This is a genomic window from Micromonospora sp. RV43, from assembly GCF_001029515.1.
Classification (GTDB): domain Bacteria; phylum Actinomycetota; class Actinomycetes; order Mycobacteriales; family Micromonosporaceae; genus Micromonospora; species Micromonospora aurantiaca.
The window spans coordinates 1-53,376 of sequence record NZ_LEKG01000019.1; the positions used below are offsets into that span (position 1 = coordinate 1).

Consider the following 53,376-nt stretch of genomic DNA (forward strand, 5'->3'; position numbering starts at 1 on the left):
CCAAACACCCCACCCGCCGGGAGGCGGAAAAGCCGGAGGGCAGGTGGCCGGTCGCGTCGGTAGCATCCGCCTATGGCCCCCGTCACGACCCACCCCGGCGCCTGCCCGCTGGACTGCCCGGACACCTGCGTCTGGCAGCTCACAGTCGACGACGGCCGGGCGGTCGCGCTGCGCGGCGACCGCGACCACCCGTTCACCAGGGGCGCGCTCTGCGGCAAGGTGAACCGCTACCTGGACGCGGTGAACGGGCCGGACCGGCTCACCACGCCCTGGGTCCGCACCGGCCCGAAGGGCACCGGCCGGGTCGCGTACCGGCCGGCGAGCTGGGACGAGGCCCTCGACCGGGTGGCCGCCGGACTGCGCGCGAGCATCGAGCGGGACGGCCCGGAGTCGGTGCTGCCCTACTACTTCGCTGGCACCATGGGCCTGGTTCAGGGCTGGACCATGGGGCCCCGGCTCTTCGCCCACCTGGGCGCGTCCCGGCTGGACACCACCATCTGCACGGCGGCCGCGCGGGCGGCGCTGCGCTCGCTCTACGGCGCCTCGGTCGGCTTCGAACCGGAGTCGATCGTCGAGGCGAACCTGATCGTGCTCTGGGGCGCCAACCCGCTCGTCACCAACCTGCACCTGTGGCCGTTCGTGCAGCAGGCCCGCGAGCGCGGCGCGTACGTGGTGACGATCGACCCGCTGCGCACCGACACGGCGGCCCGCAGCGACGAGCACGTCGCGCCGCTACCAGGCACCGACGCGGCGCTCGCGCTCGGGCTGATGCGGCACGTCCGCGACGCCGGGGCGGCCGACGAGGCGTGGCTGGCCGCGCACACCACCGGCTGGCCGGAACTGCGCGCCCGGCTCGACGACTGGCCGGTGGAGCGGGCCGCCGCCGAGTGCGGCCTGCCGGCCGGGACGATCCGCCGTCTCGGTGAGCGGATCGCCACCACCCGGCCCACAGCGGTACGGGTCGGGCTGGGCCTGCAACGGCACCACGGCGCCGCGCAGGCGATCCGGGCGATCTGCGCGTTGCCGCTGGTCACCGGCGACTTCCGGTACCCCGGCGGCGGGGCGCTGGTGACCACCAGCGGCCACCACCGCGTCGACAACGGCCCGGTGATCCGGCCGGCCGGCATGCCCGCCCCGCCGGCCCGGTCGCTGAACATGAGCCGGCTGGCCGCGGTGCTCACCGGGGAGGCCGACCCGCCTGTCACCTCGCTGGTGGTGTTCAACGCCAACCCGGCGGCGACCGCCCCGGACCAGGCCCGGCTGCTGACCGGGCTCGGCCGCGCCGACCTGTTCACAGTGGTGCTGGAGCAGCGCTGGACCGACACCTGCGACTACGCCGACGTGGTGCTCCCGGCCACCATGCAGCCCGAGCACCTGGACCTCCAGACGTCCTACGGGCACCACTACACGACGCTGAACCTGCCGGTCACCCGCGCGCCGGGCGAGGCGCTGCCGAACACCGAGATCTTCCGGCGGATCGCCGCCGCGCTCGGGATCGACCACCCGGCGTTCCGGGACAGCGACGAGGACCTGGCCCGGCAGTTGCTGGCCGACGCCCCGATCACGTACGAGGAGCTGCGCGAGCGCACGTACGCCCGGCTCACCGGTGTGCCGGTGGGTTCCGCGCCGTACGCCGAGGGCGGTTTCCCCACCCCGGACGGACGGGCCCGGCTGCACGACCCGGCGCTCGCAGCGCTCGGGGTGGACCCGCTGCCCGGATACACGCCACCGGCCGAGGCGGCCGACCCGGAGCTGGCCCGCCGGTTCCCGCTGACGCTGCTCACCCCGGCCAACCGTTACCTGATGAACTCCACGTTCGCGTCGCTGCCGTGGCACACCCGCCGCGCCGGGCCGCCCCTGGTGCACCTGCACGCGGACGACGCGGCGGCGCGCGGGCTCGCCGACGGCGACGCGGTACGGGTGCACAACGACAGGGGCGCGTTCCTCGCCGCGGTGGCGGTGGACGAGGCGACCCGGCCGGGGTGCGCGTTCACGTACAAGGCGTACTGGGCGCGACGCAGCCCGGGGCGGTCCACCGTCAACGCGGTCACCGGCGTCCGGGACACCGACCTGGGCGAGGCGCCCACGTTCCACGACTGCCGGATGGAGGTCGAGCCGGTGCCGGCCGAGTTGCTGACCGCCGAGCCGCCCCTCGACGAGGTCGCGGAGCCCGTCGCGGCTGGGTGATTCGGGACCTCCGGCCCCCTGACCTGGTCTTTGCGCCCCTGCTCCGGCCCGTCGCCGCCGCCTAGCGTCGGAGGCGGACACAGGGAGGTTCGCCATGCGTACGTGGCAGGTGCAGGACGTGATGACCAGGGACGTGGCGTCGGTACGGGAGGGCACTGAGTACCGGGAGATCGTCGACGTGCTGACCGAGCGGCACGTCACGGCGGCGCCGGTGGTGGACGAGACCCGCCGGGTGCTGGGCGTGGTGTCCGAGGCGGACCTGATGTACAAGGTGGAGTTCCTGGGCCAGCCCCGGGAGCGGCGGATCCTGCCGGACCGGCACCGCCGCGAGGCGCGGGCGAAGGCCGGCGCGACGCTCGCCGCCGACCTGATGACCGCTCCCCCGGTCACCATCACGCCGGACGCGACGATCGTGGAGGCGGCCCGGCTGATGGACGCGCGCGGCGTGAAGCGGCTGCCGGTGGTGAACGACCTCGGCCGGCTGGTCGGCATCGTCACCCGCGGCGACCTGCTCAAGGTGCACCTGCGCCCGGACGCCGGCATCCGGCGGGACGTGGTCGAGGAGGTGCTGTGGCGCAGCCTCGGCGTCCGCGACGGCGTGGTGGACGTGACAGTCGACAGGGGCGTGGTGACGCTCACCGGCCAGGTGGAGTGCCGGTCCACCGCGCAGCTCGCGGTCCGGCTGACCCGGCAGGTCAGCGGCGTGGTCGAGGTGGTCGACGCGCTCGGCTACGCGATCGACGACGCGCCGATGTCGGCGCTGCGCATCGGCGGCGCCACCCCGGCCGGCATCGCCTGAGCCCTGGACGGCCCGGTGGGCGCCGGCGTGCCCGGCGCCCACCGCTGTCACTCCTGGGCGAGCGCGTCCAACACCAGCGCGGCGGTCCAGCTGAACGCCGGTGAGCCGAGACCGGCGCCGGTGTCCGGGTGGAAGTACTCGTGGCAGCCGGCCCGGTCGACCAGGTCGAGCAGCGACTCGCGCAGCCCGGCGGCCAGGTCGACGCGGCGGTGGGTGCGCAGCCCTTGCCAGAGCAGCCAGCCGGTGTTGATCCAGCTCGGGCCGCGCCAGTAGCGCAGCGGCTCGAAGTCCGGCGCGGTGCGGTCGTACGTGGGCAGCGGCCGGTCCATCCGGGCGGCCAGCCCGAAGCGCGGCGAGCACGCCTCGGCCAGCAGCGCCGACACCTGTGCAGAGGGCAGTTCGGGCAGCGCCAGCGGCATCAGCCCGAGCACGGTCCGGGCCGGCACGAGCCGGTCGGCGCGCACGTCGCGGGGACGGAACGTGCCGGCGACCGGATCCCAGAGGCGGGTGACGAGCGCCTCGGTGATCCGGGCACCCCGGTCGCGGTGCGGCCCCGGGTCGGCGCCGATCACAGCGGCGATGCGCGCGAGGGCGTACTCGGAGACGCCGAGCGCGGCGTTCACCAGTGGGCACTCCACCAGGAACGGATGCCGTCCGAGCAGTCCCTCGTCCCGGTAGCGGCCGGCCCGGTAGCTCTCCACGAGCGCGACGTACCGCGCGTAGTCCAGGTCGGTGGGGCGCTGCGCCGCGTCGGCGTGCGCGGTGTCGTGCCGCCGGTACGCGCGCATCACCGCCTCGTCGGCGGGCACCCCTGCGAGCGGCGCGTCCCAGGCGGGGCTGTTGTCCAGTCCGGACTCCCACGGGTGCACGATCGACGCCAGCCCGCCGCCGCCGGCGTCGCGCCGGCCGGTCAGGTAGCGCTGCTGCGCGACCAGCCTCGGGTAGAGCCGTCGCAGCGCGGCCACCGACGCTTCGCCGGGCGCGCGGCGGTGCACCAGCCAGGCGGCCGGGGCGTGCACCGGCGGCTGGACGATGCCGGAGGTGGCCCGGGCCGGTGAGCCGTCGGCGCGGGCCGAGTCCCAGAACTGCGGCCCGGGGAAGTACGGCCCGGCGCGCGAGGCCGGGTTGAACACGATGTGCGGCACCCGCCCGTCGACCCACTGCGCGGCGAACAGCGTGCGCAGCTCCCGCCAGGCCCGGTCGGGACGGACGTGGGCCAGGCCGATCGCGATGAACGCCGAGTCCCAGCTCCACTGGTGCGGGTAGAGCGTGCGCGAGGGGACCGTGTGGTCGTGTTCCCAGTTGGCGTCCAGGGTGGCCAGCGCGAGGCGGCGCAGCCGGGCGTGGCGGTCGGCGTCGGCGCGTACCCCGGTGGTCAGCGTCATGCGGCGGCCCGCCGGGGAGGGGCCTGGGCCAGCGCGGTGGCGGCCTGGCGCAGCGCGGCGACCGGCTCGCCGCGCAGCCGGCACTCCAGCGCCAGCCAGCCGGTGTAGCCGATCGCGTCGAGCGTGGCCAGCAGCGCACCCCAGTCCAGGTGTCCGGCGCCGGGCTGGTGCCGGTTGGAGTCGCTGACCTGGACGTGCCCGAGGTACGGCCCGGCGGCGCGCAGCGCGGCGTGCGGATCGTCCTCCTCGATGTTCATGTGGTACGTGTCGGCGGCCACCCGCAGCGCCGGTGAACCGACCGCGCGGCACAGCTCGACGGCCTGGTCGAGCCGGTTGACCATGTGGTCCTCGTACCGGTTGAGCGGTTCCAGGAACACTGTGACCCCCTCGGCGCGGGCGTGCCCGGCCAGCTCGCCCAGGGCGTCGACGAGCACCCGCCGGTCGCCGTCGGCCGAGCGTGGTGGTTCGAACGGCGGCAGCCGGCGGGAGAACATGCCCCACGCGGCGGGGGTCATCGCACCGACGCCGCCCAGCTCGGCGATCACCGACAGCTGGGAGCGCAGGTTGTCCACCGCGTCGCGGGAACGGGCCGGGTCGAAGTCGCCGATGAAGTGGTCCATCTCGACGCAGACGGTCGGCATGACCACGCCGGCGGCGCGGGCACGGCGCAGCTCCGGCAGCCGCCGGGCCAGGGCCAGGTCGCCCCGCCCGCGCAGCTCGATGCCCTGGTAGCCGAGGGAGACGGCGAGGGCGTACTTCTGGATCAGGTCGGCGCCGGGAAGCAACTGCTCCTGGCACGAGAGCGGAATGTCCATCAGAACCTCAGCACCACTTGGAGGACGTCACCGTCACCGCGGTCGAGCAACGCCAGGGCGTCGGCCACCGCGCCCGCGTCGACGACGTGGCTCACCAGCGGCAGCGGGTCGACGCTGCCCTCGGCCACCAGGTCCATGAAGGTGTGTGCGATCCGCGTCCCGGACCACCGGCCGGCCGTGCCGGGTGCCGGGTCCGGCCCGGAGACCTGGGCGGCCACGAGCTGGATCCGGTTGTGGTGGAACTCCTCGCCGAGCTCCAGCCCGTGGGCGTACCCCTGGTAGAAGCCGGCCGCGACGACGCGCCCGGCGTGCGCGGTGGCGCGGATCGCCTCGTGCAGCGCCGGGTACGACCCGGACAGCTCCAGGCACTCGTCGGCGCCCCGGCCGTCGGTGGCGGCCCGCAGCGCGGCGGCGGGCGAGTCGGCGGCGGCGTCGACCACCCGGCGCGCGCCGAGCCGCACGGCGTGCGCGAGCCGGCCCGGCATCCGGTCGACGGCGACCACGCGGGCGCCGGAGAGCGCGGCCAGGCGCGTGCCGAGCAGCCCGATCACGCCCTGCCCGAACACGCCCACCCAGTCGCCCAGGTGCAGGTCACCGGCGAGCACGGCGGTCAGCGCGATGGCACCGGGCCGGGCGAACACGGCGGCGAGCGGGTCGAGGCCCGGTGGCAGCGGATGCGCGGCCGTCGCGGGGAGCACGGCTTCGGCGCGGTGCCCCCAGATCCCCCAGACGAGCTGGCCGGGCCGTCGCCCGGCCACGTCGGGGGCGACCTCGACGATCTCGCCGACCTCCTCGTAACCGAAACCCACCACCGGGTACGCGGGCGCGGCCTGGCGGGGCACGAACATGCGGGAGCCGGCGTCCCAGTCCTTGCGCAGTCGCGGGTTGCTGCCCCGGTAGAGCGTCAGTTCGGTGCCGGCGGAGATGCCCGAGTAGCGGGTGCGGACGCGGACCTGGCCCGGACCGAGCCGGTCGGTGGGGCAGGGCTCCAGGCGTACGTGCCGGGGCCCGGCCAGAGAGACAACCCAGTTGCTCATGGCGTCGCTCCGAGTGAAGTGCCGACCCCGATTCTAACCCAAAAAATGGGCATATGTGATTCGATTGAGGAATCGATGGGTATTAGCGGCAGGCCGTGCTCTTTCGAGAGGAGTGCCACCGATGTCATCACCCTCCACGCGGCGGCTCGCAATCAGCCTGATCCTGGCACTGGCCGGGACCGGCGTGGCCGCATGCAGCGACGACGGGCAGAAATCCGACAGTTCGCAGATCACCGTCTGGAGCCTGGAAGACGTGGCGGACCGCGTCGCCGCCACCAAGGCGATCATCGCCGACTACACCGCCAAGACCGGCGTCAAGGTCAACCTGGTCACCGTCAACGAGGACCAGTTCCCGTCCCTGATCGCCTCCAGCGCCGCCGCCGGCGACCTGCCCGACGTGGTCGGCTCGGTCTCACTGGCCGGGGTGCGCACGCTGTCCGCCAACGAACTCCTCGACGGCGACGCCAACGCCGCCGTCGTCGGCCGGCTCGGCCGGGACACGTTCACGCCCCGCGCGCTGGAACTCACCAGCGACGGCGGCACGCAGCTCGCCGTACCGAGCGACGGGTGGGGCCAGCTGCTCGTCTACCGCAAGGACCTGTTCGCCGCCGCCGGCCTGCCGGCGCCCGACACGTACGAGAAGATCGCCGCCGCGGCGGCGAAGCTGAACACCGGCGGCGTCGCCGGCATCACCGCGGCCACCTCCCCCGGTGACGTGTTCACCCAGCAGACGTTCGAGCATCTGGCGCTGGCGAACAACTGCCGGCTCACCGACGACTCCGGCACTGTCACTCTGGACTCCCCCGAGTGCGTCGAGGCGTTCCGCTTCTACGGCGACCTGATGCGGAACAACTCCGTCAAGGGCGCCCAGGACGTCGACACCACCCGGGCCACCTACTTCGCCGGCAAGGCGGCCATGCTGATCTGGTCGCCGTTCATCCTCGACGAGCTGGCCGGGCTGCGCGCCGACGCCCGGCCGACCTGCCCGCAGTGCCAGTCCGACCCGGCCTGGCTCGCGAAGAACAGCGGGTTCGTCACCGCGATCAAGGGCCCCAACGGCACCGAACCGGCCCAGTACGGCGAGGTCAGCTCCTGGGCGGTGCTCGACGGCGCCGCCGACCCGGCGAAGTCGTTCGTGGAGTACATGCTCTCCGACGGCTACCCGCGCTGGTTCGGCATGTCCCCCGAGGGGCGTTTCCCGGTGCGCACCGGCACCCCGGAGGACAAGCAGAAGTTCCGGACCGCCTGGAACACCAGCCCGGCCGGTGTGGACACCAAGAAGCCGCTGTCCGAGGTCTACGGCGAGGACGTGCTCGCCACGCTGCGGCGCAGCCCCGACACGTTCCAGCGCTGGGGCCTGACCGAGAACCAGGGCAAGCTCGTCGGCGCCATCCTCGGTGAACTGCCCGTACCCAGGGCGCTCGCCGACGTCGTCGGCGGCAGGTCCGACGCCCGCGCCGCCGCCGAACGCGCCCGCAAGGACGTCGAAGCGATAGCCAAGGGCGTCAATTGACCACCACCGCGCCGGAGGCCGGCCGCTCCCCCGCGCCGGAGCGACCCCGCCGACCCGGCCGACGCCCGCTGACGCTGCGCCGCCGCGAGTCCCGCGCCGGGCTCGCGCTGGTCACCCCGACCCTGCTCGTCGTGGTCGCGGTGATCGGCATACCCATCGTCTGGACGGTGGTGCTGGCCTTCCAGCGGGTACGCCTGGCGACGCTGCGCAAGACCGGCCTGTTCGGCGAGCTGACCCTGGACAACATCGACCGGGTGCTGCACACGCCCGGGTTCGCCGACACGCTCTGGACCACTGTGCTCTACAGCGTCGGCGGCACCGCCGGCTCGATCGTGGTCGGCCTCGCGGCGGCGCTCGCAGTACGTGGGCCGTTCCGGGGCCGCACGCTGGTACGCGCGTCGATGCTGCTGCCGTACGTGGCGCCGGTGGTCGCCATGACGTTCGTCTGGCAGGTGATGCTCGACCCGCAGCTCGGCATCGTCAACGACTGGGGGCGGCGCTTCCTCGGCTGGGATCAGCCGGTGCCGTTCCTGTCCCAGGAGTCCACCGCGCTGTGGACGGTGATCGCGTTCGAGGCGTGGCGCTACTTCCCGTTCGCGTTCCTGTTCCTGCTGGCCCGGCTCCAGGCGGTGCCCGGTGAGCTGGAGGAGGCCGCCCGGGTCGACGGGGCGACACCCACGCAGCGGTTCCGGCACATCCTGCTGCCGCAGCTCATGCCGGTGATCGCGCTGATCGGCGTGCTGCGGTTCATCATGACGTTCAACAAGTTCGACGACGTCTACCTGCTCACCGGCGGCGCGGCCGGCACCGAGGTGGTGAGCGTGCGGGTCTACCAGTTCCTCACCGCCCGTACCGACATCGGCGCGGCCGCCGCCCAGGCGGTCGTCCTGGCCGTCGTGTTGCTCGTGTTCGTGGCGATCTACCTGCGCTTCTTCGGCGCGCGACGGGAGGCGTGATGGACCGGGACCGGATCGAGACGGTGAGCCTGCGCTGGCTGCGCCGGCTGGTGATCGCCGGGTTCCTGGTGGTCACGCTGCTGCCGTTCTGGTACATGCTGGTGCTGTCGGTACGCCCGATCGAACGCCTGCTGCTCGAACCCGGCTCGCTCTGGGTGCCGTTCGGCGAGCTGACCGTCGCCACGTACGCCGAGGTGCTGAAGTCCGTCTCCGACGGCGGCCAGGGCTTCCTCACGTTCATCCGCAACAGCGGCCTGGTGGCGCTCGCCGCCACCGCGCTCACCCTGGTGATCGCCATCCCCGGCGCGTACGCGGTGTCCCGTCTGCGGTTCTTCGGCCGCCGGCAGGTCAGCGCGCTGTTCCTGGCGGTCTACCTGTTCCCGTCCATAATCATCGCGATCCCGCTGTTCGTGGTCTTCACCCGGGCCGGGCTGCGCGGGTCGCTGACCGGGCTGGTGCTCGTCTACATCTCGCAGACGCTGCCGGTGTCGGTCTACATGCTGAAGAACTACTTCGAGACCATCCCGGTCAGCCTGGAGGAGTCCGCGGCGATCGACGGCGCCGGCCGGCTCGGCATCATCCGCCGGGTCAGCCTGCCCCTCGCGGCGCCGTCGGTGATGGCGGTCGCGCTGTACGACTTCATGATCGCCTGGAACGAGTACCTGTTCGCGCTGCTGTTCCTGGTCGACCGGCCGGACCGGTGGACCGTGTCGCTGGGGCTGTCCCTGCTCGCCGACGGCGTGGAGGTGCCCAAGACCGTGCTGATGGCCGGCTCGGTCATCCTCACGCTGCCGATCGTGGTGCTGTTCTTCGCCGGGGAACGCCTGCTCACCGAGGGACTCACCAGCGGAGCCGAGAAGGGCTGAGCATCCGTGCCAGGATGATCGGGTGCGAGCATCACGGGAGCGCCGGGCCGGCGCGCGGGCGGCCCGGCTGCTCACCGAGGCGCTCGCCCCGACCGTCCTGGTCACTGCGCTGCCGCTGATCGCCGCCGCCCGGGTCAGCCGCTCGGCGGGCCAGTTCCTGCTCTGGGGCGGCATCGCGCTCACGTTCTGCGCCGTCATCCCGATCGGCGTGCTCGTGCACGGCGTACGCCGGGGACGCCTCACCGACCGGCACGTCGGCGACCGCACGCAGCGGGCCCGGCCGCTGTCGATCGGGCTGGCCTCGGTCGCGGCCGGGTTGCTGCTGCTGGCGGCGGTCCGCGCGCCGGCCGAACTGTTCGCCGTGATCGTCGTGGTCTTCGTGGTCGGCGCGGCCTGCGCGCTGGTGAACCACTGGTGGAAGCTGAGCATCCACGCTGCGGTGGCCGCCGCCACCGTCGCCGTGCTGGTGCCGCTGGCCGGCCCGGCCGCGAGCCTCGGCTGGGTGCTCGTCGCGGCCGTCGGCTGGTCCCGGGTACGGCTGGGCGACCACACCTGGCCGCAGGTGCTGGCCGGCGTCGCGCTGGGCGGGCCGCTCGCCGCCGGCACGTTCCTGGCGCTCGCCTGACCGGTTGCCACAAGATCAGCTACGGTGGCCCCATGGCCAAGCCGACCCGCTGGGTGACCGACACGAAGCCCGGCCACTCGCAGTGGTACGTGGACCGGTTCCGTCAGCTCGCCGCCGAGGGCGCCGACCTGTCCGGTGAGGCGCGGCTGCTCGACGCGCTCGTACCGCCGGGCGCGCGTGTCCTGGACGCCGGCTGCGGCACCGGCCGGGTCGCCGCCGCGCTCGCCGCGCGCGGGCACGACGTCGTGGGCGTGGACGCCGACCCGACGCTGGTCGAGGCGGCCCGCGCCGACCATCCCGGCCCCCGTTTCCTGGTCGCCGACCTGGCCGAGCTGGACCTGGCCGCCCAGGGCGAGGCCGAGCCGTTCGACGCCGCGGTGCTGGCCGGCAACGTGATGGTCTTCGTCGCCCCCGGCACCGAGCGCGACGTGCTGGCCCGCGTCGCCGCGCACGTGCGCCCGGACGGCCTGGTCGTGGTCGGCTTCGGCACCGACCGCGGCTACCCGGTGGCCGACCTGGACGCCGACGCGGTCGCCGCCGGGTTGCGCCCCGAGCACCGCTTCGCCACCTGGGACCTGCGGCCGTGGCGGGACGACGCCGACTTCGCGGTGAGCGTGCTGCGCCGCCCCGCCGGCTGACCGCTGCTCTTTCTCCCCGGCGGATCGCGCGCTCGGCGCTCAGGCGGGCGCGGCGACCGTGCGGGCGGCCTCCGGGTCGAGCGGGCTACCGGCCGGCAGCAGGTCCACCAGGCCCGCCGGCAGCCGCGCCGGGCGCACGCCCGCGTACCCGAGCATGCCCGGCACGTCCGCGCCGGTCAGCGCGTACCGCCGGCCCAGGTCGGTGACCACGCAGATCGCGCCGCCGGTCGCGCCCGGCGCGGGCACCGCCTCCACGAGCGCGCCGCGTCCCGGCTCGACCACCACCGCGTCGGCGAGCCCGGCCCGGCCGCCGGCTGTCCGCGCGGCGGCGTTCGGGTCCGGCGCGATGACGCCCAGGCGCAGCTCGCGGACGCCTGTGTCGTCGCCGGCCCGCGCGCAGAGCGCGCCCTCGTCGGTGGCCAGCCGGGGCGGTACGGCGGGCGGCGCGCTCGCCCCACCGGGCACCAGACCGGGGAGCTTCGGCAGCGCGGCGAACCGGCCGAGCGTGATCGGTTCCGGCTCGCCCTGGCCGGTGCGGGCCAGCAGCAGCGCCGCCTGCAACTCGGTGATGCCGGCCAGCCCGCCGCGCTTGGCGACCGCGTACTGCCGTCCGCCGCCGGAGTTGCGCACCAGGTAGACGTCGCCCACCGTCGCACCGGTGACCCGCTCGGACGGCTCGCCGAGGTCGTCCACCGGCGGCGGGGCCAGGTCGGCGCCGGCCGGCAGCGTGTTCAGCAGCGCCGCCGCCACCGGCACCGCCCGCTCCCGGGTGGCGGCGAGCGCGGCGAGCACCCGGTCCGTGTCGCGCAGCAGGTAGCGCCGGTCGTGCCAGAGCAGGTGCAGGCCGCCGTCCGGGTGCCGGGCGAGCAGGCCCTGGTCGCCGAGCGCCCGGCCGCCGGCGGCCTCCCGCCCGATCAGCAGCACCGAGCGTGCCTCGCCGCGCCCCGCCGCCGGACGCCCGGTCTCCCCGCGCCCGGCCTCGTCGCCCGCCACCGAGCAGAGCGTCCACGCGTCGCGGACGAGCCGGTTCGGCGCGGGCAGCGAGTCCGGCGCGTCGGCGATGCCGAGCGGCAGACCGCGCGGCACCCCCTCGATGGCGCGGCGGCCGACCAGCACCGTCTTCGGCCGCTCCGCCCCGATGATCAGCAGCGCGGAGGCGTAGTTCGACACCGGGTGCAGCTCCTCGTCGCGGTAGACGAATCGCGCGCCCGACTCCTTCTCCACGATCACCGCGCCCGTCTCGCGCCACGAGTCACCGCCGCCGGTGAACAGGCCGTAGAGGGCGACGCCGCCGAGCGCGATCGCCGCGACCAGGACGCTGGCCAGACCGGCGCCGGCCAGCCGGCGGAACGGGGACTGCGGCGGGTCCGTCTCCCGCATGACGAGCGCGGCGACCGCCCGCTGGACGGTGAACTGGTACGAGTGCAGCTGGTCCTGCCGCGACGCCATCGTGTCCCTTCCGCCGGGATCGTCGGCGCACAGGATAAGCACTCCGTCGATGCTCCGGCGACCCTGCGTGTCCCTCACTGACCCTTGGTTGTCGGCCCGCTCCGCCAGTACGCCGAGGTGGCTGGATCCCGCTCACCCGGACCCCGCCACCTCCCCGACCTGGAGTCGATCAAGGCAGCGGCCCGGCACCACCCCCCGGAATGGATACCCCCCGGGGTGTGTTACACATGCCGGAACCTGAAACCGACGGAGGTACTGATGGCGAGCGTGGCGTTGACCACCACCGACTTCGCGGAGACCGTGAACCGGGACGGCATCGTCCTGGTCGACTTCTGGGCCGGCTGGTGCGGCCCGTGCCGCGCGTTCGCGCCGGTCTACGAGAAGGCCAGCGAGCAGCACCCGGACATCGTCTTCGGCAAGGTCGACACCGAGGCCGAGCAGGCCCTGGCGGCCGCCGCCCAGATCCGGTCGATCCCGACACTGATGGCGTTCCGGGACGGCGTGCTGGTGTTCGCCCAGCCGGGCGCCCTGCCGACGGCCGGGCTGGAGGAGCTGATCCGGGCCGTGCGCGACCTCGACATGGACGAGGTCCGGGCCAAGACCGCCTGACGGGTGGCGGCACTGGTACCCCCTGGGGTATCTTCGAGCGCAGGAGGTACGACGTGAATCTTCGACCGGAGATGACAGGCGAGGCGCTGACCCGGCTCAAGCGGGCCCGGGGGCAGCTCAACGCCGTCATCGAGATGATGGAGAACGGCGAGGACTGCCGCGCCGCGCTGACCCAGCTCGCCGCGGTCTCCAAGGCCATCGACCGGGCCGGTTTCAAGATCATCGCCTCCGGCATGCGCTACTGCGACGCCGCCCGCCAGGCGGGCGAGGAGCCGGAGATGACCGAGGAGGAGCTGGAGAAGCTCTTCCTGTCCCTGGCCTGACGGCGCCCGCCTGACCGGCTGAGTCCCGCCCGCGCCGTGTGACAGCGACGCGGGCGGGTAAACACCTGCCTGGAGACCCAGGCCGCAGACTGTCCCACGCATACCCCCCGGGGTATATAGGCAATGAGAGGAAACGGCATGACTCTCGACGTGTCCGTCATCACGACCTCCTCGCTCGGCGACCGCAGCTACCTCGCCTCCGACGGCCGGGTGGCGATCGTGGTCGACCCGCAGCGCGACATCGACCGCGTCCTGTACCTGGCCGGCGCCAAGGGCGTACGGATCACCCACGTGGTCGAGACGCACATCCACAACGACTACGTCTCCGGCGGCCTGGAACTGGCCCGGATCACCGGCGCGCAGTACCTGGTGGCCGCCGCCGACACGGTCGAGTTCGACCGGACCCCGGCCGCCGACGGCGACACCGTGCCGGTGTCCGACACGATGCGGCTGCGGGTGATCGGCACCCCTGGTCACACGTTCCACCACCTGTCGTACGCGCTCGACGAGGCCACCGACGGCGGCTGGACGGCGGCCGGCGTGTTCACCGGCGGCTCGCTGCTGTTCGGCACCACCGGCCGCACCGACCTGCTCGGCCAGCAGTACGCGCACGAACTGGCGCACCACCAGTACGCCTCGGCGCGCAAGCTGGCCGACCTGCTGCCCGACGGCGCGCAGGTGTGGCCCACGCACGGCTTCGGCAGCTTCTGCTCGGCCAGCCAGGCCGACGCCCCCGAGTCGACGATCGGCCGGGAGAAGGAGGCCAACCCGGTGCTGCGGCTGGCCGCCGACCAGTTCGTCACCGAGACGCTGGCCGGGCTGGACGCCTACCCTGCGTACTACGCCCACATGGGCGTCGCCAACGCCGCCGGTCCCGCCCCGGTCGACCTCACGCCGGTGGCCCGCGCCGACGCCGACGAGCTGCGCCGTCGTATCGCCGCCGGCGAGTGGGTGGTCGACCTGCGCCACCGCAAGGCGTACGCGGCCTCGCACCTGGCCGGCACAGTCAGCCTCGGCCTGGACGGGCCGATGTCGACGTGGCTCGGCTGGCTGATCGAGTGGGGTGTGCCGATCACGTTCCTGGCGCAGACCCCGGAGCAGGTCGCCGACGCCCAGCGGGAACTGGTCCGCATCGGCATCGACCGTCCGGCCGCCCAGGCCACCGGCGAGCCCGAGCAGTGGACCGGCGACCCGTCGCAGCTGCGGGAGCTGGCGGTGGCCGACTTCGGCGCGCTCGCCGCCGCGCAGGCCGGGAAGACCCCGGCCGGGCTGCCCGAGCCTCAGGTCGTCCTCGACGTGCGGATGACGAACGAGTGGAAGGCCGGGCACGTCGACGGTGCGGTGCACGTGCCGCTGCCGGACGTGCCCAAGCGGCTCGCCGACATCCCCGCCGGGACCGTCTGGGTGCACTGCGGCTCCGGCTACCGGGCCACCGCCGCCGCGTCCCTGCTCGCCAACGCCGGCCGTGACGTGGTGCTGATCGACGACTCGTACGGCCGGGCCGAGGAGGCCGGCGTACGCATGGCGCCCACCGCCTGACCTCTCCCCGAGCGCCCGGCCGGCGTGTCCCTACGCCGGCCGGCGCCCGAGCCTGCCCGAAAACACCCCGTGAAGGAGACAGAGCATGACCACGACCACCCCCACCACCATCGACGCGGCGACCCTGCGCGAGCTGATCGCCGCCGGCCGTACGCCCCGGATGCTCGACGTGCGCACGCCCGGTGAGTTCGAGGCGGCGCACATCCCCGGCGCGTACAACGTGCCGCTGGACCTGCTCCGGGAGCACCGCGCGGAGCTGCGCAGCCACCTGGACGAGGACGTGGTGCTGATCTGCCGCTCCGGCGTCCGGGCCGGCCAGGCCGGTCAGGCGCTCGGCACCGTCGGCCTGCCCAACGTGAAGGTGCTCGACGGCGGCATGCTGGCCTGGCAGGCCACCAACGCGCCGGTCAATCAGGGCCGCCCGCGCTGGGACCTGGAGCGCCAGGTACGCCTCGTCGCCGGCTCGATCGTGCTCGCCGCCGTCGTCGGGTCGGTGTTCGTGCCCGGCCTGAAGTGGGTCGCCGCGTTCATCGGCGGGGGCCTCACGTTCGCCGCGCTCACCAACACCTGCGCCATGGGCATGCTGCTGAGCAAGCTGCCGTACAACCGCGGCGCGAGCTGCGACCTCGACACGATCGTGGGGCAGTTGCGTGACGGGAGCCGCAAGTGACCACCCTCGCGCTGACGCTGGCCGGCGCGGTGCTGATCGGTGTGACGCTGGGCCTGCTCGGCGGCGGCGGGTCGATCCTCGCCGTGCCGCTGCTGGTCTACGTCGCCGATCTGCCCGCCAAGGAGGCGATCGCCACCTCGCTGCTGGTCGTCGGCGTGACCAGCGCCGTCGGCGTACTGCCGCACGCCTGGGCGAACCGGGTCCGCTGGCGCACCGGGCTCATCTTCGGCGTGGCCGGCATGACCGGCGCGTACGCGGGCGGCCGGCTGGCCGAGTTCGTCCCGGCCGGCGTCCTGCTCACCGGGTTCGCTCTGATGATGCTCGCCACCGCGGTCGCGATGCTGCGCGGCCGCCGGTCCGCCGAGGGCCGCCCGGTGCCGCACGAGCTGCCGATGCTGCGGGTGGTCGGGGACGGCGTGGTCGTCGGCCTGGTCACCGGCCTGGTCGGCGCGGGCGGCGGCTTCCTGGTCGTGCCGGCCCTGGCCCTGCTGGGCGGGTTGCCGATGCCGATCGCGGTCGGCACCTCGCTGGTCGTCATCGCGATGAAGTCGTTCGCCGGCCTGGCCGGCTACCTGTCCAGCGTGCAGATCCACTGGGGTCTGGCCGCCGGGGTCACCGCCGCCGCCGTCGTCGGCAGCCTGCTCGGTGGCCGGCTCGCCGGCCGGATCCCGGCCGACCTGCTGCGCCGGGGGTTCGGCTGGTTCGTCGTGGTGATGGGCGTGTTCGTGCTCGCGCAGCAGTTGCCGCCGGTGTGGGGACTCGCCGTGGGAGCGCTTGCCGTGGCCGGTACGGTCACCATGGCGGTGTGGGGCCGCCGGAGGAGGGAACACAGTGGACAGCAGCGCCTGGGACAGCCGGTACGCCGACACGCCCGGACTGGTGTGGAGCGCTGAGCCCAACCGTTTCGTGGTCGAGTCGGTCACCGGGCTGACCCCCGGGTCAGCGCTGGACATCGCCGCCGGCGAGGGCCGCAACGCGGTCTGGCTGGCCGGTCAGGGCTGGCGGGTCAACGCGGTGGACTTCTCCACGGTGGCCGTCGACCGGGGGCGGGAGCTGGCCGCCGCGCGGGGCGTGACCGTCGACTGGCGGGTCGCGGACGTGACCGCGTACCGGCCGGTGCCGAACAGCTACGACCTGGTGCTGATCAGCTACCTGCACCTGCCCGCGCCGGAGTTCGCCGGGGTGCTGGCCGCGGCGAAGTCCGCGCTGCGCCCCGGCGGCACGCTCGTCGTGGTGGGCCACGACCTGGCCAACCTCTCCGGCGGCATCGGCGGCCCGCAGGACCCGGACGTGCTGATCACGCCGGAGTCGGTGGTCGACGGGCTGGCCGGGCTGCGTGTGCAGCGGGCCGAGACGACCCGCCGGCCGGTCCCGGCCACCGACGGCGGCACAGTCGACGCGCTGGACACCGTCGTGGTGGCCACCCGCCCCGCCGACTGACCGCCGTCCGCCCCCGTTTCGCCGGGCCGGGCCGAGCCCCGGCCGGTAGCATCCGGGGACGGATCGGCGGAGAGGACACCGGGTGGGCGCGCGTTTCGAGGAACTGGCCTGGCGGGAGACGCCGATCGGCGAGATCAGCCTGCGGCGGCGCCGTGACCCGGCACTGGACTCCGACGTGTACGAGGTGAAGCTCGACGACGAGTACCTCATGTCCAGCGCCTTCCCGGTCGCGGAGATCGAACTGGCGCGGCTCGGGCTGGCCCCGCTGACCGGGGACGCGCTGGACGTGGTGGTCGGCGGGCTCGGCCTCGGCTACACCGCGCGTACCGCGCTGGAGGATCCGCGGGTGCGGTCGCTGGTGGTGGTCGAGGCGATCGAGGACGTGATCGACTGGCACCGCCGGGACCTGCTGCCGTTCGCCGCCGGTCTGGCCACCGATCCGCGTACCCGGTTCGTCCGGGCGGACTTCTTCGCCGCGGTCGCCGGCGGCGGCCTCGACCCCGACGAGCCCGGGCGCCGCTTCCACGCGGTGCTGCTGGACGTGGACCACTCCCCCCGCCAGGTGCTGCACCCCAGCCACGCCCCGTTCTACACGGTCGACGGGCTGCGCCGGCTGGCCGCGCTGCTGCACCCGGAGGGCGTCTTCGCGCTGTGGTCGAACGACCCGCCCGACACGGCGTTCCAGCGCACGCTGACCGAGGTGTTCCCGACCTCGGTGGCGCACGTCGTCCGGTTCCCGAACCCGTTGCAGGGCCGGGAGGCGGCGAACACCGTGTACGTGGCCCGGCACTGATCCACCCGGCGGCGCATGGCCGCACGAGCAGCGGGAAAGCGCACGGCCCACCGTACGACGGGAGGCTGGGACATGCGCGCGTTGCTCTGGGTGGTCGGCGTGGTCGCCGGTGTGCTCATCCTGCTCGGGCTGCTGCTGGAGGCGGTCCGCTGGCTCGTCATCATCGGCGTGATCGCGCTCGCCGCGGTCATCATCTTCGGGATCGTGAAGGGCCGGCAGGTGGTGCACCAGCATTCGACCCGCCGACGCTGACCTGCGGAGAGTGTGACCGACCCGGCAACCTACGTAAGCGTAGGTTACCGGGCGGTTAAGTTAGGCTGGGGGCGTCATCCGCGCGACGAGGAGTAACGGCGATGGACGCGACCGCCCAGCGACCCTGGACCCGTAGCTACGCACCCGGGGTGCCGGCTGACATCGCCGAGCCGGACGGCTCACTCGTCGACCTGCTCACCGAGGCGGCCGGACGGTTCGGCCCCCGGGTCGCGCTCGACTTCTACGGCGCCACCACCACGTTCACCGAGCTGGCCGACCAGGTCGCCCGCGCCGCCGAGGCGCTGCGCCGGCTCGGCGTCGGCCCGGGCGACCGGGTGGCCCTGGTGCTGCCGAACTGCCCCCAGCACGTGGTCGCGTTCTACGCCGTGCTGCGCCTCGGCGCGGTGGTCGTCGAGCACAACCCGCTCTACACCGCCGACGAGCTGGACCGGCAGCTCACCGACCACGGCGCAGGCGTCGCGATCGTGTGGGACAAGGTCGCGCCGCTGGTGGCGGGACGCGGCGCCGTGCGTACCGTGGTGTCGGTCGACCTGACCGCGGCGCTGCCGCGGCTCAAGCGGTGGGCGCTGCGGGTGCCGCTGCCGAAGGTCCGCGCCGCCCGGGCCGCGATGACCGCCCCCGCGCCCGGCGCGCTGCCCTGGTCGGAGCTGGTCGCCGCCGCCGGGCCGCTGCCCGCCGGGCATCCCGCGCCGGAGGCCGGGGACGTGGCGCTGCTCCAGTACACCGGCGGCACCACCGGCGAGCCCAAGGGCGCGGTGCTGACCCACCGCAACCTGCGCGCCAACGCCGCGCAGGGGCGGGCCTGGGTGCCGGGCCTGCGCGACGGCGCGGAGACGGTGTACGCGGTGCTGCCGCTGTTCCACGCCTACGGGCTGACGCTCTGCCTCACCTTCGCCGTCAGCATCGGGGCGACACTGGTGCTGTTCCCCCGCTTCGACGCCGACCAGGTGCTCGACGCGGTCCGCCGCCGCCCGCCGACGTTCCTGCCCGCGGTGCCGCCGGTCTACGCGAAACTGGCCAGCGTCGCCCGCGAGCGCGGCGTCGACCTCACCTCCATCCGGTACGCGCTGTCCGGCGCGATGTCGCTGCCACCGGCCACCGTGGAGCTGTGGGAGCAGGTGACCGGCGGCCTGCTGGTCGAGGGGTACGGGATGACCGAGACGTCCCCGATCACAGTGGGCAACCCGGTCGCGCCGACCCGAAGGCCCGGCACCGTGGGCGTGCCGTTCCCCTCCACCGACGTGCGCATCGTCGACCCGGAGGACCCGAGCCGCGACCGTGCGCCGGGCGAGGCCGGCGAGCTGCTGGTCCGCGGCCCGCAGGTGTTCACCGGCTACTGGCACCGGCCCGAGGAGACCGCCAAGGTGCTGCTGCCCGGCGGCTGGATGCGTACCGGCGACATCGTCACCATGGACGCCGACGGCTTCGTGACGGTGGTGGACCGGATCAAGGAGCTGATCATCACGGGCGGCTTCAACGTCTACCCGTCCGAGGTGGAGGAGGCGCTGCGCCGCGTCCCCGGCGTACGGGAAGCCGCCGCCGTGGGAATGCCCACCGACGACGGCGAGGAGGTCGTGGCCGCGGTGGTGGTCGACCCGGCGGTGGCCGGCAGCCCGGAGGCGATCCGGACCTCGTGCCGCACCCACCTGGCCGGGTACAAGGTGCCGCGCCGGGTCGTGATCGTCGACGAGCTGCCGTACTCCCAGATCGGCAAGATCCTGCGTCGCGAGGTCCGCGAACGTCTGCTCGCCGGCCGCTGACCCGCAGGCCCCCTCGCCGGCCGGCGACGAGTGGAACGCCATGGGTGTCATACGCGGCCCCAGACACCCACGGCGTTCCACCGGCGAGTGGTCTCACCGCGGTTGACGCGCCGCTCTGCGCCGGCCGTGTCGGTGCCGCCGCCTACGCTGTGTCGATGGTCGACAGGCGTCAGGTGCTGAACTTCCGCGTCCGGGCTCAACAACTCGACCGAGTGCAGGGCTCGCTCGCCGACACCGCCGTGCTTGACATCGGCGTGCAGGACACCGGTCCCGACGGCGGCCGGTGGGCACTCGCCACGCGCGGCGTGGCCCCGCTGACCGGCGACGACCTGGTCCTGCTCTGGACCGTACGCGGCGCCCCGCACCTCTACCGCCGTACCGACGTGGGCGCAGTGGCCGCCGCGGTCGAGCCGTTCTCCGACGTCGACGCGGGCAAGCGCATCTACGACGCGGCGAAGCCGTTGAAGGCGGCCGGCATCGGCATCGTCGCCGCGCTCGACGAGGTGGCCGCGCGGATGCGGAAGATCGTCCGTGAGCCGACGGTCAAGGGCGAGGTCTCCGGGCGGCTCGCCGACGTGATGCCCGAGCCCTACCTGCGGTTCTGCCGGCCGTGCAACGCGACCCACCTCTACGAGATGCCGTTCCGGCTGGCCGCCGTGCGGGCCGGGTTGGAGCTGCGGCTCGACACGTCACCGCCGATCCTGGAACGCATCCCCGGGTTCCGTCCGGCCGCCGCGCCCGGCGACCGGTTCGACCTCGTCCGCGCCTACCTGCGGCTACTCGGCCCGGCAACCCCGAAGCACGTGGCCGACTACCTCGACGCCCCGGTCAAGGAGGTCAAGGCCCGCTGGCCGCACGACGCGGTCGAGGTGAGCGTCGACGGCGAGACGCGCTGGCTGCTCGCGGCCGACGAGGCGGCGCTGGCGTCGGCGGACGCCACGACGACCCGCCTGCTCGGCCCGTTCGACCTGTTCCTCCAGGCGAAGGACCGGGCGACGCTGGTGCCGGACGCGGCCCGCGCGAAGGAGCTGTGGCCGGTGCTGGGCCGCCCCGGCGCCGTGCTGGCCGACGGCGACCTGGCCGGCACCTGGCGCCCGCGAAAGTCCGGCCGCTCCTTCACGGTCGCGGTTCAGCCGTGGCGCAAGCTTCCGGGCAGCGCACGCGACGCGGTCGTCGTGGAGGCCGAGCGCCTCGCCGCGTACCGGGGTGTGCCGCTGGCCGGCGTCGACTTCGCCGGCTGACCACGCCGCCCGGGCGCTCGTCACGTTCGCGTCGGTGACCGACGCCCGCCTGATCGACGCCTCCGCCCCGCCCGCGCAGGTGACCGACGCCTCCGCCCCGCCCGCGCAGGTGGCCGACGCCGTCGCCGCGCATGTGCTCGCCGAAACTCGCTGTCGGGCCGCCGCGCGCACTGGTAGACAGCCTGAGTGACCGAGCCCCTGACGTTTACCGATCGGCTGCGGCTGATCGACGACCGGTCGGCCGCGTTCCGGGATACGGTCGCCGCCGCGCCGGACCTCGACGCGCCGGTGCCGACCTGTCCCGAGTGGACGCTGTTCGACCTCGCCCGGCACATCGGCGAGGCACGCCGCTCGTGGGCGGCCACGGTCGCCGCCGGTCCCGGGGCGTCCGGGCGGGCTGCGCCCGGCGGTCCGGGCGCACCCCGGGAGCGTACGGCGCTGCGGGACTGGCTGGCCGAGTCGACCGAGCAGTTGCTGGTCGCGCTGCGCGACGCCGGACCCGATCGTGGCTGCTGGACGTGGTGGGACACGTCGCAGTCGCCGCAGACCTGCGGCGCCGTCGCCCGGCACCAGCTCCAGGAGATCACTGTGCACACCTACGACGCCCAGCTCACGGTGGGCGCGCCGCAGCCGATGCCGGTCGAGGTGGCCCTCGACGGCGTGGAGGACTTCCTGTTCACCTGCTGCGCGACCACTGTGCCGTGGCCGTACGAGCCCGCCGTCCTCGACTACCACGTCACCGAGGGCGGATCGTGGCGCACGCGGCTCTCTCCCGAGGGCGCACGGGTCACCCGTCTGCCCGCCGGAGCCGGGGCGGAGCCGGCCGACACCGCCGCCCGTTCCACCGCCGGTGACCTGGTCCTGGCCTCCTACGGCCGGATACCGCTGGACGCGCTCGCCGTCGAGGGCGACCGGCGCGTGCTCGACCGGATCGCGGCGTGGGATCCGGACGCGTAGGACGGCGGCCTGATCGTGGGAGGATGCCCGGTATGCCGGATCGTGCGTTGAGCTTCGGAGCGGCAGCGCAGGCGTACGAGCGGTTCCGGCCCGGCTATCCGGAGGAACTGGCCGACCTGGTGCTGGCGTACGCGGGCCGGCCCGTCCGGACCGCTCTGGAGATCGGCGCCGGGACCGGCAAGGCGACCCGGCTGTTCGCCCGGCGCGGCGTCGCGGTCACCGCCACCGACCCGGACGCCGCGATGCTCGCCGAACTGCGGCGACACGTCCCGGCCGAGGTGCGGGTCCGGCAGGCCGCGTTCGAGCAGTTGCGCGCCGGCGAGCGCCACGACCTGGTGTACGCGGCGGCGGCGCTGCACTGGACCGACCCGGACCGGCGGTGGGAGCGGATCGCCGGGCTGCTCGCGTCCGGTGGGGTGTTCGCGTCGTTCGGCGGGCCGTTGCGGCTGGCCGACCCGGCGCTGCGCGACGCGGTGGCCGCGGCCCGGTCCGAGTTCCTCGCCGACGACGAGATCCCGTCGCCGGACGGGACGCCACCGGAGGCCGGCATGCAGTGGCCCGGCACCGAGCTGCGCGCGTCCGAGTGGTTCACCGACGTGCGCCAGTCGGAGATCGCGCGGCGGATCACGATGAGCGCCGACGACTACGTCGGTCTCCTGTCGACCGTCTCGGCCTATCTCGAACTGCCGCCGCCGGTACGTGAGCAGGTGTTCCGCCGGGTCCGGGACGTGCTGCCCGGCACGGTCGAGGTCACCTCGGACGTCACGGTCCACCTGGCGCGGCGGACGTCGCAGCCCTGATCACCCGGGCCAGGCGGGCCGCCAGACCGGTCCGGGCAGCGGCGGCAGGCCCGCGAAGTGACGGATCACCGGCCGCAGCCCCGGGTGCGGGCCGGTCCGGGGCAGCATGAGGTTGATCGGGTACGCGAGCACCGGACCCGTGATCGGGATGCGGCGCAGGTCGTGGCCGGCGGGCCAGAGGTAGCGGTCCCGGGCGCCGACGAGCGTCGCCACGTCCGCGGAATTCGCGAGCTCGTCGAGGAGCACCTCGGTGCCGAAGTTCGGCCCGGTCGCGTCCACCCACAGGTCGAAGGCGTCGGCGAGTTGCTCGTAGAACTCGCCCCACTCGCTGCCGGGCACGATGCCCGGCACCCGCAGCCGGTGTCCGCGCAGCTCGGACGGTGTGAGCGTGGGCGCGGACGCGAGCGGGTGCCGGGGTCCGGCGAGCAGTTGCAGCGGCGAGTCGAAGGCGCGGACCATCCGTACCTCGGGCGGCAGCGCGGCCGGGTCGGTGACGGTGCGGAACGCGGCGTCGATCTCGCCGGCCCGGACCGCGGCGGCGACCTGCCGGGGGTCGTCGACCCGCAGCGTCACCACGTCGAGGTCGACGCCCGGGTGGGCGCGCCAGTAGTCGTGCAGCAGGACGGCTTGCGCGCTGCGCAGGCCGAGCACGTCGATGCGCGGCGCCCGCGCGCCGGGCCGGACCGCGGCGACCGCGCGGTCCGCGCCGGCGACGACGCCCCGGGCGTGCGGGAGGAACGCCCGGCCGTCGTGTGTCAGCTCGACCCCCCGGGGTGTACGGGTGAACAGGCGCACCCCCAGCTCCCGCTCCAGCGCGGCGATCCGCTTCGACACGGCCTGCTGGGTGACGCCCAGCTCGTCGGCGGCGTGCCGGAACTGGCCGAGTTCGGCCGCCCGCACGAACGACCGCACCGCCTCGCTGTCCACCGGCCCACAGTAGGCGGGCCCAGCCGATGGTTGTGGCGCGCCGGGCGGCGGTTGTTTGCTCCGGCGTCCGCGCGGCCGGTCTGATGCGCGGGGCATCGGTGACGGGGGCGGCGTGCGGAAGCTGGGTTCGGATTTCGGCTTGTTGTGGTCGGCGTACGCGGTGAGCACGTACGGCACATGGCTGGCGTTCGGCGCGTTCCCGCTGATCGCGGTGCGGGTGCTGGACTCGTCGGCGTTCGCGGTGTCGCTCCTGGAGGCGGCCGGGCTGGCAGTGGCGGCGGTGCTGGCGGTCCCGCTCGGGCCGTGGGTGGCCTACCGGCGGAAGCTGCCGGTGATGATCGCGACGGATCTGGTCCGGTTCGCGGCGCTGGCGAGCGTGCCGGCCGCGTACGCGCTCGGGGTGCTGTCGTACGGCCAGTTGCTCGTCGTCGCGGTGGTCTGCGGGACGGCCGGCATCACGTTCACCGCCGCGTCCGGGGCGTACCTGAAGAGCCTGGTCCGGGGTGATCGGCTCCTGGCGGCGAACGGACGGTTCGAGGCGGCGAACTGGGCCGCGACGGCGGCCGGGCCGCCGCTCGGGGGCGCGCTCGTCGGGCTGCTCGGCCCGGTCGTCACCATCACCGCCGACGCCGTGAGCCACCTGCTGTCGGCGCTGGCGGTACGGCGGATCCGCAGCGGCGACACGGTGGCGCCCCGTGACCCGGCGGGCGCCTCCCGCGTCGCCGACCTGGGCGCAGGCTGGCGGTTCGTGCGCCGCGACCCGGTGCTGTGGCGGTTGTTCCTGAACTCGGTGCTGGTCGGTGGCCTGATCATGGCGACCGCGCCGCTGCTCGCCGTGCTCCTGCTGGGTGGGTACCGGGTGGCGGCGTGGCAGTACGGGCTGGTCTTCGGCGTGTCCGCGCTCGGCGGCGTGCTCGGCGCGCGGCTGAGCCCGCGCCTGGTGCGGCGGTACGGACGGCACCGGGTGATGACGGTGTCCGGCTGGCTGCGGTCGACCGTCCCGCTCGGTCTCGCGTTCACCCATCCGGGGATCAGCGGACTGCTGACGGTGATCGCCGTCGAGTGGGTGCTCATCACGTGCATGGGCGTGTTCAACCCGATCTACGCGACCGAGCGCCTGCGCCGGACCCCGCAGGCGCACACCGCACAGGTTCTGACCGCGTGGAGCGTCACCGGCCGGCTCACCCAGGCCGCGCTGATGACCGTGTGGGGCGTCCTCGCCACGGTCGTCGGCCCGCTCGCCGCGATCACCGTGTCCGGGGTGCTGCTGCTCGGCACTCCGCTGCTGCTGCCGACGCGCCGGCACACGCGCGACCCGGAGCCCGCACGCCCGGCCGTTGCGGTCTCGTAGGACCGGCGGCCCGGACGGTCAGGACGCCAGGTAGGCGGTCAGCCGGTCGGCGAGCAGACCCGGGTGACTGAGCGCCACCGCGTGGCCGCCGTCGATCTCGTCCGGAACCACGCCGAGCCGGTCGGCGGCCACCCGGCGTTGAAAGTCGGCGGGGAAGAACTGGTCGTCGCGGCCGATGAGCACCGCCGTCGGCACGGCCGGCCAGGTGGCCAGCGGCCACGGCTCGTCCCACTCCGCGCTGACCTGCTCCCGGCCGTGCGCCGGCGCCCGGGCGACGATCTCGGCCGGCACGCCGTTGTAGAACTGCTGCTCCTCGCTGAGCCCTTCCGGCTCGCGGTAGCCGGTGTTGCCCCACCACTCCCCCGGCCTCTCACCGGGCCGCGGGATCATCGGGGTGAGCAGGACCAGCAGCCGCACCGGCAACCGGTCGGCGACAAGCGGTGCGGTGAACGCGCCGTACGAGTGCCCGACCACCACGAGGTCGTCGCGGCCGCCGACGGCGTCGACCACCGTCCGGCGGAAGTCGGCGAACCGCGCCGACCGGTCACCGATGGGCAGCTCCGGCACCACCGCATCGTGGCCCCGGGCGGCCAGCTCGGGAACCACCAGATGCCAATCCCACGCGCTGCCTCCGCCGCCGTGTATGAGTACGAACGTCGTCATGCCCGGACCCTCCCACACCGGTACGACATGCAGTGGCCGTCAGTGCGGACACGCCCGGGGCACCCGGGCGGCCCGCAGCTCGTCGCGGAACGCCTCGATGCGGGTGACGACCTGACGCCGCCCGATCGTGTTCTCGATCCGGTCGAGGTAGAGGCAGCGGGCGGCGAGCCGGGGCGGGCCGGTGCCCCGAGACCGCCCGGTCGAGGCGCGGCCCGGGGCCGAGGGCCGCTCGCTCAGACCGGGCGGCCGAACGTGACCGCCTCCCGGACGAGCCGTGGCGCCTTCTCCGCCAGTTGCGCGTCCGGCCGCGCGCCGAGCGCGTCGTTCACTGTGGAGAAGGCCAGCCGGAACGCGATCAGCGTGGTCGCCTCGAAGATCTCCCGGTCGCTCAGGCCGGCCTCGCGCAGGCGTCGCGTGTCGGCCTCGGTGGTGGCGTTCGGGTCCGTCACGACCCGGCGGGACCAGTCCGCGAGCGCCGTCTCACGCTCCGACAGGTCCGCCTCGTCGCCGCTCAGCACCGCGGCGGCTGTCTCCTCGTCGCTCATCCCGGCCAGCCGCGCGCCCCAGGCCAGCGAGCAGTACGAGTCGCCCCGCGCGGCGGCCGTGGCGGCGACCAGCACCGCCACCTCACGCGAGGACAGCGTGGACTCGGACAGCAGCTCGGTGCGGGTGTTCTGGAACGACATCAGCACGTCGGGTCGCCAGCACCAGACGCGGGTGAGGTTGTTGACGTAGCCGTCGGAGGCGAGGTCGTCCTCGTAGGCGGCTTTCGCCGCCGGGCTCTGCGGCGGTTCGGGAAGGAAGGCGGCATTCATGCGGGCAGTCTGCGCCACCCGGGCGCCCCCCACAGGCTGATCAACGACAGTACGATCCGCGAATGATCCGGGCGGTCTTCTTCGACGTGGGCGGGACGATCCTCGACGAGACGCGCGAGTTCGCGACCTGGGCGGACTGGCTCGGCGTGCCCCGGCACACGTTCTCCGCGGTCTTCGGCGCGGTGATCGCCCGCGGGCTGGACTACCAGGAGGTGTTCCGGGCGTTCCGGCCGGACTTCGACCTCACCGCCGAACTCGCGCGCCGGGTCGCGGCCGGCGACCCGGAGTCGTTCGGCGCCGACGACCTCTACCCGGACGCGCGGGCGTGCCTGGCCGCCCTGCGGGAGCAGGGATTGCGCGTCGGCCTGGCCGGCAACCAGCCGGAGCACGCCGAGGCGACGCTGCGGGCGCTGGACCTGGCGGTGGACGTGATCGGCACGTCGGCGGCCTGGGGCGTGGCAAAACCGGCGCCGGAGTTCTTCGACCGGGTCGTCCGTGAGGGCGGCGGCGACGCGTCGGCGATCCTGTACGTCGGCGACCGGCCGGACAACGACGCCGCCCCGGCGATGGCCGCCGGCATGACCGCGTGCCTGATCCGGCGCGGACCGTGGGGCCACATCCTCGACATGCCGGACGTCGCCGAACGGTGCCTGTTCCGCATCGACTCGCTGGACGAGCTGCCGGCTCTGGTCGCGCGGCACAACGCGGCGGGCGGCTAGGCCGGTCGCGGACGTCGTGACCGCACCGGCCGGCGCCGGGCGTTGTGCCGGGCCGCCCGGTCGCCCTAGCCTCGTCGTCGAAGGCATCGACGGCGATCGGGGGACGCCATCAGCGACGACGACACCGGGCGCGGCGGCCTGCGCAGGTTCGCCGCGAACGTGATGACGAACGTCCTCGCGAACCTCATCGCGGCGGCGATCATCTACGTGCTCGCCGCGGCCGCCGGGCTGCTCCCGCGCGACCCCGCGCTGATCCTCGCGGCGCTGCTCCTCGTCAGCGTCGCCGCTGCCATGGTTCTGCTCGTCCTCATAACCACGAACGCCTTCGCCGACAAGGCGGACATCCTCGGCGGGTGGATGGCGATCGCCCTCGGTGCGCCGATCCTGACCTCGGCCGTGACGTACGCGTTCCGTGAGCGCGATCCGGCGGCGGGGATCGTGGGCGGGCTGATCGGCGCGGGGCTCGCCGGCGCAGGCGTGGCGATGCTGGTGGCCGGACGGCGGATTCGGCGGGCGGCCGACCCGTCGCCCGACGGCGGCCGGCGGGCGGCTGAGCCGCGCGCCCGGCCTTAGCGTCGTACCCCTGGCATAGCCTTCCGGCCATGGCGAGCGACGAGCTGGACGAGCTGATCGTGCCCGACGCGGACGCGCTGCGCGCGTGGCTGTCCGCCAACCACGACACGTCGCCCGGTGTCTGGCTCGCGCTGGGCCGTAAGGGCGGCACGATCACCACGCTGACCTGGCAGCAGGCGGTCGACGAGGCGCTGTGCTTCGGCTGGATCGACGGGCAGGGCCGCAAGCGCGACCACGAGAGCTCCTGGATCCGGTACACCCCGCGCCGGGCGCGCAGCTCCTGGTCGCAACGCAACGTCGCGCACGTGGCCCGGCTGGAGTCGGAGGGCCGGATGACGCCGGCGGGCCGGGCCGCGGTGGAGGCCGCGAAGGCGGACGGCCGGTGGGCGGCGGCCTACGCACCGCCGTCGGAGGCCGAGGTGCCCGCCGACCTGCTCGCCGCCATCGCGGCCGAGCCCGCTGCCCAGGCCATGTTCGACGTTCTCACCAGTGCCAACAGGTTCACGCTCATCCACCGGCTCAACGCGGTCAAGCGCGCGGAGACCCGGGAGCGGAAGATCCGCGAGTTCGTCGCCATGCTGGCCCGCCACGAGACGATCCACCCGCAGAAGGCGAAGCCCTCGACCACGCCGTGACGTCGCGGGCGCCCCCGCCACGTCTCACGAGTTGTCGAGGACGAACGCGCGCATGAGCGCGGCGCACTCGGCCGCGTGCGTCTCCAGCAGCAGGTGGCCGCCGTCGTAGATGTGCGCGTCCATCCGGTCGAGCGCGCGGTGGTACGCGAGCACCTCGTCCACGTCGAAGTACGCGTCGTGCCGGCCCCACAGCACGAGCGCCGGTGGCTGGTGGGCGCTGTGGTACCCGGCGATCTCGCCGAACCGGGCGACGTGGGCGGCGTAGTCGGTGAACAGCGCGAACTGCGCCTCGACGTTGCCGGGCCGGGTCATCCGTTCCCAGTCCAGGTGCCACGCCTCGGGCGCCTGCAACGGGCGTACGTGGTCGGGCAGCCCGGCGAGGTACTGGTCCCGGGTGCCGTCGAAGGTCAGCCAGTCCGGCAGCGCGGCGCGCGTGGCCTCGCCCAGGTCGGCCCAGTACGCCCGCGCGGTGTCCCACTGCGCGCCGAGCCCGTCGGCGTGCGCGTTGCCGCTCTGCACGATCAGGCCACGGATCCGTCCCGGGGCGCGGGTGGCCAGGTGGTATCCGACCGGCGCGCCGAAGTCGTGCAGGTAGACGAAGAAGCGGTCCACGTCGAGCCGTCCGAGGAGGCGCTCGACCGTCCACGACAGGTTCTCGAACGTGTAGTCGTACTCGGCGACTGTGGGCGACGAGGACATGCCGAAGCCGGGCAGGTCGGGCGCGAGCACGTACGCGACCTCGGCGAGTGTGGGCATGACCTCGCGGAACGTGTGCGACGAGCTGGGGAAACCGTGCAGCAGCAGCACCGCCGGGTCGCCGGGGCGGCCGGCCTCGCGGAAGAACACCTCCAGACCGTCGACGTCGGCGTGCCGGTGGCGGATCTTCTGACTGGCGTGCATCACCTCATCCTGGCCGCCCGGCCGCGCCCGTACTGCCGAATCGCCGCGGCCCGGGACCATGACCGGCGGCTGAACAGGGGTGAGCCGGGCGTACGCTCGAACGAGCCGACGGTGGGAGGTCGCCCGCGATGCCCGTCCAGTAGGAGGCCGGCTGGCCCGCGAGTTCGGCGTCGGACAGGTTCGGCGTCGTCATGGTGGTCTACCTCCGGCAGTGGTCGGGTGCCCACGACGCCAGGACCTCAACCACACTTCAGATCAAGGCGCGAGGGGCATCGCGTTCCGGCCGGTCCCGGCATGATGAGCCGATGCGGGTAGCGATGGCGACCGACGCGGGGCATCCGGGCCGGGCCAATGAGGACTTCGCCGGCGCCGTACCGTGCGGCATGGTCCTGGTCGACGGCGCGGGCGGCATCGCCGGCGCGGACGAGGTCTGCCACCACGGCATCGCCTGGTACGCGACCCGGCTCGGCGGCGCGCTGCTCGGTGCGCTGTCCCAGGATCGGAGCCTGCGCGACGTGCTGGCCGAGGGCATCGAGCACGTCACCGACGCGCACCGCGACACGTGCGACGTCGCCCATCCGATCAGTCCGTTCGCGGCGGTGGCGATGCTCCGGTTCTCCGGTGGGACCGTCGAGCACCTGGTCCTCGGCGACGCGGTCGCGCTGGTCGGCCGGGCCTCTGGTGAGCCCGTCGCCGCCCATGATCCGCGTGAGGTGGTGATCGCGCGGTCCTTCGAGGAGCGGCTGAAGGACGTGCCCGAGGGCGGCGACGAGTACCGGCGGCTGCTGATGGAGCTGCGGGCCCGGCGGAACAGTCCGGGCGGGTTCTGGGTCGCCAAGGACGACCCGCGGGTGGCCGGCGAGGCCGTCACCGGCGAGTGCCCGGCCGACGACGTCCGCGCGACGGCTCTGCTCAGCAACGGCTCGAGCCGCCTCGTGGACACCTTCGGCCTGACCGGCTGGCCGGGGCTGCTGCGCCTGCTGGAGACCGACGGTCCCGCCGAGGTCGTCCGCCGGGTGCGCGAGGCCGAGGCGCGCGAGGGCGTCGCCACCGACGACGCCACGATCGTCTGCCGGTACTGACCGGCGCGGCAACCCGCGTGCGCGGGTCCGCAGTCCTCGTGTTGACTGCGGCGATGGACCGTCAACGCCTGAGCAGCATCGCGCACTCGCACCACCCGATCGCGGCCCCGATCTCCGGTCTCAACCTCAACCGGCTGCTGCGCCGGGCGGGCCGGCGGCCGGCGGCCCGGATCCTCGATCTCGGCTGCGGCGAGGGCGCCTGGGCGTTGCAGGCCCTCGCGCACTACCCGGACGGGCACGCCGACGGCGTGGACCTCAGCCCGTACGCGCTCGAACGCGCCGCCGAGGCCGCCGCCGAGCGCGGCCTCGCCGACCGGCTCACGCTGCACGAGCGCGACGCCCGGTCGTACGTGCCGGACGGCGACTACGACCTGGTGCTCTGCGTCGGGTCGACGCACGCGTTCGGCGGCTTCGGTGGAGCGCTGGAGCTGGCCGGCCGGCACGTGAACCCCGACGGCATCCTGATGGTGGGTGAGGGATTCTGGCAGGTGCCGCCGACGCCGGACGCGCTGGCGGCGCTGGGCGCGAAACCGGACGACCACGCCGACCTCGCCGGTCTGGTCGACGCCGCCGGGCAGGCGGGCTGGGCCCCGGTGTACGCGCACGTCAGCGACACGGCCGAGTGGGACGACTACGAGTGGTCGTGGACCGGTTCGCTCACCGAGTGGGCGCTGGACAACCCCGGTCACCCGGACGCCGCCGGGGCGCTGACGGCCGCCCGCGAGCACCGTGACCAGTGGCTGCGCGGGTACCGGAACATGCTGGGCTTCGTGACGTTCGTGCTGCGCCGGATCTGAGAGTCGGAAGCCCCGGTACCGTGGACCCGCACGTCGTCGCGGGGCAGCGCTCCCGCCGTCCAGAACACGAGTCCGGTGGGTGGTCCTCGGTGCCGATGCAGATCCGTTTCGCCGTACCGGCCGATCCCGCCTATCCGGCCCGCGTGGCCGCCGCGCTGGCCGCCGCCCGGCTGCGCCGGTTCGGCTACATCGGCGCGGCCCTGGCCGCGATCGGGGTGATCGGGTGGGTCGCCTCGCAGGCGTCGGAGCGGGGTGGCCGCTTCGCGTCGCTGTGGACCGCGTTGATCGTGGCCGGCGTGCTGTCGATGCTGTACGCGCCGTGGGTGCGGTGGCGGGCCCGGCGCCGCTCCGGCGGCTACGCGGTCGAGGGCGGCTACGACATCGACGACCGCAACATCATGATGCGCAGCGGTTCGGAGTCCGGCGGCATCGCCTGGGACGGCGTCACGCGCGTCACCGAGACCCCTGACTTCTGGATCGTGTACGTCGGGCGGATGCCGGCCACGGTGATCCCCCGCTGGCTGATGTCCGCCGAGGACGCCGGGACGTTGCGCGCCTTCATGGCCGAGCGGCAACTACTCGGCGACCGTTGACCATGTATTGATCGGCTGTATATGTTGCCTCGGTGAGTGAGATGCGCGAGGCGACCTTCCTGATCCTGACCGCGCTGGCCGACGAGCCGCGCCACGGCTACGGGATCATCCAGGAGGTCGCCGGCCTGTCCGGCAGTCGCGTCAACCTGCTGCCGGGCACGCTCTACGCCGCCCTGGACCGGCTGGTGGCGCAGGGCCTCGTCGAACTCAGCCACGAAGAGGTGGTCGACGGCCGGCTGCGCCGCTACTACCGGCTGCGCGCCGACGGCCGGGCCGAACTGGCACGCCAGACCGAGCGGCTGCGGCAGCTCGCGTCCGCCGCCGAGACCCGGCTGCGCGCTCTGCGCCCTCGCCCCGCCTGACCCCCGCCGTCGCGGCACCGTAGGGAGAAACCCATGCACCGCTGGCTGCTGCTGGCCTACCCCCGTGACTATCGCCGCGCGCGCGGGGCCGAGATCCTGGAGACGGTACGGGACGTCGGTTCGGCCCACCGGCGTGGCCGGGTCGCGGCGAATCTCGTACGTCATGGTCTGCGCGCCCGGCTGGGACGGCCGGCGAGCCGTTCCGTGGTGGCCTGGGCTGCGGTCTTCGCGGTGGTCTGCGGTTTGTTCGCCGCGTCGTTCGGCACCTGGCTCGCGTGGCTCGGCTCCCGCCCGCTCGACCACCGGGACCTGGCCGCCGTGGTCGGGCAGCTCTACCCGGACCGGCAGGTCAGCCACCTCGACCAGGACGACCCGCCCGCCGTGTTCCTCATCTACGGCCACCCGCTCGGCGAGGATCTCCTGTCCGAGCTGCTGCTCGGCGACGGCGGCGAGTACGCGCTGGCCGAGCTGACCGCGTCGTTCGACCAGGCACCGGCCGGCGGCCTCACCGACCTGCGGCAGCGCCTGGACGCCGCCGGGTGGGAGCGGAGCGCGCCCGTCCACACCGACGCGTACGGCTGCGTCCCCGGCAGTCCGCAGTGCGACCCGGCGTCCATCCCCTCCGACATCACCGTGTACGCCGATCGCGGCGACCACATCCTCGCCGTGCAGATCAACGCCGAGGGCTCGATGAGCCTCGCCCTCAGCCGCGCCACCCCCGCCGCCGCCTACCTCGCCGGTCTGCTCGCCTTCGCGCTGGGCACGCTGGGCGGCTGGGTGCTGTTCGGCTGGGCCAGCCGCCGCACCGAGGGACGGCACCCGCTGGTGCAGGGCCCGGCGAAGGTCCTGTACGGCGTCGCGATGGTGTTCTGGGCCGCACCGATCCTGCTGAGCGCGCCGCTGATGCTCACGCACCACCTGAGCGAGCCGCATCCCCGCTGGCACGTGCCGTGGGAGTGGCTCGGCCAGCCCACCCTGTCGCTGCCGTTCCTGCTCGGCGCGGTCCTGCTGCTCCTCGCGCTGGGCCTGGCGGCGCTGCCGCACCGGCGCCCGGCGGGCCGTACGCTCGCCGGGGCACCAGACCCGGCGGTCTAGCGGCGTGCCGGGTCAGCTCGCCGGGCATCGCGTGCCGGGGGCGGGCACCGTCAGGTCGACGAGGTACCGGTCCACCACGGCGGTCGTGCAGTCGTTGCGCTGGTAGGTGCCGTGGCCCCAGCCCTCGTAGGTGACCAGGCGTCCGTGCCGGCCGAGTTGCCGGGCGACGTTCACCGCCCAGGCGTAGCCGGTACGGGGATCGTGCCGGGCGTTGAGCAGCAACAGCGGCGTGCGGGTGTGCACGTTCAGCTCGTGCGGCGGATTTCGGACCGGGGACGGCCGGCCCAGGCAGGTCTGCACGGCCAGCAGACCGGCGCCGTACCGGACGTCCGGGGCGGCGGCCCTGGCTTCCCGGACCAGGCCGGCGTACTCGGCGTAGTCGCGTACCTCGGCGGGCCAGTCCGCGCAGAACGCCGCGACCGAGATCGAGAGATTCACCTTCGGTGGCGGCGTACCGGCGTCCATGTCCCGCACGATCGCGGCGAGTTGCGGCCAGCGCGGGCCGGCGAGCATACCGAGCGCCACGGCGGTGACGTCGAAGGCGGTACGGGGGGCATATTCCCCACGGTCCGCGCGGGCCAGCACCCGCGCCCACACCGATCGCACGTCCCGTTCGTGGAGCACACAGTCCGCCGACCTGTCGCACCAGGACACGAACTCGTCGAACGCGTCCTGCAACGCGGCGGCCTGCGTCCGCACGAAGGACCGCACGTCGAGGCTGTGGTCGAACACGCCCTCCAGCACGACGGCCCGCACGTGGCCGGGGTACCGCTCGGCGTACTGCTGGCCCAGCAGGGTGCCGTACGAGCTGCCGTGGAAGGACAGCCGCCGCTCCCCCAGCGCACGCCGTAGCGCGTCGAGGTCACGGACGGTGCTGAGCGTGTCGGCGTGGTCGAACACCGGGCTGGTCGGGCGGCACCGGCTCCACAGCGCCCGGTTGTAGGCCACGGCGGCGTCGAAGTCGGCCTGGCCGGCCAGCGGGACGGGCGGCCTGCGCAACGCCGGATCCGGCGTGCAGACGGGCGCGGCGGTGCGGGCCACGGTACGCGGGTCGAAGCTGACCAGGTCGAACCGGTCCAGCAACTCGCCGCTGAACCGGTCGCCCCTGCGGATGCGTTCCACCCCCGAGTCGCCGGGCCCGCCCGGCCCGAACACCAGCGTGCCCACCCGCTGCTCCGGCAGGCGCGCGGACCGGCGTGCCACGGCGAGGTCGAACGCCGGGCCGTTCGGCCGGGCCCAGTCCACCGGCAGCCGGAGCCGGGCGCACCGCACGCGCTCATCCGGCGGGACGCCCGGCAGGTCGTCGGCGCACTCGCCCCAGACGAGCCGCTGCGACGGAAGACCGGCGCGCGCCGCGCCGGGCAGTCCCGCCAGGACGGTGAGCGCGGCCAGAGCGACGGCCATGGTACGTCGGAACACGGCACCTCCCGGTGTCTGGATGCTCATCGATTCTTCAGCGGCACCCCACCCGAGTCCCATACGGAAACGCCCCGATATACCCGTCGGGCCTTCCCCCGAGGCCGTCCCGAGTGTCGCATCGACGGAGGTGAATCAGCATCTGCCGGCCGGGCGCTCGCGGGGGCATCGGGCCGGGTGCTAGCGGTCTAGCATCGGGCGATGACCTCGTCCTTGGACCGCCTGCCGAAGATCAGCGCACCGGCCACGCGGGCGCTGACCGCCGCCGGCTACACCACGTTGCGCCAGCTCGCCGGAGTGCCGCGCGCGGAGCTGGCCCGCTTGCACGGCATGGGACCGAAGGCGCTGGGCGTCATCGAGGCCGCCCTCGACGAGCACGACCTGCGGCTGAGCTGACGCCCGGCAGCACGGCCAGGAACGGGGTGATCCCTGTGCCGCTCGGGCGGCTCCACCATCTGATCGTCGACTGCCCGGATCCGATGGCCGAGGCGCGGTTCTGGAGCGCGGTCCTCGGCGACCCGATCACGTACGCGGACGACGACTTCACCGTGGTGTCGGCGAGTACGGCGGCGTCCGGGCTGGCGTTCCAGCGCGCCCCCGGGCTGACGCCGTCGACGTGGCCGGATCCGGCCGTGCCGCAGCAGATGCACCTCGACGTGATGGTCGACGACCAGGACGCGGCGGGCGAGGCGGTGCTCGCCCTGGGCGCACGGCGGTTGCCGGGCGACCACGTGTACGCCGACCCGGCGGGCCACCCGTTCTGCCTGATCCGGCGCCCCACCTGGGCGTCGCCGGTGGGCGGGTCCGCGTGACGCCCCGAGATCGGGCGTCGAGGCTCCGCGCGCTTCACGCACCCCGGCGGCCCTTGGCACAGCTGGACCGCGAGCTGGCAGGGCAAGGACCTACGGCTGCTGCGAGGACTCCTGGTAGGAGATGAACTCCAGCAGGCTTCCGTCCGGGTCGCGGAAGTAGACGCTGGTCCCGGCGCCACCGGCGCCGACCCGCCGGACCGGTCCCGTCTCCACCTCGACGTCGTGCCGCCGCAGGTGCGCCACCGCCTCCTCGATCGGCCCCGCCCAGACGAAGCAGATGTCGCTGTTGCCCGGGCGGACCGGGACTCGGGCGACGTTGCCGCCGAGGTCGAGACCCGGCCCGTGCACGCTCAACTGGTGAGGGCCGATCCGGAAGGCGACGCGGTCGCCGCCGACGCCGATCACCTCGGCGCCGACGACGTCGCGATAGAAGTCGGTGGCGGCCCGCCAGTCGGACACGGCGATGACGACGTGGTCCAGTCCGGTCACGGGCGTCATGCGTCCACCCTATGAGCTCGGCGGTGTCCGCAGGTGCCGGCCGAAGAACCGGTTCGCGGACTCCCCCTCGAACCGCGGTACGCCCGTGTGCCCGCCCATGTTGGCGTGCAGCGTCTTCTCCGCCGAGCCGAAGGCGTCGAACAGGTCCAGCGCCATCTGCCGGTCGTTGCCCTCGTCGTCCCACTGCAACAGGACGTGCAGCGGGATGGTGACCCGCCGCGCCTCGGCGAACATCGCTCGCGGCACGAAGCTCCCGGCGAACAGGACCGCGGCCGCGATGCGCGGTTCGACCACCGCCAGCCGTACGCCGATCGAGATCACCCCGCCGGAGTAGCCGACCGGACCGCCGATCTCCGGCAGTGCGAGGAGGGCGTCCAGCGCGGCCCGCCACTCCGGGACCGCCTTCTCCACCAGCGGCAGGACGAGCCGGTCGACGATGTCGTCGGTGACCGGCTCGCCTGCCGCCAGTGCCCGCCGCAGGTCGGCGCGGGCCTGCTCGGCGGCGGCGGCGGACGCGGGCCGGTCCCCGCCGCCGGGCAGTTCGAGGGTGGCCGCCGCGAAACCCTGCGCCGTGCAGTCGCGGGCCCGGGCCACCAGCCGGGGGTACATCCGGCGCAGTCCGCCCGGGTGGCCGAGCAGGATCAGCGGGGCCGACGTGGGCGCGGATGCGGGCGTCCACAGGATGCCCGGGATCTCGCCGAGGGTGAACTCACGTTCGCGGACGCCGTCGGCGAGGCGCTGGTCGGAGACGAATCGCATGGTCGTGCCTTTCGGGAGTGCGACGGCGCTCCCGGACGACCTGTCGCCCGGCCGTGACCCCCGAGGGGAGCACCCATGTCGATACTGCGGTCACGGGTACCACCTCCCTCGTTCTCCGGCACGGCCATCGGCAAGTTAACAGCGCTCGCCGGGACCGCCAACCGGTTTTCGCCGCACCCGGCCATCCGACGCGCACCGAGGGGAAGCGACTCGTTCCCGAGTTCACGCAAGCGGGCCGGGCGTCGTTCCCGGTGCGGTTCGACGACTGCCGCGACCTGGGTAACGATCATGGAGGGCCTGGCTGCCGTCCGGGTGCCACGCCCACCCCGTCATCGCGTCGACTTCGGACCTGTCACCGGCCCGCCGCGCGGAGCATCGCCTCCGTCTCGGGGTCGGGCATGATCTCCCGGACCTCCTGGGCGCAGCGGCACGAGACGGCGATCTTGGCAGCCCACTTCAGCGCCTCGTCGCGTGAGGCCACGTCGAGGACCACGAAACCGCCGATGACCTCCTTGGTCTCCGGGAACGGCCCGTCGGTGACCGACCCGTCCGTACCGACGATGCTCGCCTGCTGGCGTTCGAGCCCGGTGCCGTACACGAACACGCCCGCGTTCACGGCCTCCTGGATGACCGCGTGCGCGTCCTTGCCCACCTCGGGGATCTCCTCGACGGGGATGTGGTCCATCGCGCCGTCGTTGAACGAGATCAGGTACCGCGGCATGCCATGACTCCCTTGTCCGGGCGGCCCGGTCAGGCCGCCTCTCACCCGTACTACGAACGAGCCGCCCGGTATCCGACGTCATGGACCCAGTGGGTCCAGTCGTTGTGCGACCGGCGCGGGGTGTCGGGTGAGGAGGGCGGTTCGCTGATCACCGAGAGGCGGAAACCCGCGCCGGTGAACGCCTTCGTCATCGCGTGCAACGGCCGGTGCCAGTAGGTGAGCGTGGCCCGCTGCCCGTCGAAGTGACGAAACCGTCGTAGTGGTCCGGCCTCATCGCACGTCCTCCTCAGGGATGGGCACGGCGGTGCCGGTCACCGCGATCCCGGCACCTTGTCCGGCGGGGATGCCGACGGTGAGCAGGCTCGGACGCCCCATGTCCTCGCCCTGCCGCACGGTCACGGTCGCGGGCGGCTGCACCAGGCCAAGCTCGCGCAGGTAGCCGCCGAACGCGGCGGCCGCCGCCCCCGTCGCGGCGTCCTCGACCACACCGCCGGGCGGGAACGGGTTACGCGCGTGGAACACCAGCGGGGACTCCCGGTGCACCAGGTCGATCGTCGTCCAGTCACGGTCGGCCATCAGCGCGCTCAGCGCCGCCATGTCGTAGTCCAGGTCCGCCAGGCGCTGCCGGGTCGCGGCGGCCACGATCGGATGCCAGGCCCCGGCGTACGCGACACGCGGCGGCAGCGTCGCGTCGAGATCGTCCGGCGACCAGCGCAGTGCGGCGAGCAGCACCGCGAGGTCCTCGGCGCTCAGGGGTTCGGTGCGCGGCGCGACGCTGGTCAGCGTGGCGGTGGTGGTGCCGTCGGCCTGCACGCTCGTGGCGACCTCGACCAGTCCGGCGCGGGTGTCCAGGTGCAGCACGCCGGGGCCGTGCCGCTCGGCGTACGCGACCGCCGACGCGATCGTCGCGTGGCCGCAGAACGGCACCTCCGCCTTCGGGCTGAAGTAGCGCACAGTGAACCGGCCGTCCCCGCCCGCGGGCACGAGGAACGCCGTCTCGGAATAGCCGACCTGCGCCGCCACCTGCTGCATCTCGGCGTCGCCCGCACCGGTGGCGTCCAGGACGACACCGGCCGGGTTGCCACCGGCGGGGTCGGCGGTGAACGCCGCGTATCGGAGAACGTCCATGATCATGAGCCTAGCGCCGGCCGTCCGGCTCGTGTGCCCCGTGACCGGCTCACGGCGACACGGGGCCCCGGAGCGATCGATGCGGAACTAGTCTCCGGTCATGAGCGGCTTCGAGATCACTGCGATCGGCACGGTCCGCAACGACCGGACGGACATCCAGCACAGCGACAACTGGGGTGCCGTCCGCAGCACGATCGTCGTCGACGAGCGCTTCGGCGAAGCATGTCTCCAGGGCCTGGAGGAGTTCTCCCACGTGGAGGTCCTGTTCGTCTTCGACCGGTTCCCGGACGACGGCGACCACCGCGAGCCCCGCCCCTACCGGGGCCGGGCCGACCTGCCGCCGATGGGCGTGTTCGCCGGCCGTGGCCCCCGCCGGCCGAACCGGATCGGCGTGACGTGCTGCCGGATCGAGTCCGTCGACGGCCGCGAACTGACGGTGGTGGGCCTCGACGCCGTGTCAGGCACGCCCGTCATCGACCTGAAGCCGGTGCTCGAGGAGTTCGTCCCCGCGAACGTCCGGCAGCCGGAATGGGTCAGCAGCATGATGTCCGAGTACTTCCAGCCGTAGCAGGTCTCTGCCTGCCTCCCGGACCACGCTGCCGGGTCTGGTGAAGCACGCGACCCTCGTCGAGAAGGTCTGGTTCGACGAAGCCCGATCGCCGGCGTCACCCGCCGGCGGCCTCGTCGGGGTCACCGGCGAACGAGTCGGGGGCACGCATCCGCCACGCGTCGGTGACCAGCTCCGTCAGACGCTCGACGCCGACGTGCGCCAGCCGCAGCATGACCAGCGGTGACCCGTCGTACGCAGGCGTGGTGAAGAAGAGGTCGGGCTCGCCGAGGAGCAACGCCTGCTTCTCCGCCTCGTCGCCCACGTACAGCACGGCGATGTCGGTGCGAATACGCCGCGGTCTGCCGGGCGTCCGCTCGGGATAGGACCAGACGAACCCCTTGCCCGCGACCCGGAAGTCGAAGCCGTCACTGTCGATCTCGACCACGTGGGGCAACGACAGCGCCACCCGGCGGACGTCGTCCGCGTCAACCATGACGGTCACCAGGGGACACCGCCTTCCACACCGGCACAGCCTAGCCGCCGCTCCGCCCCGCGGTGGGCAGGCCACCAGCGCCCGGTCACGACCCCGGCCGTTCCCGAAGGTCAGATGGTGAATCCGCCGTCGACGTTCACAGTCGCCCCCGTGACGTAGCGCCCGTCCGGGCCGGCGAGGAACGCCACCGCGGCGGCCACGTCGGCCGGCTGCGCGTAGTGGCCGAGCGCGGTGAACCCGTTGATCGTGTCGGCGTTCGGACCGTCGGCCGGATTCAGCTCGGTGTCCGTGGCACCGGGGTTCACCAGGTTCACGGTGATCGCCCTGCCGCCGAGTTCGCGCCCGAGCGCCTTGGTCAGGCCGATCAGGGCGGTCTTGCTCATCGCGTACAGCGAGAAGCCCGGGAAGACCGTCCGCTCGGCCGTGTTGCTGCCGATGTTGACGATCCGTCCACCGGCCGACATGTGGCGCACCGCGGCCTGCGTCGCGACGAACGGCGCCCGGACGTTGACCGCGACGGTCTGTTCGAACTCGTCGAGACTCAACTGCTCCAGCGGCCCGAGCAGGAACGCGCCCGCGTTGTTGACCAGGATGTCCAGCCTGCCCAGCTCACCGACCGCCCGGTCCACCGCCGCGATCACCGCCGCCGGGTCGGCGCTGTCGGCCCGCACGGCGATCGCCCGCCGACCCGCGGCCCTGATCCGGTCCACCACGTCGTCGGCGCGTCGCTGATTCTGCTGGAACGTCAGCGCCACGTCGGCGCCGTCCTCGGCCAGGCGCAGGGCCACCGCCGCGCCGATGCCACGGCCACCGCCGGTGACGAGAGCTACCTTGCCGTCGAGTGCGTTGTTCATGCGGGAAAGCCTGGTCGACGACGGGCCGGCTGTCCGGCGGGGATCGGACGCCGCGTTCGCGACGCCGCACGGACGTCACGAGCGGCCTGGCTGAAATCCACCTCCTCTTCCCGAACCTCTGTCTCCCGCTGCTTCCCGGAAGGGCGCGGATGGCAAGCTGCCATGATGCTGGTGGAGCCGAGCGGTGACTACTCCTGGCTTTTCGACCTGGTCGCGAGCGACCCGGGCACGCGCCACCAGGCGCTGGCCCGTCACCAGGCAGCCCTCGCCGCGGCGAGCGACGCGCTGGACGAGTGGAACGGCCTGTGGTCGGCGCACTACCGGTCGAGGTCCAGTCAGGCTCGGCTCCAGGCGGCGATGGACGAGGCGCACGCCCGCCTTCGCCGGCATCAAGAGCAGACGATCGATGCTCCTCTCGGCGCCTTCCGGGATTCCCCTGACGACGACCTCGACAGACGCGCCCGGTGGGCGCCGTACGCCGTCCTGTACCTGCAGTGGGAGACGGACCATCCCGACGAGTGGGGAGCGCGGGAGTCGTCGATGTGGTCCCGCTGGGGGACGAAGGAGGTGCTCCTGCACCGATTCCGTCGGGCCGGCGTCCCGGAGGGCGTCGAGCCACAGCTCGCCGCGTTGACCCTCGCGGCGCTGAGGCGCCCGTACCGGTGCAAGGACTGGATGTACGCGGGCCTGGTCCGTCATTTCTCCGACCCGCTGTTCTTCCACGAGGTGGCGACGCTGACGTACGCCGACGATCCACTGGTTCGGCTGCGGGCGCAGTTCGTCCTCCAGGTGGCCGAGCACCCGGAGCGGAATGTCACCCGGGTGAGCTGGCGACGTTGGCTCGACGCGAACCAGCTGACCGCCTGATCCCCCCTCACGCCGGGGCGCGAGGGGGGGGTGAGTCACCCGGCCCGGGCTCCTCCGTCCTCAGTTCATGGCGATGTAGAGCCGCTGACCGGCGGGCCGGTAGCCCACGCGCTCGTAGACCCGCCACGACTCCGCACCGCCGGCCTCCAGCCAGGCGACCTCGGTACCGGCGCTGAACAGCCGCCGGGTCACCTCGGCGGTGATCGCAGACGCCAGTCCCCGGCGGCGGTACGGCGCGCGAACGGCGATGCCTGCCACCTCGCTGACCGCGCCGACCGGTGCGGCCGCACCGCCGCCGCCCGCGCAGCCACCGCCCTCGGTGACTGCCGCGACGACCACGCCCCCGGCGTCCTGCTGGCGCCGCAGGCGAGCCACGTCGGCCTCGGAGGCGACCGGATAGCCGCCGAAGGCCTCGTTCTGCACCCTGATCAGCGCGGCGCGCCGGGAGTCGGTACCCGGTTCGCACAGGCTCAACTGGTCCGGCACGGGTGGCGACGCCAGCGTGCCCGGCACGCAGACCAGGTAGGTGTGCCGGGCTTCCACGGTGAAGCCGGCGGCGGTCAGCAGCGCCTCCAGATCGGGGGCACAACTGGTGACGTACTCCAGACGGGGTCTGCGGTCCGCGGCGCGGAACGCCGCGACCAGGGCGGTGACGTCGGCCGCGGTCACGGCGGCGCCGGGACGCGGCGTCGCGTAGTTGACGTACGGGCTGGTCGTCGTCGGGTCCAGCCCGATCACGAAGGGCCCCACCTCGACGGGTGCGGGCCGGCGGGACAGGTTGACGACGACGGACTGCTGGATGCGGGCATCCATGCTCAACGGGAGACCTCGATGCATGAGAGAAGCTGCGACGGGCGGAGGAAACGTCGGGCCGCCCCGCCGTGTCGCAGGCACGCGACGGTCGTCAGTCGCGTGGTCGACACTCAGGCGGCCGCTCGGCCTACCCGGATCACAGGCGTCATTCCCTCATGCAGAGTGCCCACGCGGTGCGCGTGGCCGACTGCAACCTTGCCCTTCCCGACCTGGACGTGTCAATCGCGTACGGCCGGGCGTCGAGAATCATCTCGCTTGTGGTCCGAGATCGCGGCGAGGTCTTCCGGACGAGACGCCGGCGTCGCAGACCACCGACCTGCGACGGATCGTTCTGCACGTCATCGAGGAGACCGCTCGGCACGCCGGTCACCTGGACGCCGTACGCGAGCTGATCGACGGGCGCACCGGGCTGGGACCACGCTGAACCGAGCCCGACGAGTGCGGTATGCAGCACGGGCGTCCGCGCAGACGGCCCGACGGGCTCGCCGAAATGGCTCTATGCTGCCGCGATGCAACCCCGCTTGATCAACCAGGTGCGGCTGCCCGGCATGCGGCATGTCACGGAGGCAACCGGCCTCGGCTGGGCGGTCACTGAGCGGGACAGCGTCACCGTCAACCTGCTCGACCACGACCTGCGTCGCGTGACGCGACTGGCGGCGCCTCTCGACGACCCGCCGATGACGGTCAGTGCCACCCGTCGACTCGTCGCGGCGGGCGACGCGCATCAGATCGTCGTGCTCGACCACGACGGCACGGTTCGGTGGCGCAGCAGCTGGGATCGGCTCGGCGGCAGCGCCGGCGCCGGCTTCCACCTCGACGGCGACCACGTCCTCTGGATCCGTCTGGGCGACACCGCGGAACTTGTCGCCGTCCACGGTGTGAGCGGCGCGGAGATCCATCGCACGCCGCTGCCCGGTCCCGAGGCCGCCTGGTTCATGCACTCACCCGAGGGCGTCTGGACCGGCTTGACGCTGCTCGATCCCTACCGGTCACGCGCCATGCTCATCCGGCTCGACGCCGAGCGCATCGTGTCCCGGCCGCTGGCCGGTGGCGGTCTCGCCGGTTTCAGCCCGGCAGGCGGCCGCTACGTGACCCAGACGCTCGACGGGTTCCTGTCCGTCCGCGACGTCGCCTCCGGTGCCGTCCTCACAGAACGACACCTGGAAGACCTGCCGGGCACGCCGCCGAGCCTCCCGAGCTGCCGACACGTGGACCGTGCGGTGTTCCTGAGCGAGGAGCTGATCCTCGCCGCTCTGAACACCGCAGACCTGCCGAACAGCGCCGAGGGTCATCTACTGCTGTCGGCGCTCAGCCTCCGGTGCCGCTCCCAGGTGCGCTACCCGCACCACCACGGATCCGGCGCCGTCCACCCCTCGTACCGGCCAGGCCGGTGGCTCACCCGTCATCATGAGGACGATCAGCTCCGGCTGTGGCAGCTCGGCGCTCGCCTCGACGACGAGCCGATGCCGGGCCAACTCGCACTGCTCTGACGGCACCGCCCTGCCGGCCGCACCCGTCCGGCGTCGGACGCGCGTCCGCTGCCGCCGGCCAGCAGCGCGTGGTGGGTGGATGCCGGTGTCAGCAGCCGCGGATCAGAGCGGTCAACGGCGCACCCGATAGCGCAGGTGAAGCACCCGGTTGCCCTGAATCACCACGTCGGGATCCTCCAGCAGGTGCTGCGCGTCGACCGACCCGAAGTAGCGCTTGCCGGACCCGAGCACCACGGGTACGACGTCCATGCGTACCTCGTCGACCAGGCCCGCGGCGAGCACCTGGCCTCCGACGTCGCCGGCGGCGACCTCGACGATGCGGTCACCGGCGAGTTCCTGCGCCTTGGCCACGGCTGCCTCGACGCCGTCGACGAAGTGGAACGGCGCCTCGGCGTCCCAGCCCTCGGGCGCCGGCCGGTGCGTCACGACGACCACGTGGTCGATCCCGCTCGGCGGCTTCCCGTCCCAGCCGTCGGTCAGGTCGAAGACGTGCCGGCCGACGACCGTCACCCCGATCTGGTCCCAGTACGGCCGGATGTAGTCGTGGGAGGTCTGCGACACCCTCAACGCACCACTGGCGTCCAACGGGACGTCACCGCTGGTCAACCAGTCGAACAGCGGTCCGGGCTGGTCGTTCTCGTCCGCGACGAAGCCGTCCACCGACACCGAGCTGTACATGACGACAGTGCCCACGGGGCTCTCCTCTGCCTTGGGTGCCCCCAAGTTAGCGGGCCGGGAGTCTACGAACACGATCCCAGCCGGACGCTCGCGCGTTCTGCTGACCGCGAAGAGGTCTTCATGCGCTCTCGTCCACCGGCCATGCTGGCTCGATGGATGTGCCGAGGCGCCCCACCTCCCAGGCCCTGCTCACGAACCTCTACGCGGCCTTCAACAGGCGTGACGTCCCCACGCTGCTGGCCGCCCTGACGCCGGACGTCTCGTGGCCCAACGGCTGGGAGGGAGGCGTCGTCCACGGCCGGGACCAGGTGGGTGCCTACTGGCGCCGGCAGTGGGACCAGATCGAGCCCGTCGTCACGCCGACCGCGTTCCGCACGGAGGCCGACGGCCGCGTCGCCGTCACCGTTCATCAGGTCGTCCACGACAAGGTCGGAGCGAAGCTCGCCGACCACACCGTCACGCACGTCTACCGCCTCGACGACGGCTTGGTGACGGAGATGGAGATCCGCGAGTGACGCCACGTCCTCATCGGCGTCCGCTGGTCATGCATCCGAATCGGCGATGAGTTTCGTTTCGGCGTCCGGTCAGCATTCCTGTGCACCGATCTCCCGACACCGGGCATAGCGTCATGACCGCTACGTACAGGAGGCAAGCGTGAAACTTCTCCTCACATCCGCAGGCGTCCAGAACCCGAGCATCCACGATGCGCTGGTCGACCTGCTGGGCAAGCCGATCGCCGAATCCAGTGCCCTCTGCATCCCCACGGCGGCGTACCCAATGGGCGGACCGGCGTCGGCCTGGCGCTTCATCACCGGTCAGACACCGCTGCCCATGAGCGGCCTCGGCTGGAAGTCGCTGGGCGTCCTCGAACTGACAGCGCTGCCCAGCATCGGCCAGGAGCACTGGATCCCCTGGGTCCGCGAGGCCGACGTCCTGCTCGTGCACGGCGGCGACGCGACGTACCTGTGCCACTGGATGCGGCAGTCCGGGCTGGCGGACCTCCTGCCGTCACTGCGGGACACCGTCTGGGTGGGGCTGAGTGCGGGGAGCATGGTGCTGACCCCACGGATCGGTGCGGAATTCGTCGAGTGGCAGTCCGCACCCGACGACCGGACACTCGGGCTCGTCGATTTCTCGATCTTCCCGCACCTGGGCCTCGAACCGGACAACACCATGGCCGCTGCCGAGAAGTGGGTGGCCGAGATCGCCGGTCCGGCGTACGCGATCGACGACCAGACGGCCATCAAGGTGACCGACGGCACCGTCGAGGTCGTCTCCGAGGGGCACTGGAGGCGGTTCCCCTCGTAGCGGTGGCTACCCGAGCAGCGTCGCCGCCACGGCCAGTGTGGCCAGCGACAGCGTCGTGGTCACCACCACCGCCCGGTTGGCCACCGCCTCGCCGACGCCGTACTCCTGGGCGAAGATGAACGTGTTCTGCGCCGTCGGCAGGCCCGCGCACACCACCACGGCGAGCAGCTGCGGCGCGGACAGGTGCAGGGCCAGCCCGGCCGCGTACGCGACGACCGGCTGCGCGACCAGCTTCAGCGCGCTGACCGCGGCCAGCTCGGCCGCCCCGGCCGGCTCGGCCGGCTCGGCCGGTTCTGCCCGCGACGGCGCCGTGCGGTGCAGCGACGCGCCGAGCGCGACCAGGGCGGCCGGAACCGCGGCACCGGCCAGCAGCGTCAGCGGCGCGGCGGCCGCCGACGGCAGGCGCAGGCCGGCAGCCGAGCACGCGACACCGAACAGCGACGCCAGGATCACCGGGTTGCGTACGGGCAGGGAGGCGATCCGGCGCACCCTGATCCGCCCGGCCGGGTCGCTGTGCCGGTCCAGGGCGACCAGGATCACGGGCGCCACCACCAGCACCTGCAGCAGCACCACCACCGCCAGGAACGACACGTCGCCGAGAACCTGCGTCGCGATCGGGATGCCGAGGTTCGCCGAGTTCACGTACCCGGCGGCCATGCCCCAGATCGGCCGTTCGCCGGGCTCGCGACCGAACAGCCGGCTCGCGCCGGCCCACCCGAACCCGACGACCGCGACGGTGCTCACCGCGAAGGCGAGCAGCGAGCGGCCGGCGAATCCGGACAGCGGCATCCGGGACAGGGCCAGGAACAGTGCGGCCGGCATCGCAAGATGGAACACGAACCGGCCGAGCACCGACGCCGCCGCCTCGCCCAGCAGGCCCCAACGGCAGGCCGCGTAGCCGACCGCGGTGAGGATCCAGATCGGTACGAACGCCGCCACCAGGCTCATGCGGGAGTCACCGGAGCGTCGCGCCCCGTCAGGGGCCGGCGGACGTCCGGAGCGTACGAGCCGAGGAGCCCGGCGACGATCTCCACCTGGGCGCGGGTGTCATGGACCTGCCGCAGGGTGAGCCCCGTTCCGTGACACTCCACCGCACCCTCGCCGGTCTTCAGATACACCGACGCGTCCACGGTGCCTACCAAGCCGACGGGCAGCCGAGGGCTGTCCACGCGTACATCGATCGGAAAGCCACGCGTTCAGCCTCGCATCGCCCTCGGGACAGGGCCAGCGCTCACGGCTCTGCGGATGAGCGGATGGCACTGGGCGCTGCTGCAAAACCTTGTCCCGCCGGGTAGCGGCCGAATGCATGATCCACAACGCGCGAGAGATCCACTACCCTGCACCGCTGTGCGGCTCTTCAAGAAAAAGCAGAAGCTCTCGGGCGGCGAGTTCGCGTTCGACGGCTTCCTCGACGACGAGTCAGAACTCTTGAACGAGGCGCTGCTGGATCGCGAGTGGGACGCGGCCCGCAGGATCCTCGCCGCGGCCGACAAAGAGCACTTCATGTACTACGTCGCGGTGGCTGCCGCTACCCCCGGTGTCGAGGAGTGGATCGACGGACCAATACGGGCCCAGCCGGATGATCCGCTGCCGCTACTCATCGGCGGCGCCCGCGCGATCTCCTGGGCCGGCGAAGCCCGCGGCGACGGCTGGGCCAACACCGTACCCAAGGAGGCCTGGCCCGTCTGGTTCCAGCGCCTCGAACTCGCCGAAAACCTGCTCGACCAGGCCCTGGACCGCCATCCAGCAATGGCCGACGCGTGGCGCTACAAGATCGCCCTGAGCCGCTACCGCCAGCTACCGGCCGTGGAGCGTTGGCGGCGATTCAATCGACTTATCGAGATCGATCCGTCACATCTGTTCGGGCACGAGGAAATGCTCGACTGCCTGTTGCCCAAGTGGGGCGGCAGCTGGGACGCAGCGTTCCGCTTCGCCCGGGAGCGAACCGCGGCCCGCCCCGCTACCAACGTCCCCTTAGTGATCATGAAGGTGCATCGCAACTTCCGCTGGGAGGGCGAGAACGGGGAAAACCGGTACTACCAACGGCCGGACGTTGCCTCGGAGATCTACGACGCGGCCGAGCAGTCGTTCTGGCATGACGACTACGAGACCACAACCCTGACACCGATCCTCTGGAACTATTTCGCCTTCGCGCTGACCTACGGCCGGTACTTCAAGCAGGCCTGCACCCTCTACGACGCCATCGGCAGCGACTTCGTCCGCAAGGAACCGTGGCATACCGCCGAGCACTACCGCGATATGCGCGACTGGGCCCGCAAGGAAGCCGCCGACCCCCACTACCACGACGAGTGAGCCCAACCCAGTTCGTGAACGTCGCCTGCTGATTGCCCTACCGGCATCCAGGAGTCTTGCGGGAAGGATCCCCACCCGATCTCGACCCGCCCAGCGCCTAGGATGGTCCCGGTGACCATCCCCGAACGGCGATCCGCCGACGTCCCGACCGACGAAGCCCGGGTCGACGAGGCCCTGCGGTTGCTCTCCGGCGTGCCGGTCGCGCTCGAAGTCGCCGTCAAGCGGCTCAGCCGTGGCAGCGGCGTCTACGCCTGGTGGGCTGCTCCCTCGGTCCTCCCGGACCTCCCCGGGCCGCCGAACGACAGCGACCCGTCGCGGCGGATGCTCTATCTCGGCCGGGCGACCAGCCTGCGGGGCCGGATCCTGCGCAACCATCTGCGGCGTTCGGGCAGCTCGACCCTGCGCCGTACGCTGGCCGGCCTCCTCGTGTCCGAGGGCTACCGCACCACCTGGACCGACCGCGTCGTCCTGGTGCCCGAGGACGAGACGCGGCTGACCGCGTGGATGCACGAGCACCTGCGCCTGACCTGGGCGGAGGACCCCGAGCCGACGATCATCGAGGCCGAACTCGTCAGGCGTCTGCACCCGCCGCTCAACGTCCACGGCGTCGACCCCGAGCACATCCAGGCCGCAGTGGTCGCCGCCAAGAACTCGTACAACACCAGCAGCAGCCCGGCCCAGCCCTAGCGAACGCCGCAGCCCGGCACGCCGCCGGGATCACCCGATCCGCCGGATGCGTACCCTCGGGCGTTCGTTGCGCAGGTGACCCAGCTTGTGCTGGCGGACCTGCTCCTCCCACACCTCCTGGTCGTACTCCGGATCCGGCGCCGTCCACCGGTGCGACCCGTCGCTGTAGTGGAACTTCTCGTCGCCGGCCCGCAACACGCTCACCGCACCCACCCCAGGAACCGCCTGTGCAACGTCCCGGCCGGCGCCCAGCTCAGATCCGCCGTCGCCCGCACCAACTGCGCCCCCAGGTACACCGCCAGCGACACCGGCGCACCCTCGTACTCCGCAAGAAGCTCCCGCCGCCGCGTCGCGCACGGCCACGGCGCACCGCACCCGCCGCACGTCCAGATCGGCAGCACCGGCCCGTGGGTGCTCACCCGCGCACCCCCAGGAAGCGGGCGACGCTCGCGCGCGCCTGCCGGCTGGTCGCCCACGCGACCTGCCAGCAGGGGTACGGAGTCAGCCGCGCCCACCACAGCCGGCAACCCACGCACATGCCGTCCAGACCCCGTACGTGCACCGCGATGATCGCCTGTTCCGTGGTTCTCACTGGTCCTCCTGCGACGGCCAGTGACCGCGATTGATCGGTACGCGGTGACGGTTCCGGCACGGCAGGTCCGCACCACAGCGGCACACCCACCGCCACTTCCGCCACGACCAGGCCGGGCGATGCCGGCGTACGAGCGTCGACGCGACAGCGAGGAGGTAGCCCTCGTAGGGCAGGCGCCTCCTGCGTGACCTGGAGGGTGCGACGACGTCGGCGTCCCGGCGCGGAGCTTGTGCCGCTGCCGACTCGACGGGCGCTGTCTGCGCATGATCGGATTCGGCCAGTGCGAGGATCCGCCGCTTGGCCGCTTCCCATTCGGCCTTCTGCGTTTCCTGGCCCGTGCGGCGCCAACCGTTCCGACCGCCCATCACCACCTCCGTCCGCTCCGGGACGACGGACACTGCACAAGGGAGTGCGGTGTCGCGCCCGGCAGGATGAGGCGTTTCCTCACCCGAAAACGGACACTAGGGCCGCATGGTGATGGAGAAATTACCGCTGGTTATGCCGCCAGGCTGATGCCCAGCCGCCCGGCCAGCAGACGCAGTTCGTTCGGCACCGCCCGCCGCTTGGCTCGCTGCGCCATCGCGACCACCGCGTCCTGGGCGAGCGGGTTGAGGGAGAACGGCACCGGCGCGGCCTGTTCCGCACGCACGAACGCAGCGATCGCCTCGTTGTCCCGGCGACCGGAATCGGCCAGCGCCCGCCCGAGGTCGAGCCAGTACGACATCTGCCGGATCGACGCCGCCAGCACCTGCGGCCGTACCGTGCGGGACAGCTCGATCACCCGGCCGGGCTCGCCGGACTCGGCCGCGATGGACATCTCCCACAGCGTCACGTTCGTCGGCCCGAATCCGCAGCCGTTGAATCCCACGCCGTCCGCCGGGTCACCGAGGGTCGCCGCTTCCCGGGCGGCCTCGGTCAGATGGTCACGCGCGGCGTCCGGGCGCCCGCTGACTGTCGAGGCCAGAGCCGCCGACAGGTGCAACTGACCGAGCATCTGCCGGACCCGCTCGTCGGACGCGGCGGACTGCAGCTCTGCAAGGGAGCGGTCAGCCGCCCGCGCGGCGAGGGACGCCGACTCGATCGGCAGACTCTGCGCGTACGCGAAACGGGTCGCGCCGAGCCACGCCGCCTCCTCGACGTCCTCGGCCGCCGTCACCGCCACCCGCGCCGCGTTCAACGCCAGGTGGCGGTACCCGAGGTGCCGCAGACAGGCGGACGCCTGGTACGCCACCTGCGCGAGCGCAGGTCCACCGACTGCGGCGGCCTCCAGCAGCAGGCCGGGCAGCATCTGGGCCATTGCCGGGAAGTTCGAGCGGTGGCGGAGCTGCTCACTGCGGGCGATGCCCGCCGCCAGCGCTTCCCGGGTACGCGTCGACGGCCGCCGCTCGCCGTCCTCGATCTCGATGAGTGCGGACCAGATCGCCGGTACGCACTCGGCCGCGCGCTCACGTGCCGGGTCACCCGTCTCGGTGCCCTGCCCGAGCAGGTCCGCGACCGTGACCTGCAACGCGGCGGCGACGGCGACCAGGGTGGAGCGCCTGTCGATCGTCTTACGGCCGGACTCGACCTGGGAGATGTAGGACTGGCTGACCCCGGCGAGCCCGGCGAGAACGGCCTGGCTCATCCCGCCACGGCGCATCCGCCAGTAGCGAATCCGGGCACCGATCGTGTCGGCCTTGCTGGCCATGTCTCGCCTGCCTCCCAGGACGAGGGCTGGGACTCCGGCACCGGCCGGTGAAGCCGGCATACCCCGTGCGCCAGTGTACGTGGATCGGTGCTCTCGCATTGACGTCGAGGCGGTTCCTACCTGCCGCTCCCCCGCGCTCTGTGGTCGACTGGTTGGGCCGACCGGAGGTGTGACCGACATGCCAACGCCGCCTGCCTACCTGGCAATCGCCGCCGATCTACGCGCCGCGATCCTGTCCGGAGAACTTCCCGCTGGAGCCAAGTTGCCGTCCGAGTCCGGCCTGATGCGCCAGTACGACGTGAGCCGGACCGTCGCCAAGTGGGCCATCGCCGTCCTCAAGGGCGAGGGCATCGTGGAGGGTCGCGCCGGATCCGGCGTATACGTCCGAGACACCACCAGGCTGGTCCGTCATGCCCGAGGCCGCGACGTCCGCTCCGGCGACGGCCCGACTTCCCCGTTCGCCCGCGACGCGGCCGACGCTGGGCAGCAGGGCACGTGGGAGCACGACAGCCGACACGAGAAGGCCGATGAGCGGATCGCCGCCCGGCTCGGCGTCGAGCCGGGAGCGCCCGTGATGCGGACGTCGTATCGCTTCCTCGCCGACGGCGAACCGATACAGCTCTCCGTGTCGTACGAGCCGCTCGCCGTCACCGAGGGCACCCCGGTTGAGTGGCCCGAGGACGGCTCCGTGAAGGGCGTCGTGGCCCGCATGGACACCATCGGCGTACGGGTCGACGAGGTCGTAGAGTGTGTCAGCCTTCGATCAGCGACTGCCGAGGAGGTCGAGGCTCTCAACCTCCCGGCCCGCACGTTCGTACACACCATCGAGCGGACCTACACGGCGGGCGGTACGCCGGTGGAGACGGCCGACATCGTGCTGCCCGGCGGTCGATACGAACTCGTCTACCGTCTCCCCATCGACTGACGAGTTGACGAGGGGGATGCGATGTCGACAAGGCCTGATGAGGAGTCGCTTCCGATGAGGACCGATCCTCACGCGGGAGCCATGAGCTTCATCTTCGAGGCGGGCGTACTCAAGCGCGCCGCACGGACCGGTTGGTGGTTCGCCGGTGTGAAGCACCCCGAATCGATCGCCGAACACTCGTTCCGCACGGCGCTCATAGGCATGATGCTCGCGGCCATGGAGGGCGCCGACCCGGGTCGCGTCTCGATGATGTGCGTCCTGCACGACACCCAGGAGACCCGGATCACCGACATCCCGCACATCGCCAAGCGCTACCTCACCACTGCGCCTAACACCGCCGTCACCGCCGACCAGGTCGCCGCCTGCCCGCCCGCCGTTGCCGACGTGATCAATGCTGCCGTCGCAGAGTACGAGGCCGGCGCAACTCTGGAAGCCATCGTGGCCCGCGACGCGGACAAGTTGGAGTGCCTCGTCCAAGCGGTTGAGTACCGGCACCAGGGGGTCGCGGACGTTCAGCGCTGGATCGACAGCTCGCGCGCCGCACTGCGGACTACGTCCGCTCACCGCCTTGCTGACGCCGCTCTCACCGGTGCACCGACGGCCTGGCTGAATCCTCCACACCCGTGATGCAGAGGTCGACCCACGGCCCTTCGCATCTAGCTTTCCGTCGCCCTACGGAGGGGTCTCCGTCACGTTCAGGAAGGTGACGCTTGCCGCAGGCACTGAACGAAATGGCCCCATAACGCCGCAGCTCGGCGCGTGTCAAGATTGGCCGATGCGCGTACAGCGGAATTGCCCCACACGCCTCCCCGCGCGCATACTTTCCGCGCCGTGAGGGACAGCGCACGCTCCATTAGCTTCGTAACACCTTCCCCATCCACGTTCCTGCCGACCACCCCGATCCGACCGCTGATGCGCTTATCGCATTTGCACCTTGCCATATGATGGACGCGTGACCCTCGAAGAGGCAGTGATACGACAGGGCGTAGCCAGTGACGCCGCTTACGCCGGGAACCTTACTACGGATATTCACGCCATAGCTGGCGGCGGCGCGAGCACCCTGTCCTTCTGCATCAGTCCCTACTTGTCTCTCTACATCCATGAGTCACTGGCGAAACTCAAGGCCATCGACCCCGCAACGTCGGCGCTGCTCACCAGCGGCGTCCAGCAGATTGTGGCGCGCTCCCGTCACAGCCTGAAGCTCTTCGAGGACACCAAGCGCGGGGTCGACGGGCAACTTGCCTACTTCCGCGACGTGCTCATGCCGGCGCACCGAGGCCGCTTCCTTGGTAACGTGCGCTTCAAGGTGTTCCGGTTCCTCGAAACCGACCTCGGCCTCTACCGCTATGACGGGCGCCTGATCAGCACTACCCATGCCGCCAACTTCCACATGGGCCAAGACCCACAGGCCATCCTCACCATGTCTGGAGCCGACATCCAGGCGATCTACCAGGAGTATGGTCACTTCGTCGCCACGCTGGGCGGGCGGCTTGGCACCCCTGGCCAGACTTTTGTGAGCCACCTAGACGGCCGCAAGTTCAACTCCCACGTGGATGACGTCCGCTCGGAGCGCTACTACCCGAAGGTCTTTGACGGTT

General features: G+C 72.9%; 63 protein-coding genes and 1 pseudogene (1 of these 64 only partly in view). 42 read left to right on the plus strand and 22 right to left on the minus strand.

The genetic code is table 11. The annotated features are described in order from the left end of the window. The first annotated feature begins 72 nt into the window (after positions 1-72). Both ABD52_RS07125 and ABD52_RS07130 read left to right on the plus strand, forming a co-directional pair. Positions 73-2,187 (plus strand): molybdopterin-dependent oxidoreductase, encoded by a 2,115-nt coding sequence (locus ABD52_RS07125; protein WP_047891255.1) that lies wholly within the window; start codon positions 73-75, stop codon positions 2,185-2,187. A 94-nt stretch (positions 2,188-2,281) separates the two neighbouring features. After that, positions 2,282-2,986, plus strand: a complete 705-nt coding sequence (locus ABD52_RS07130) for a CBS domain-containing protein (protein WP_047891256.1) — start codon at positions 2,282-2,284, stop codon at positions 2,984-2,986. 47 nt (positions 2,987-3,033) lie between these two features. Here ABD52_RS07130 and ABD52_RS07135 read toward each other — a convergent pair whose 3' ends face one another. From ABD52_RS07135 to ABD52_RS07145, 3 genes are read right to left on the minus strand one after another with little or no spacing between them, the layout of a single operon-like run. Continuing rightward, on the minus strand, positions 3,034-4,371 hold the full coding sequence (locus ABD52_RS07135; protein WP_047891257.1) for a hypothetical protein: 1,338 nt from the start codon (positions 4,369-4,371) through the stop codon (positions 3,034-3,036). Continuing rightward, the gene (locus ABD52_RS07140) at positions 4,368-5,186 is read right to left on the minus strand and encodes a sugar phosphate isomerase/epimerase family protein (protein ID WP_047891258.1); all 819 of its coding nucleotides are present in this window, start codon (positions 5,184-5,186) and stop codon (positions 4,368-4,370) included. Before ABD52_RS07140 ends, ABD52_RS07135 begins: the two co-directional genes overlap by 4 nt. Continuing rightward, positions 5,186-6,223, minus strand: coding sequence for a zinc-binding dehydrogenase (locus tag ABD52_RS07145; RefSeq protein WP_047891259.1), 1,038 nt, complete (start codon positions 6,221-6,223; stop codon positions 5,186-5,188). Before ABD52_RS07145 ends, ABD52_RS07140 begins: the two co-directional genes overlap by 1 nt. Positions 6,224-6,344: 121 nt before the next feature. Here ABD52_RS07145 and ABD52_RS07150 point away from each other — a divergent pair, with 121 nt between their 5' ends. The 5 genes from ABD52_RS07150 to ABD52_RS07170 are packed head-to-tail and all read left to right on the plus strand — an operon-like array spanning position 6,345 to position 10,821. Continuing rightward, a complete protein-coding gene (locus ABD52_RS07150) occupies positions 6,345-7,736 on the plus strand; it encodes an ABC transporter substrate-binding protein (protein ID WP_047891260.1) in 1,392 nt (463 codons plus the stop codon). Further along, entirely contained in the window at positions 7,733-8,692 is a 960-nt protein-coding gene (locus tag ABD52_RS07155) for a carbohydrate ABC transporter permease (RefSeq protein ID WP_047891261.1), read from the plus strand. The genes ABD52_RS07150 and ABD52_RS07155 overlap by 4 nt, the downstream gene beginning before the upstream one ends. Continuing rightward, positions 8,692-9,558, plus strand: a complete 867-nt coding sequence (locus ABD52_RS07160) for a carbohydrate ABC transporter permease (protein WP_047891262.1) — start codon at positions 8,692-8,694, stop codon at positions 9,556-9,558. The genes ABD52_RS07155 and ABD52_RS07160 overlap by 1 nt, the downstream gene beginning before the upstream one ends. A gap of 22 nt (positions 9,559-9,580) precedes the next feature. Next, on the plus strand, positions 9,581-10,183 hold the full coding sequence (locus ABD52_RS07165; protein ID WP_013285934.1) for a phosphatase PAP2 family protein: 603 nt from the start codon (positions 9,581-9,583) through the stop codon (positions 10,181-10,183). A 32-nt stretch (positions 10,184-10,215) separates the two neighbouring features. Then, complete coding sequence (locus ABD52_RS07170) at positions 10,216-10,821, plus strand: bifunctional 2-polyprenyl-6-hydroxyphenol methylase/3-demethylubiquinol 3-O-methyltransferase UbiG (RefSeq protein ID WP_013285933.1); 606 nt, start codon at positions 10,216-10,218, stop codon at positions 10,819-10,821. 39 nt (positions 10,822-10,860) lie between these two features. Here the strand turns inward: ABD52_RS07170 and eccB are convergent, their stop codons facing one another. Next, positions 10,861-12,270: a type VII secretion protein EccB gene (gene eccB / locus ABD52_RS07175; RefSeq protein WP_047891263.1), complete on the minus strand. Its 1,410-nt coding sequence runs from the start codon at positions 12,268-12,270 to the stop codon at positions 10,861-10,863. A 258-nt stretch (positions 12,271-12,528) separates the two neighbouring features. On the opposite strand from eccB, the gene trxA reads away from it, so the two are divergent. The 13 genes from trxA to ABD52_RS07240 all read left to right on the plus strand — a co-directional run bounded on the left by trxA (position 12,529) and on the right by ABD52_RS07240 (position 22,675). Next, the gene (gene trxA / locus ABD52_RS07180; RefSeq protein WP_013285931.1) at positions 12,529-12,879 is read left to right on the plus strand and encodes a thioredoxin; all 351 of its coding nucleotides are present in this window, start codon (positions 12,529-12,531) and stop codon (positions 12,877-12,879) included. A 53-nt stretch (positions 12,880-12,932) separates the two neighbouring features. Next, positions 12,933-13,202, plus strand: a complete 270-nt coding sequence (locus tag ABD52_RS07185; protein WP_013285930.1) for a metal-sensitive transcriptional regulator — start codon at positions 12,933-12,935, stop codon at positions 13,200-13,202. 138 nt (positions 13,203-13,340) lie between these two features. Next, a complete protein-coding gene (locus ABD52_RS07190) occupies positions 13,341-14,741 on the plus strand; it encodes an MBL fold metallo-hydrolase (protein WP_047891264.1) in 1,401 nt (466 codons plus the stop codon). An 85-nt stretch (positions 14,742-14,826) separates the two neighbouring features. Next, positions 14,827-15,411 carry a rhodanese-like domain-containing protein gene (locus ABD52_RS07195; protein ID WP_013477079.1) on the plus strand — a complete coding sequence of 195 codons (585 nt, stop codon included), beginning with the start codon at positions 14,827-14,829 and terminating at the stop codon, positions 15,409-15,411. Continuing rightward, a complete protein-coding gene (locus ABD52_RS07200) occupies positions 15,408-16,304 on the plus strand; it encodes a sulfite exporter TauE/SafE family protein (RefSeq protein ID WP_047891265.1) in 897 nt (298 codons plus the stop codon). Before ABD52_RS07195 ends, ABD52_RS07200 begins: the two co-directional genes overlap by 4 nt. Beyond that, complete coding sequence (locus ABD52_RS07205; protein WP_013477081.1) at positions 16,243-16,851, plus strand: bifunctional 2-polyprenyl-6-hydroxyphenol methylase/3-demethylubiquinol 3-O-methyltransferase UbiG; 609 nt, start codon at positions 16,243-16,245, stop codon at positions 16,849-16,851. The genes ABD52_RS07200 and ABD52_RS07205 overlap by 62 nt, the downstream gene beginning before the upstream one ends. Before the next feature lie 82 nt (positions 16,852-16,933). Further along, the gene (locus tag ABD52_RS07210) at positions 16,934-17,644 is read left to right on the plus strand and encodes a spermidine synthase (RefSeq protein ID WP_047891266.1); all 711 of its coding nucleotides are present in this window, start codon (positions 16,934-16,936) and stop codon (positions 17,642-17,644) included. A 72-nt stretch (positions 17,645-17,716) separates the two neighbouring features. Continuing rightward, a complete protein-coding gene (locus ABD52_RS07215; protein WP_013285924.1) occupies positions 17,717-17,896 on the plus strand; it encodes a hypothetical protein in 180 nt (59 codons plus the stop codon). 101 nt (positions 17,897-17,997) lie between these two features. Next, entirely contained in the window at positions 17,998-19,677 is a 1,680-nt protein-coding gene (locus ABD52_RS07220; protein ID WP_013285923.1) for a long-chain-fatty-acid--CoA ligase, read from the plus strand. 155 nt (positions 19,678-19,832) lie between these two features. Then, on the plus strand, positions 19,833-20,918 hold the full coding sequence (locus ABD52_RS07225) for a winged helix DNA-binding domain-containing protein (RefSeq protein ID WP_047891295.1): 1,086 nt from the start codon (positions 19,833-19,835) through the stop codon (positions 20,916-20,918). Between the two features lie 34 nt (positions 20,919-20,952). Next, entirely contained in the window at positions 20,953-21,108 is a 156-nt protein-coding gene (locus tag ABD52_RS07230) for a hypothetical protein (protein ID WP_235437387.1), read from the plus strand. Next, the gene (locus tag ABD52_RS07235) at positions 21,105-21,875 is read left to right on the plus strand and encodes a maleylpyruvate isomerase N-terminal domain-containing protein (protein ID WP_047891268.1); all 771 of its coding nucleotides are present in this window, start codon (positions 21,105-21,107) and stop codon (positions 21,873-21,875) included. Before ABD52_RS07230 ends, ABD52_RS07235 begins: the two co-directional genes overlap by 4 nt. A 32-nt stretch (positions 21,876-21,907) precedes the next feature. Then, entirely contained in the window at positions 21,908-22,675 is a 768-nt protein-coding gene (locus ABD52_RS07240; RefSeq protein ID WP_047891269.1) for a trans-aconitate 2-methyltransferase, read from the plus strand. Here the strand turns inward: ABD52_RS07240 and ABD52_RS07245 are convergent, their stop codons facing one another. Further along, positions 22,676-23,602, minus strand: a complete 927-nt coding sequence (locus ABD52_RS07245; protein WP_235437388.1) for a LysR family transcriptional regulator — start codon at positions 23,600-23,602, stop codon at positions 22,676-22,678. A gap of 112 nt (positions 23,603-23,714) precedes the next feature. On the opposite strand from ABD52_RS07245, the gene ABD52_RS07250 reads away from it, so the two are divergent. Next, complete coding sequence (locus ABD52_RS07250) at positions 23,715-24,953, plus strand: MFS transporter (protein WP_047891270.1); 1,239 nt, start codon at positions 23,715-23,717, stop codon at positions 24,951-24,953. Positions 24,954-24,971: 18 nt separating this feature from the next. Here the strand turns inward: ABD52_RS07250 and ABD52_RS07255 are convergent, their stop codons facing one another. Both ABD52_RS07255 and ABD52_RS07260 read right to left on the minus strand, forming a co-directional pair. Continuing rightward, the gene (locus ABD52_RS07255) at positions 24,972-25,616 is read right to left on the minus strand and encodes an alpha/beta fold hydrolase (RefSeq protein WP_013285915.1); all 645 of its coding nucleotides are present in this window, start codon (positions 25,614-25,616) and stop codon (positions 24,972-24,974) included. Positions 25,617-25,849: 233 nt separating this feature from the next. Then, positions 25,850-26,431, minus strand: a complete 582-nt coding sequence (locus tag ABD52_RS07260; protein WP_225319697.1) for a carboxymuconolactone decarboxylase family protein — start codon at positions 26,429-26,431, stop codon at positions 25,850-25,852. A gap of 62 nt (positions 26,432-26,493) precedes the next feature. Between ABD52_RS07260 and ABD52_RS07265 the strand changes: the two genes are divergently transcribed. The 3 genes from ABD52_RS07265 to ABD52_RS07275 all read left to right on the plus strand — a co-directional run bounded on the left by ABD52_RS07265 (position 26,494) and on the right by ABD52_RS07275 (position 28,358). Further along, entirely contained in the window at positions 26,494-27,150 is a 657-nt protein-coding gene (locus ABD52_RS07265; RefSeq protein ID WP_030269046.1) for an HAD family hydrolase, read from the plus strand. Positions 27,151-27,312: 162 nt separating this feature from the next. Next, positions 27,313-27,723 carry a hypothetical protein gene (locus ABD52_RS07270; RefSeq protein ID WP_047891271.1) on the plus strand — a complete coding sequence of 137 codons (411 nt, stop codon included), beginning with the start codon at positions 27,313-27,315 and terminating at the stop codon, positions 27,721-27,723. 29 nt (positions 27,724-27,752) lie between these two features. Continuing rightward, a complete protein-coding gene (locus ABD52_RS07275) occupies positions 27,753-28,358 on the plus strand; it encodes a YdeI family protein (RefSeq protein ID WP_013285911.1) in 606 nt (201 codons plus the stop codon). Positions 28,359-28,382: 24 nt separating this feature from the next. On the opposite strand, the gene ABD52_RS07280 is transcribed toward ABD52_RS07275, so the two are convergent. Beyond that, positions 28,383-29,258, minus strand: coding sequence for an alpha/beta fold hydrolase (locus tag ABD52_RS07280; protein WP_047891272.1), 876 nt, complete (start codon positions 29,256-29,258; stop codon positions 28,383-28,385). Between the two features lie 305 nt (positions 29,259-29,563). On the opposite strand from ABD52_RS07280, the gene ABD52_RS07285 reads away from it, so the two are divergent. From ABD52_RS07285 to ABD52_RS07305, 5 genes are all read left to right on the plus strand, one after another. Next, positions 29,564-30,340, plus strand: coding sequence for a hypothetical protein (locus tag ABD52_RS07285; protein ID WP_235437389.1), 777 nt, complete (start codon positions 29,564-29,566; stop codon positions 30,338-30,340). A 53-nt stretch (positions 30,341-30,393) separates the two neighbouring features. After that, positions 30,394-31,137, plus strand: coding sequence for a cyclopropane-fatty-acyl-phospholipid synthase family protein (locus ABD52_RS07290; RefSeq protein WP_013285908.1), 744 nt, complete (start codon positions 30,394-30,396; stop codon positions 31,135-31,137). 95 nt (positions 31,138-31,232) lie between these two features. Beyond that, a complete protein-coding gene (locus ABD52_RS07295) occupies positions 31,233-31,730 on the plus strand; it encodes a YcxB family protein (RefSeq protein ID WP_030269040.1) in 498 nt (165 codons plus the stop codon). A 41-nt stretch (positions 31,731-31,771) separates the two neighbouring features. Then, positions 31,772-32,092 carry a PadR family transcriptional regulator gene (locus ABD52_RS07300; RefSeq protein WP_047891274.1) on the plus strand — a complete coding sequence of 107 codons (321 nt, stop codon included), beginning with the start codon at positions 31,772-31,774 and terminating at the stop codon, positions 32,090-32,092. A gap of 33 nt (positions 32,093-32,125) precedes the next feature. Next, positions 32,126-33,187, plus strand: coding sequence for a hypothetical protein (locus ABD52_RS07305; RefSeq protein WP_047891275.1), 1,062 nt, complete (start codon positions 32,126-32,128; stop codon positions 33,185-33,187). 12 nt (positions 33,188-33,199) lie between these two features. On the opposite strand, the gene ABD52_RS07310 is transcribed toward ABD52_RS07305, so the two are convergent. Further along, the gene (locus tag ABD52_RS07310; RefSeq protein ID WP_047891276.1) at positions 33,200-34,606 is read right to left on the minus strand and encodes an alpha/beta hydrolase; all 1,407 of its coding nucleotides are present in this window, start codon (positions 34,604-34,606) and stop codon (positions 33,200-33,202) included. 198 nt (positions 34,607-34,804) lie between these two features. Here ABD52_RS07310 and ABD52_RS07315 point away from each other — a divergent pair, with 198 nt between their 5' ends. Together ABD52_RS07315 and ABD52_RS07320 are read left to right on the plus strand one after the other, a co-directional pair. After that, the gene (locus ABD52_RS07315; protein WP_013285903.1) at positions 34,805-34,999 is read left to right on the plus strand and encodes a hypothetical protein; all 195 of its coding nucleotides are present in this window, start codon (positions 34,805-34,807) and stop codon (positions 34,997-34,999) included. Positions 35,000-35,025: 26 nt separating this feature from the next. Beyond that, complete coding sequence (locus ABD52_RS07320; protein ID WP_013285902.1) at positions 35,026-35,415, plus strand: VOC family protein; 390 nt, start codon at positions 35,026-35,028, stop codon at positions 35,413-35,415. Positions 35,416-35,505: 90 nt separating this feature from the next. Here the strand turns inward: ABD52_RS07320 and ABD52_RS07325 are convergent, their stop codons facing one another. From ABD52_RS07325 to ABD52_RS07340, 4 genes are all read right to left on the minus strand, one after another. Continuing rightward, positions 35,506-35,913: a VOC family protein gene (locus tag ABD52_RS07325; RefSeq protein WP_047891277.1), complete on the minus strand. Its 408-nt coding sequence runs from the start codon at positions 35,911-35,913 to the stop codon at positions 35,506-35,508. 9 nt (positions 35,914-35,922) lie between these two features. Beyond that, positions 35,923-36,672, minus strand: a complete 750-nt coding sequence (locus ABD52_RS07330) for an alpha/beta hydrolase (protein ID WP_047891278.1) — start codon at positions 36,670-36,672, stop codon at positions 35,923-35,925. A 352-nt stretch (positions 36,673-37,024) separates the two neighbouring features. Beyond that, positions 37,025-37,393: a YciI family protein gene (locus ABD52_RS07335; protein WP_013477097.1), complete on the minus strand. Its 369-nt coding sequence runs from the start codon at positions 37,391-37,393 to the stop codon at positions 37,025-37,027. A 270-nt stretch (positions 37,394-37,663) separates the two neighbouring features. Next, positions 37,664-38,521, minus strand: coding sequence for a PhzF family phenazine biosynthesis protein (locus ABD52_RS07340; RefSeq protein WP_047891298.1), 858 nt, complete (start codon positions 38,519-38,521; stop codon positions 37,664-37,666). 100 nt (positions 38,522-38,621) lie between these two features. Here ABD52_RS07340 and ABD52_RS07345 point away from each other — a divergent pair, with 100 nt between their 5' ends. Further along, positions 38,622-39,089, plus strand: a complete 468-nt coding sequence (locus tag ABD52_RS07345; RefSeq protein ID WP_013477100.1) for an SAM-dependent methyltransferase — start codon at positions 38,622-38,624, stop codon at positions 39,087-39,089. 97 nt (positions 39,090-39,186) lie between these two features. Here the strand turns inward: ABD52_RS07345 and ABD52_RS07350 are convergent, their stop codons facing one another. Both ABD52_RS07350 and ABD52_RS07355 read right to left on the minus strand, forming a co-directional pair. After that, complete coding sequence (locus tag ABD52_RS07350; protein WP_030269034.1) at positions 39,187-39,564, minus strand: MmcQ/YjbR family DNA-binding protein; 378 nt, start codon at positions 39,562-39,564, stop codon at positions 39,187-39,189. A 110-nt stretch (positions 39,565-39,674) separates the two neighbouring features. Then, positions 39,675-40,418 carry an SDR family NAD(P)-dependent oxidoreductase gene (locus tag ABD52_RS07355; RefSeq protein ID WP_013285894.1) on the minus strand — a complete coding sequence of 248 codons (744 nt, stop codon included), beginning with the start codon at positions 40,416-40,418 and terminating at the stop codon, positions 39,675-39,677. A gap of 162 nt (positions 40,419-40,580) precedes the next feature. Between ABD52_RS07355 and ABD52_RS07360 the strand changes: the two genes are divergently transcribed. Next, on the plus strand, positions 40,581-41,285 hold the full coding sequence (locus ABD52_RS07360; RefSeq protein WP_047891279.1) for a hypothetical protein: 705 nt from the start codon (positions 40,581-40,583) through the stop codon (positions 41,283-41,285). 60 nt (positions 41,286-41,345) lie between these two features. On the opposite strand, the gene ABD52_RS07365 is transcribed toward ABD52_RS07360, so the two are convergent. Then, positions 41,346-42,098: a GNAT family N-acetyltransferase gene (locus ABD52_RS07365; RefSeq protein ID WP_047891280.1), complete on the minus strand. Its 753-nt coding sequence runs from the start codon at positions 42,096-42,098 to the stop codon at positions 41,346-41,348. Between the two features lie 22 nt (positions 42,099-42,120). On the opposite strand from ABD52_RS07365, the gene ABD52_RS41390 reads away from it, so the two are divergent. Then, complete coding sequence (locus tag ABD52_RS41390) at positions 42,121-42,522, plus strand: DUF664 domain-containing protein (protein WP_255352837.1); 402 nt, start codon at positions 42,121-42,123, stop codon at positions 42,520-42,522. An 85-nt stretch (positions 42,523-42,607) separates the two neighbouring features. Next, positions 42,608-43,588 carry a hypothetical protein gene (locus tag ABD52_RS07375; protein WP_047891282.1) on the plus strand — a complete coding sequence of 327 codons (981 nt, stop codon included), beginning with the start codon at positions 42,608-42,610 and terminating at the stop codon, positions 43,586-43,588. A 111-nt stretch (positions 43,589-43,699) separates the two neighbouring features. Here ABD52_RS07375 and ABD52_RS07380 read toward each other — a convergent pair whose 3' ends face one another. Continuing rightward, the gene (locus ABD52_RS07380; RefSeq protein WP_047891283.1) at positions 43,700-44,281 is read right to left on the minus strand and encodes a dihydrofolate reductase family protein; all 582 of its coding nucleotides are present in this window, start codon (positions 44,279-44,281) and stop codon (positions 43,700-43,702) included. Between the two features lie 137 nt (positions 44,282-44,418). Here ABD52_RS07380 and ABD52_RS07385 point away from each other — a divergent pair, with 137 nt between their 5' ends. Together ABD52_RS07385 and ABD52_RS07390 are read left to right on the plus strand one after the other, a co-directional pair. Continuing rightward, entirely contained in the window at positions 44,419-44,781 is a 363-nt protein-coding gene (locus ABD52_RS07385) for a nuclear transport factor 2 family protein (RefSeq protein ID WP_047891284.1), read from the plus strand. A gap of 139 nt (positions 44,782-44,920) precedes the next feature. Next, positions 44,921-45,574: a Type 1 glutamine amidotransferase-like domain-containing protein gene (locus tag ABD52_RS07390; protein ID WP_047891285.1), complete on the plus strand. Its 654-nt coding sequence runs from the start codon at positions 44,921-44,923 to the stop codon at positions 45,572-45,574. A gap of 6 nt (positions 45,575-45,580) precedes the next feature. On the opposite strand, the gene ABD52_RS07395 is transcribed toward ABD52_RS07390, so the two are convergent. Further along, complete coding sequence (locus ABD52_RS07395) at positions 45,581-46,522, minus strand: AEC family transporter (RefSeq protein WP_047891286.1); 942 nt, start codon at positions 46,520-46,522, stop codon at positions 45,581-45,583. A gap of 399 nt (positions 46,523-46,921) precedes the next feature. Between ABD52_RS07395 and ABD52_RS07405 the strand changes: the two genes are divergently transcribed. After that, positions 46,922-47,887, plus strand: a complete 966-nt coding sequence (locus ABD52_RS07405; protein ID WP_047891288.1) for a hypothetical protein — start codon at positions 46,922-46,924, stop codon at positions 47,885-47,887. A 102-nt stretch (positions 47,888-47,989) separates the two neighbouring features. Then, positions 47,990-48,574 (plus strand): GIY-YIG nuclease family protein, encoded by a 585-nt coding sequence (locus ABD52_RS07410; protein ID WP_053065313.1) that lies wholly within the window; start codon positions 47,990-47,992, stop codon positions 48,572-48,574. Positions 48,575-48,604: 30 nt separating this feature from the next. Here ABD52_RS07410 and ABD52_RS40115 read toward each other — a convergent pair whose 3' ends face one another. From ABD52_RS40115 to ABD52_RS07425, 4 genes and pseudogenes are all read right to left on the minus strand, one after another. Further along, a complete protein-coding gene (locus tag ABD52_RS40115) occupies positions 48,605-48,778 on the minus strand; it encodes a hypothetical protein (protein ID WP_166456489.1) in 174 nt (57 codons plus the stop codon). Next, a complete protein-coding gene (locus tag ABD52_RS07420; protein WP_047891290.1) occupies positions 48,775-48,993 on the minus strand; it encodes a hypothetical protein in 219 nt (72 codons plus the stop codon). Before ABD52_RS07420 ends, ABD52_RS40115 begins: the two co-directional genes overlap by 4 nt. Continuing rightward, a pseudogene (locus ABD52_RS41650) lies at positions 48,990-49,307 on the minus strand (hypothetical protein); the annotation flags it as partial. The pseudogene ABD52_RS41650 and the gene ABD52_RS07420, both read right to left, overlap by 4 nt. A 355-nt stretch (positions 49,308-49,662) precedes the next feature. Continuing rightward, complete coding sequence (locus ABD52_RS07425; RefSeq protein ID WP_047891291.1) at positions 49,663-50,853, minus strand: helix-turn-helix domain-containing protein; 1,191 nt, start codon at positions 50,851-50,853, stop codon at positions 49,663-49,665. Between the two features lie 178 nt (positions 50,854-51,031). Here ABD52_RS07425 and ABD52_RS07430 point away from each other — a divergent pair, with 178 nt between their 5' ends. The 3 genes from ABD52_RS07430 to ABD52_RS07440 all read left to right on the plus strand — a co-directional run. Continuing rightward, positions 51,032-51,778 carry a GntR family transcriptional regulator gene (locus ABD52_RS07430; RefSeq protein WP_047891300.1) on the plus strand — a complete coding sequence of 249 codons (747 nt, stop codon included), beginning with the start codon at positions 51,032-51,034 and terminating at the stop codon, positions 51,776-51,778. A gap of 54 nt (positions 51,779-51,832) precedes the next feature. After that, positions 51,833-52,405, plus strand: coding sequence for an HD family hydrolase (locus ABD52_RS07435; protein ID WP_047891301.1), 573 nt, complete (start codon positions 51,833-51,835; stop codon positions 52,403-52,405). A 325-nt stretch (positions 52,406-52,730) separates the two neighbouring features. Beyond that, positions 52,731-53,376, plus strand: the 5' portion of a protein-coding gene (locus ABD52_RS07440; protein WP_047891292.1) for a hypothetical protein. Its footprint extends 455 nt past the window's final position; only the first 646 of its 1,101 coding nucleotides appear in the window; the start codon lies at positions 52,731-52,733; the stop codon falls past the right edge of the window.

What these genes read in the sequence shown, in the direction of transcription:
- ABD52_RS07260 (WP_225319697.1), bottom strand. Translation starts at nt 26,431, where the DNA reads ATGAATGCCGCCTTCCTTCCCGAACCGCCGCAGAGCCCGGCGGCGAAA.
- ABD52_RS07355 (WP_013285894.1), bottom strand. Translation starts at nt 40,418, where the DNA reads ATGAACAACGCACTCGACGGCAAGGTAGCTCTCGTCACCGGCGGTGGC.
- ABD52_RS07280 (WP_047891272.1), bottom strand. Translation starts at nt 29,258, where the DNA reads ATGCACGCCAGTCAGAAGATCCGCCACCGGCACGCCGACGTCGACGGT.
- ABD52_RS07270 (WP_047891271.1), top strand. Translation starts at nt 27,313, where the DNA reads ATGACGAACGTCCTCGCGAACCTCATCGCGGCGGCGATCATCTACGTG.
- ABD52_RS07385 (WP_047891284.1), top strand. Translation starts at nt 44,419, where the DNA reads ATGGATGTGCCGAGGCGCCCCACCTCCCAGGCCCTGCTCACGAACCTC.
- ABD52_RS07330 (WP_047891278.1), bottom strand. Translation starts at nt 36,672, where the DNA reads ATGCGATTCGTCTCCGACCAGCGCCTCGCCGACGGCGTCCGCGAACGT.
- ABD52_RS07350 (WP_030269034.1), bottom strand. Translation starts at nt 39,564, where the DNA reads ATGGTTGACGCGGACGACGTCCGCCGGGTGGCGCTGTCGTTGCCCCAC.
- ABD52_RS07170 (WP_013285933.1), top strand. Translation starts at nt 10,216, where the DNA reads ATGGCCAAGCCGACCCGCTGGGTGACCGACACGAAGCCCGGCCACTCG.
- ABD52_RS07140 (WP_047891258.1), bottom strand. Translation starts at nt 5,186, where the DNA reads ATGGACATTCCGCTCTCGTGCCAGGAGCAGTTGCTTCCCGGCGCCGAC.
- ABD52_RS07375 (WP_047891282.1), top strand. Translation starts at nt 42,608, where the DNA reads ATGCAACCCCGCTTGATCAACCAGGTGCGGCTGCCCGGCATGCGGCAT.
- ABD52_RS07365 (WP_047891280.1), bottom strand. Translation starts at nt 42,098, where the DNA reads ATGGATGCCCGCATCCAGCAGTCCGTCGTCGTCAACCTGTCCCGCCGG.
- ABD52_RS07290 (WP_013285908.1), top strand. Translation starts at nt 30,394, where the DNA reads ATGGACCGTCAACGCCTGAGCAGCATCGCGCACTCGCACCACCCGATC.
- ABD52_RS07275 (WP_013285911.1), top strand. Translation starts at nt 27,753, where the DNA reads ATGGCGAGCGACGAGCTGGACGAGCTGATCGTGCCCGACGCGGACGCG.
- ABD52_RS07135 (WP_047891257.1), bottom strand. Translation starts at nt 4,371, where the DNA reads ATGACGCTGACCACCGGGGTACGCGCCGACGCCGACCGCCACGCCCGG.
- ABD52_RS07315 (WP_013285903.1), top strand. Translation starts at nt 34,805, where the DNA reads ATGACCTCGTCCTTGGACCGCCTGCCGAAGATCAGCGCACCGGCCACG.
- ABD52_RS07145 (WP_047891259.1), bottom strand. Translation starts at nt 6,223, where the DNA reads ATGAGCAACTGGGTTGTCTCTCTGGCCGGGCCCCGGCACGTACGCCTG.
- ABD52_RS07395 (WP_047891286.1), bottom strand. Translation starts at nt 46,522, where the DNA reads ATGAGCCTGGTGGCGGCGTTCGTACCGATCTGGATCCTCACCGCGGTC.
- ABD52_RS41390 (WP_255352837.1), top strand. Translation starts at nt 42,121, where the DNA reads ATGAGAGAAGCTGCGACGGGCGGAGGAAACGTCGGGCCGCCCCGCCGT.
- ABD52_RS07325 (WP_047891277.1), bottom strand. Translation starts at nt 35,913, where the DNA reads ATGACGCCCGTGACCGGACTGGACCACGTCGTCATCGCCGTGTCCGAC.
- ABD52_RS07300 (WP_047891274.1), top strand. Translation starts at nt 31,772, where the DNA reads ATGCGCGAGGCGACCTTCCTGATCCTGACCGCGCTGGCCGACGAGCCG.
- ABD52_RS07130 (WP_047891256.1), top strand. Translation starts at nt 2,282, where the DNA reads ATGCGTACGTGGCAGGTGCAGGACGTGATGACCAGGGACGTGGCGTCG.
- ABD52_RS07410 (WP_053065313.1), top strand. Translation starts at nt 47,990, where the DNA reads ATGGTCCCGGTGACCATCCCCGAACGGCGATCCGCCGACGTCCCGACC.
- ABD52_RS07190 (WP_047891264.1), top strand. Translation starts at nt 13,341, where the DNA reads ATGACTCTCGACGTGTCCGTCATCACGACCTCCTCGCTCGGCGACCGC.
- ABD52_RS07340 (WP_047891298.1), bottom strand. Translation starts at nt 38,521, where the DNA reads ATGGACGTTCTCCGATACGCGGCGTTCACCGCCGACCCCGCCGGTGGC.
- ABD52_RS07225 (WP_047891295.1), top strand. Translation starts at nt 19,833, where the DNA reads ATGGTCGACAGGCGTCAGGTGCTGAACTTCCGCGTCCGGGCTCAACAA.
- ABD52_RS07160 (WP_047891262.1), top strand. Translation starts at nt 8,692, where the DNA reads ATGGACCGGGACCGGATCGAGACGGTGAGCCTGCGCTGGCTGCGCCGG.
- ABD52_RS07150 (WP_047891260.1), top strand. Translation starts at nt 6,345, where the DNA reads ATGTCATCACCCTCCACGCGGCGGCTCGCAATCAGCCTGATCCTGGCA.
- trxA (WP_013285931.1), top strand. Translation starts at nt 12,529, where the DNA reads ATGGCGAGCGTGGCGTTGACCACCACCGACTTCGCGGAGACCGTGAAC.
- ABD52_RS07425 (WP_047891291.1), bottom strand. Translation starts at nt 50,853, where the DNA reads ATGGCCAGCAAGGCCGACACGATCGGTGCCCGGATTCGCTACTGGCGG.
- ABD52_RS07430 (WP_047891300.1), top strand. Translation starts at nt 51,032, where the DNA reads ATGCCAACGCCGCCTGCCTACCTGGCAATCGCCGCCGATCTACGCGCC.
- ABD52_RS07305 (WP_047891275.1), top strand. Translation starts at nt 32,126, where the DNA reads ATGCACCGCTGGCTGCTGCTGGCCTACCCCCGTGACTATCGCCGCGCG.
- ABD52_RS07435 (WP_047891301.1), top strand. Translation starts at nt 51,833, where the DNA reads ATGAGGACCGATCCTCACGCGGGAGCCATGAGCTTCATCTTCGAGGCG.
- ABD52_RS07240 (WP_047891269.1), top strand. Translation starts at nt 21,908, where the DNA reads ATGCCGGATCGTGCGTTGAGCTTCGGAGCGGCAGCGCAGGCGTACGAG.
- ABD52_RS07285 (WP_235437389.1), top strand. Translation starts at nt 29,564, where the DNA reads ATGCGGGTAGCGATGGCGACCGACGCGGGGCATCCGGGCCGGGCCAAT.
- ABD52_RS07255 (WP_013285915.1), bottom strand. Translation starts at nt 25,616, where the DNA reads ATGACGACGTTCGTACTCATACACGGCGGCGGAGGCAGCGCGTGGGAT.
- ABD52_RS07195 (WP_013477079.1), top strand. Translation starts at nt 14,827, where the DNA reads ATGACCACGACCACCCCCACCACCATCGACGCGGCGACCCTGCGCGAG.
- ABD52_RS07265 (WP_030269046.1), top strand. Translation starts at nt 26,494, where the DNA reads ATGATCCGGGCGGTCTTCTTCGACGTGGGCGGGACGATCCTCGACGAG.
- ABD52_RS07360 (WP_047891279.1), top strand. Translation starts at nt 40,581, where the DNA reads ATGATGCTGGTGGAGCCGAGCGGTGACTACTCCTGGCTTTTCGACCTG.
- ABD52_RS07125 (WP_047891255.1), top strand. Translation starts at nt 73, where the DNA reads ATGGCCCCCGTCACGACCCACCCCGGCGCCTGCCCGCTGGACTGCCCG.
- ABD52_RS07215 (WP_013285924.1), top strand. Translation starts at nt 17,717, where the DNA reads ATGCGCGCGTTGCTCTGGGTGGTCGGCGTGGTCGCCGGTGTGCTCATC.
- ABD52_RS07345 (WP_013477100.1), top strand. Translation starts at nt 38,622, where the DNA reads ATGAGCGGCTTCGAGATCACTGCGATCGGCACGGTCCGCAACGACCGG.
- ABD52_RS07295 (WP_030269040.1), top strand. Translation starts at nt 31,233, where the DNA reads ATGCAGATCCGTTTCGCCGTACCGGCCGATCCCGCCTATCCGGCCCGC.
- eccB (WP_047891263.1), bottom strand. Translation starts at nt 12,270, where the DNA reads ATGGCGTCGCGGCAGGACCAGCTGCACTCGTACCAGTTCACCGTCCAG.
- ABD52_RS07335 (WP_013477097.1), bottom strand. Translation starts at nt 37,393, where the DNA reads ATGCCGCGGTACCTGATCTCGTTCAACGACGGCGCGATGGACCACATC.
- ABD52_RS07220 (WP_013285923.1), top strand. Translation starts at nt 17,998, where the DNA reads ATGGACGCGACCGCCCAGCGACCCTGGACCCGTAGCTACGCACCCGGG.